This is a genomic window from Nonomuraea sp. NPDC051941 (genome assembly GCF_044593615.1).
On sequence record NZ_JBIUCF010000001.1, the window covers coordinates 1 to 57,171 of the forward strand.

Below are 57,171 nucleotides of genomic sequence, written 5' to 3' on the forward strand. Positions count from 1 at the left end.
TCGGAGACGTGCCGGTCCGCTGGTCGCGTTCGCTGCCCTCCGATCCATCATCGGTGACGGTGATCAAGGATTCGGCAGGCCGGTATTTCACGTCGCTCGTGGTCGAGACGTCGGACGAACCGCTGCCCGAGCCGCTGCCCGAGCCGCTGCCCGAGCCGCTGGCCGAGCCGCTGGCCGAGACGGGCTCCGAGATCGGCATCGACCTGGGTCTGACGCACTTCGCAGTGATGTCGGACGGCGAGAAGGTGGACAACCCGCGTATCCTGCGCCGGGCAGCCAAGAAGCTCCGCAAGGCGCAGAAGGCGCTGAGCCGTAAGGAGAAAGGCTCGGCGAACCGCATCAAGGCCAAGGTGAAGGCCGCCAAGGCGTACGCCAAAGTAGCCAACACGCGCCGAGACTGGGCACACAAGCTCTCCACCACGATCATCCGCGACAACCAAGCGGTGTACGTGGAGAATCTTGCGGTGTCCGGCCTGGCGCGCACACGCTTGGCGAAGTCGGTGCACGAGGCGGGCTGGTCGCAGTTCGTCGCCATGCTGGAGTACGAGGCCGTCAGGTACGGCCGCCACTTCGGCAAGATCGACCGCTGGTTCCCGTCGTCGAAGACGTGCTCGGCGTGCGGGACCATCGCCGAGTCGATGCCGCTGAACATCCGGGCGTGGACCTGCCCGTGCGGGGCGGCCCACGATCGGGACGTCAACGCAGCGATCAACATCCTCGCCGCCGGACAGGCGGAGAGACCAAACGACTGTGGAGCGCAGGTAAGACCGGGACTTGTTCCGGCACCGCGCGAAGAAGCAGTAACCCACCCGGGGCCACACGCGCGGCAGACGGGAGTCTCCGTCCTTTAGGGCGGAGTGGATGTCAAAGCATCAGAGAGCGCACGGTGTCGACCGTGTCGGCGTCCTCGACGCGCTTGTCCGGGCGGTAGCGCAGGACCCGGGCGAAACGGAGGGCCATGCCGCCGGGGTAGCGGGGGGAGCGCTGGACCCCGTCGAAGGCGATCTCCACCACCAGCTCCGGCCGCAGCGTGACCGTCCAGTTGTCGGTGGGCCCATCGGCCAGCTCGAGGAAGCGCTCGGTCTGCCAGGCCAGCAGTTCGTCCGTCAGGCCCTTGAACGTCTTGCCGAGCATCACGAACCCGCCCGAAGGGTCACGCGCTCCGAGGTGGAGGTTGGAGAGCTTGCCCTCGCGTCGCCCATGACCCCATTCGGCGGCCAGGACCACCAGGTCGAGCGTGTGACGCGGCTTGACCTTGATCCATCCGGCGCCCCGGCGGCCGGCTGCGTAAGGGGAGGCCAGGGACTTGACCACCAGGCCCTCGTGGCCCGCCTTGACCACATCGGTGAAGAACTTCTCCGCCTCGGCCACGTCCCCCGTCACCAGTCGCGGCGTCAGCAGCCCCTGGGGGACCGCGCGGGCGAGCGCCTCCTGGCGCTGTGAATAGGGCAGGTCGAGCAGGTCGGCGCCGTCCACCCGCAGGGCGTCGAAGAAGAACACGCTCAGCGGCGTCTGCTCGCGCAGTTGGGCGACGTTGGTCTTGCTGGTCGCGCGGCTCGCCGTCACCTGGAACGGGTGCGGCCGCCCGTCAGGACGCAGCGCGAGCACCTCGCCGTCCAGCACGAGATCGTCGTACGGCATGTCGAGCACGGCCTCGACCAGCTCGGGAACCTGCGGCGTGATGTCGTCGAGCGTACGCGTGAAAACCTTGACCTCAGAGCCCGAACGGTGGGCCTGCACCCGCATGCCGTCGAGCTTCCACTCCAGCGCCGCGGGGGTGCCGGCCTTCTCCAGCGCGGCGGCGACGTTGGGCGCGCTGCCCGCCAGCATGGGCGAGACCGCCTGCCCCACCTGCAGCCGGAACGCGCGCAGCGCCTCTACCCCGCCGCTCAGCGCGGCCGCGCCGACGGCAGGAAGCCAGCCGCGCAGCGTGAGCGCGCGGCGCACGTCGGCCGACGGCGCGCCGGACGCCTTGGCCACCGCCTCGATCATGACGCCGTCGAGCGCGCCCTGCCGCAGCTCACCGAACAGCAGCCGGCGCATGAACTGCTGCTCCTGGCTCGTCAGCCCCGCGAACAGCTCGGCCACCAGCGCTTTGCGCGCGGCCTGCGAGCCCGGCCCGGAAACCGCCTTGATCCTGCTCAGCAGCTCGTCGACCGCGGTCAGGGTGGCGGTGGCGGCCAGCTTGGGCTGGGGGATGTCCTCCAACGTGCGCCAGCCCACGCCCACCTGCCGCTGAGGCAGCTCGCCCGAGAGGTACGAGATCGCGATCTCCGCCTCCTCCGGGCCGACCCGGCCCAGCAGCTCCGCCAGATGGCCCACCTTGCCGAGCCGAGCGGACGTGCGCGCCACCGCCTCGGAAACCCGGACCACGTCGATCAGAAGCACACGCCTATGTTGCCTTATGGTGCCGACATTTCCCCACCCGATATCGGCCAAGTGTCTGCCTTGTTCCCGGCACGGCCCCTCGTACGGTTGCTCCCTTTTGGGATCATCGCGAGGGTTGCGTATATGGGTGCCGCGTATAGGGCCCTTATTTGGGGCTTCTCGGGCGGGGGAACTCGGGTGCGCGGGCGGGGCCTCTCGTTTCGGGGGGCGAGGGTGATGCGGTGCCACAGCGATACATGCGCCAGGGCGGCTGTCGCGTTGAATGGGCGATCGCCGTAGCGGGGTGGGCTGGCGTATCGGGGCAAGGCGGGGCAAGGCGCGTCGGGGACGTCGGTCGGGAAGGAGGAGCGGGGGCGTCGCTCCGGAACGGCGGCGCAGGGCGCGTCGGTTTGGACAGGCGGCGCAGGACGTGTGGGGGCGTCGGTCCGGAGGCGTGAGGCGGGAGGACATGGGGGCGCGGGTCCGGAAGCGACGGGGGTGCTGGTGCGGCGGCGTCGGGTCCGGGAGGGCGGCCAGCGTGGGGAGGAGCGTCGGGTCTGGAGGGGGGTGGGGCGGGCCGTTTTGGGTTGGGTGGCCCGCCCCGGGAGGTGCTAGCTGACGCCGAGCAGGTCGACGACGAAGATGAGCGTCTCGTTCGGCTTGATGCGCGCGCCGGCCCCCCGGCTGCCGTAACCGAGATGCGGCGGGATGACGAGCTTGCGCCGCCCGCCGACCTTCATGCCCGCGACCCCCTGGTCCCAGCCCGCGATGACGCGGCCCGCGCCGAGCGGGAACTCGAACGCGTCGCCGCGGTTCCACGACGCGTCGAACTCCTCACCGGTCGAGAAGGCCACGCCCACGTAGTGGACGCGTACGCTGTGGCCGGGCTTGGCCTCCGGGCCGTCGCCCACGGTCAGGTCGACGATCTCCAGGTCGGCGGGCGGGTTGCCCTCGGGAAAGTCGATCTCGGGCTTTTCGAGTGCCACGAAGTGCTCCTGTTGATGATTGCTGACAATGAGACCCGACGACTCTATGCGGTCGGGATATCGTCATCGTTCATGACCGCCCTTTCTCCGGATGGGATCCTGCTCACCGGGCGCGTCGCCGTGGTCACCGGGGCGGCCAGGGGCATCGGGCTGGCGATCGCGGAGACGTTCGCCGCGTTCGGCGCTCATGTCGCGGTGTGCGACCGCGACAAGCCGCGGGCCGAGCTGGCGATGAAGCTCGACGTACGCGACCACGTGGCGGTGGAGATCTTCGCCCAGGCCATCCGTGAGCGGTGGGGCCGGGTGGACATCCTGGTCAACAACGCGGGCGGCACCTTCCACGCGGCCTTCGCCGACACCTCGCCCCGCGGCGAGCAGATCCTCGTCGAGGAGAACTTCACGCAGGTCACCGGCATGATCAGGCGGCTGCTGCCGATGATGTCGCCGGGCGCGTCGATCATCAACGTGACCTCGAGCGAGGCCCACCAGGCGGCCCCGGGGTTCGCGGTGTACGCGGCGATGAAGGCCGGTCTGGAGAGCCTGACGAAGACGCTCGCCCTGGAGTTGGCTCCCAGGGGCATCCGGGTGAACGCGATCGCGCCCGACGCGCTGCGGACCGAGGGCGAGTCGGGCGTGCGCGAGCGCATGCTGGCCCGCCCCCTGCCCTACGAGCCGGTACGCGTCCCGCCGCTCGGCCGACTGGGCGGCCCGGAGGAGGCCGCCGGCGCGGCCGTGTTCCTGGCCAGCGACCTGGCCAGGTTCGTCACGGGATCGACGTTGCACGTGGACGGCGGCATCCACGCCGCCGGCGGCTGGCGCCGAAGCTGAAACGGCCGAACCTGGAGCAGCCGAAGCTGAAACAGCCGAACCTGGAGCAGCCGAAGCTGAAACGGCCGAACCTGAAGCAGCCGAAGCTGAACCAGCGGAAGCCGGAACAGCCGAAGAAGAACGCACAAGTCACCAGCTCTGGTGCAGCGGCATCCCCTCGGCGTACCCGGACGAGCTCTGGATCCCGACCACGGCCTGCGCGTGGAACTCCTCCAGGTTCGACGCCCCCGCGTACGTGCACGCCGACCGCAGCCCCGCCACGATGCCGTCGATCTGGTCCTCCACGCTCGGCCGCTTCGGGTCCAGATACATGCGGGAGGTCGAGATGCCCTCCTCGAACAGCGCCTTCCTGGCCCGTTCGAACGCCGAGTCGTCGGCCGTCCGCAGGCGCACGGCCCGCGCGGAGGCCATGCCGAAGTTCTCCTTGTACTTGCGCCCGTTCGCATCGGTGTGGGTGTCGCCAGGCGACTCGTACGTCCCCGCGAACCATGAGCCGATCATCACGTTCGACGCCCCCGCGGCCAGCGCCAGCGCCACGTCGCGCGGATGGCGTACCCCGCCGTCCGCCCACACGTGCCGGCCCAGCCGCCGGGCCTCCGCCGAGCACTCCAGCACGGCGGAGAACTGCGGCCGGCCCACCCCGGTCATCATCCGCGTGGTGCACATGGCACCGGGCCCGACCCCGACCTTGAGGATGTCGGCCCCGGCGTTCACCAGGTCGCGCACGCCCTCGGCCGTTACCACGTTGCCCGCCACGACGGGCACGCCGGGGTCGAGGGCCTTGACGGCGCGCAGGGCCGAGATCATCTTCTCCTGGTGGCCGTGCGCGGTGTCCACGACCAGGCAGTCGATCCCGGCGTCGAGCAGCTCCTTGGCCTTGGCGGCCACGTCGCCGTTCACGCCGACCGCGGCCGCGATGCGCAGCCGTTCCTGCGCGTCGATCGCGGGCTGGTAGAGGGTGGCGCGCAGCGCGCCGAGGCGGGTGAGGATGCCGACCAGCCGCCCGCCGGGATCGACGACGGGGGCCAGCCGGTGGCGGCCGCCGTGCAGCCGTTCGAAGGCCGTGCGCGGGTCCAGCCCGGCGGGCAGCGTCAGCAGCTCGCTCGACATGACCTGTGAGAGCTGGGTGTACATGTCGACGCCCTGGCAGTCGGCGTCGGTCACGACCCCGACCGGCCGGTTGTCCCAGTCGACCACGATGATCGCGTCGTGCGCCCGCTTGGGCAGCAGCTGCAGCGCCTCGCCGACGGTGTCGTGGGGGGTGAGCGTGAGCGGCGTGTCGTGGACGAGGTCACGTTTCTTGACCCAGTCGACGACGTCGGTCACGACGTCCTGCGGAATGTCCTGCGGGATCACGGCGATGCCGCCCCGCCGTGCCACGGTCTCGGCCATGCGCCGGCCGGCGACCGCGGTCATGTTCGCCACGACGACGGGAATGGTGGTGCCCGTGCCGTCGTTCGTCGACAGATCGACTGCGAGCCGCGAACCGACCGCGGATCGCGACGGCACCATGAACACGTCGCTATAGGTCAGGTCGTAATGAGGCTCGAGGTCGTTGAGAAACTTCACGTTCATTCATCTTATGCGGTGACCGCCCATTGAGGGGTTTCCCCCGTTGGATGGGGCTTATGATCGGCCGGGACACTTTTGGGGGAGGGAGGGCTCTGTGGACGTCACCGAACGGGGCGAATTGATCGTGGTCGGCTTCGCCGTACGCACCACGAATGCAGACGAGATGGATCCGTCGCGGGCGAAGCTGCCCGTACTTTGGCAGCGGGCCGGCGCTCCGGGGGCCTTCGCGCACGTGCCGGGGCGCGTGGACGAGAACCTGTACGCGGTGCTGACCGACTACGAGAGCGACCATCACGGCGCGTACACGCAGATCGTCGGCACCGGCGTGCGCACCGTGCCGCGGCTGCCGGAGGGCATGGTGGCCGTGCGCGTGCCGGCGGTCCCGTCGCTGCGGGTGGAGGTCCGCGGCCCGATGCCGCAGGCCCTCGTCGACATGTGGCAGCAGGTGTGGAAGCACACCGAGTCAGGGGGTACGCCGTCCCGCGCGTTCACCACTGACCTCGAGGTCCACCACCCGGACGGCGTGGACCTCTACCTGGCCATCTAGAGACCGAGCGCGGCGGCCGCCGCCTCGACGGCCGCCGGCTTGACCTCTTCGACCGGCAGGTTCGCGTATTCCACCGAGCAGTCGGACATGCCGCCCAGCGCCACCGTCGCCCGGATGTGCTGCGCCTGTGTGAGCTCCGGGCCCAGCAGCAGCGTGATGATCCGCCGCCGCCAGTCGAACATGCGAGTGCCCAGGTCGAGGAAGCCCAGCACGGACAGCTCCCGCACCATCATCATGGTCACCTCGCGGTGCCGCCAGATCAGCTCGAAGTAGTCGTCGAGCAGCTGCCGGGCGTCGCCGGGCTGACGCGTCGCGACGAACCGCTCGATGTCCTCCACCATCGGCTGCACGATGCTGCGGACGAGATCGTCGCGCGAGGCGAAGTGGTAGTAGAGCGCGGGCTTGGTGATGCCCAGGCGGTCTGAGATCTGGCGCAGGCTCGTGTTCTGAACGCCCTGGGAGACGAACAGCTCGCGGGCCACCTCCTGGATGCGCGTCCTCGTGTCACTGGGCATGGCTGAAGAATACCCCTTACCTATCGTTAAGTAAGCTGCTAGCCTGGCACTTACCTATCGTTAAGTAAGGAGGCGGTCATGCGGATCCTCATCTCGGGAGCGAGCGTCGCGGGCCCGGCTCTCGCGTACTGGCTCACCAGGTACGGCTCCACCGTCACCGTCGTGGAACGGGCCCCGGCGCTCAGGAAGACCGGGGGCCACGCCGTCGACCTGTTCAGGCCGGCGATGGACATCGTCGAGAAGATGGGCCTGCTGGAGCAGGTCATGGCGAAGAAGACCGGCATCGAGCGGCTCACGATGCACCGGGAGGGCGAGTCGCGGCCCATCGAGCTGGAGCTGCGCCGCGTGATGAGCGCCGTCTCCGACCGGCACGTCGAGATCATGCGCGACGACCTGAGCGAGATCATCTACGACGCCACCAGGGACGACGTCGACTACGTCTTCGGCGACTCGATCGCCTCGATCTCCGACGACGGCGAGGTCACCTTCGACAGCGGCAGGACGGACACGTTCGACCTGGTCATCGGCGCCGACGGCCTGCACTCGAACGTCCGCCGCCTGGTCTTCGGCCCGGAGTCGGACTACGCCACGTGGATCGGCGCCTATCTGGCCGTCGTCTCGGTGCCCGACTACCTCGGGCTCGACGGCCGGACGGAGGTCATCGCGGGGGCGGGCCGGATGGCCGGGATCGGCACCGTGGACATGGGCGACGCGCGGGCGTTGTTCCTGTTCAGGACGCCGCGGCAGCTCGACTACCACCACCGCGACGTCCCCCGGCAGAAGGAGCTGCTGCGCGAGCACTTCGAGGGGATGGGCTGGGAGGTGCCGCGGCTGCTGGAGGAGCTGGACCGCACGCCGGCCTTCTACTTCGACTCGATCACGCAGCTCCGCATGGACACCTGGTCACGCGGCCGGGTGACGCTCGTGGGCGACGCCGGGTACTGCCCCGGTCCGGCCGTCGGCGGGAGCACGAGCCTGGCGGTCGTCGGGGCGTACATCCTGGCGGGCGAGCTCGCGACCTACGGCGGCGACCACACGCGGGCCTTCCCCGCCTATGAGGCCGAGATAGGCGATTACGTGCGCCGCAGCCGTACGTTCGCCATCAACGCGGCCAAGAAGATCGTCCCCGGCAGCCGGTTCGACCTCTGGGCGCTGGCCGCCACGGTGCGGCTGATCAACCACCTGCCGGTCGCGCTCACCACGGCGGCCGCCAAGATCAGCAGCAAGGGCGTGCGGCTGCACGACTCGATCGTGCTGAAGGACTACGCGAGCACCCCCTGGTCGCGGAGTTTGTCCGCCTCCTCCTGAGACAGCCCCCACTCCGAAAGGTCGCTGAGGCGGGTCGCGGGGGAGAGGTCCGGCCGGGGCGCGCCGAGCAGGCGGGGCGCGGGCATCGGCTGGGTGACGCCGCCGACCTCGACGAAGGAGCCCCGGGCGGTGTTGTGCGGGTGGTGGGGGGCCTCGGCCATGGACAGGACGGGCGAGACGCACGCGTCCGAGCCCTCGAAGAGCGCCTCCCACTCGGCCCGCGTGCGCTTCCTGAACTCCTCGGCCAGGCGGGCCTTCAGCGCGGGCCACTGCGTCCTGTCGTTCCTGTCGGGCAGGTCGGCCAGCCCCATCAGGCTCACCATCGCGTCCCAGAACTGCGGCTCCAGCGAGCCCACGGCCACGTACTCGCCGTCGGCCGTCTCGTACGTGTCGTACTGCGGGGCGCCGGTGTCGAGCAGGTTCGTGCCGCGCGGCCCCCAGTAGCCGCTCTGCGCCGCCTGGTAGAACATCGAGAACAGGATCGAGGCCCCGTCCACCATGGCCGCGTCGATCACCCGCCCCTTGCCCGTGCGCTCCCGCTCGAACAGGGCCAGCAGCACCCCGTACGCCAGCATCAGCCCGCCGCCGGCGAAGTCGCCGAGGATGTTGATCGGCGGGGTCGGCCGGCCGCCCTCGCGCCCCAGCATCGACAGGACACCGGAGATCGCGACGTAGTCGATGTCGTGGCCGGCCGTGGACGCGAGCGGCCCGTCCTGGCCCCAGCCGGTCATCCGGCCGTAGATCAGCCGCTCGTTCACCGCGTGGAGGTCGTCGGGGCCGATGCCGAGCCGCTCGGCCACTCCCGGGCGGAACACCTCGATCACGACGTCGGCGTGCCGCGCCAGCTCCTTGAATGCGGCCACGCCCTCGGGGGACTTCAGGTCCAGCCCGATCGTGCGCTTCCCGCGATCCATGACATCGCCGCGCGGCCGGTCGGAGACCGCCTTGACCCGGTCCACGCGCAGCACCTCGGCGCCGTGGTCGGCCAGCATCATCCCGGCGAACGGCCCAGGTGCGAGCCCTGCGAGCTCGAGTACGCGTACCCCGGCGAGCGGGCCGTTGTGAACTTCAGGCATCTCCCCAGTAGAACAACATTCGGTGATCTATCGCAAGCGGCCTTCGCGACCTTCCGGCGAAGAGGTGGGAGGTATGGGAAACTTGCCCACTGTGTTCGGGTGGTCAACAGGGGTAGGACATGGTTTCGGATAGCAACCGGCTCATCGCGGCCCGCTACCAGTTAGTACGCGAACTGGGCCGCGGGGGCATGGGCGTGGTCTGGGAAGGGCAGGACACCCTGCTCAACCGGCAGGTCGCCATAAAGGAGGTGCTGCTGCCCGACGGGCTGTCGCCGGGCGAGCAGGAGCGCCAGCTTTTGCGGACCGCCCGTGAGGCCCGAACCGCGGCCAAGCTGAGCCATCCGTCCGTCGTCGCGATCTACGACGTCGTCGAGGAGGGCGGCCGTCCGTGGATCGTGATGGAGCTGCTGCGCCACCCCACGGTCGAGGAGGTCGTGCTCACCTCCGGCGCGCTCCCCGTGCGGGAGGCGGCCGAGCTGGGCCGGCAGGTGCTGTCGGCGCTGCGGACCGCCCACGAGGTGGGCATCCTGCACCGCGACGTCAAGCCGAGCAACATCCTGCTGGCCGAGGACGGCCGGGCCGTGCTCATGGACTTCGGCATCGCCACCGCCGAGGGCGACCCGTCGCTCACCAAAACCGGCATGGTCACCGGCTCGCCGAGCTTCCTCGCTCCCGAGCGGGTCCGCGCCGAGCACGCGGGACCGCCCTCCGACCTGTGGTCGCTCGGCGCCACGCTGTACGCGTGCATGGTGGGCCGCTCGCCGTTCGAGCGGGGCGACCCCATGTCGACGCTCAACGCGCTGCTCAGCGAGGAGCCCGACTACCGCAGGATCCCGCCGATCATGCATCCGGTCCTGCGCGGGCTGCTGAAGAAGGAGCCGGAGCAGCGGGTCGACGCCGCGGAGGCCGACCGGCTGCTCCAGGACATCCTCACGGCCAGGCCCGCGAGCGCCGACCGGGACGTGCCGGAGCGGAAACCGGGCGGCGGCCGGGGCCGTGCCGTGCTCGCGGCGGCCGCCGCGGCGGTCCTGGTGATCGCGGGCGGCTCGGTGGCGTACTTCAAGCTCGCGCCCCCGGCGGAGGGTTCCCCGCGGCAGACCGCTCAGCCGGCCGCCGCGACCCGCCCGCTCACGCCGGCGGCCACGGACACGCCGGAGCCGAGCACGACACCCACTCCGACGCCCAGCGTGACCAGGGCCGTTCCGATCACGCGCATGTGGAGGTCGCGTGACGGCTGGTCCATCATGCGGCCCACCGGCTGGCGCGGAGCTCTCAAAGAGGCCTACACGGAGTGGACGCGCCGGGACCGGAACGCGCATCTCGGGGTGGAGGCCGTCTACTCCGTCGTCGACCCGCACCAGATCATGCGCGACGCGCAGGAGACCGTCGCCCAGAACGCCCAGAACGTCGTCAACCGCGGTCGCAGGGTGGTCGTGCACCAGGGTACGAAGGCCGTGGAGTGGGAGTTCTCCTGGACCGCGGGCACCGGGGGCGACGCCCCGTGGGCCACGCCGGGCACCCGGTACCACGAGATACGCCGGGCCGTCGCGATCGGCGACACGGCGTACGTCCTGTCCTGGACGGTCGACGAGGCCCAGTGGATGCGTAACAGAGGACTGATGCGGCAGGTGATCAGCAGCTTTACTGTGGGGGCATGAGCCCCTGGAACCTGCTCGCTCTGCCCCCGCTCCCCGAAGAGCTCCTGCGCCACCTGCTCGCCCCGCTGGGCGACCAGGTGACCGTACGCGTGCCGGCCGCCCGCGACAGGGACGCGCTCCTGGCCGCGCTGCCGGAGGCGGAGATCGTGCTCGGCGACTGGACGGGCACGCTCGCGATGGACGCCGAGGCGGTCAAGGCCGCGCCCCTGCTGGCGTTCGTGCAGCAGCCGTCCGTGGGCGTGGACGGCCACGACCTCGACGCCCTGGCGGCGGCCGGGGTGCCGCTGGCCAACACGCCGGGCGTCAGCGCGGTGGCGGTCTCGGAGTGGTGCCTGGCGGCCACGTTCTCGCTGTCGCGCAAGCTGGCCGCCGCCGACGCCGCCGTACGCGCGGGTGAATGGCCGCAGCAGGGCCTGCAGCCGTACGAGCTGAGCGGGCGCCGCGTCGGCATCGTCGGGTACGGCCCGATCGGCGCCACCTGCGCGGAGATGTTCCGCGCTCTCGGCTGCCACGTCTCCTACTGGACCCGCACGCCCCGCGCGGACCCCGGCTTCGCGGACCTGCCGGAGCTGATCTCCTCCAGTGACGTGCTCGTCGTGGTGATCGCGCTGTCCGACGAGACCCGCGGCCTCGTCGACCCCGGCCGCATGAAGCAGGGCGCTCTGCTCGTCAACGCCGCGCGGGGTGGCGTCGTGGACCAGCAGGCGCTCGTCACGGCCCTGCGCGAGGGTCACCTGGGCGGCGCGGCGCTCGACGTCTTCGACGTGGAGCCGCTGCCGCTTGACGACCCGCTGAGGGACCTCCCGAACGTCCTGCTGTCGCCGCATGTCGCCGGCGTCACGCCCGAGGCCACGGGCCGTCTGCTCACGGCGACTCTGGACAACCTCACCGCCGCCGTCGAGGGCCGCGAGGTGCATAACGTGCTTAACGGCGTAAGCTCCGTGATCTTCAGAAAGTTTACGCAATCGCCTACCAAGTAGGCATTTCACCTGTCACTATGAACAGTTTTCGTGTCTTTAACGACCCCGGTCTATTCGAGGTCGCTCACGGGAGATACCGTCTTACGGACGATCTCTACCAGCTCAAGGGGGTGCTTGCCGTGCCGACGAAGATGTCGACACACCAACGGGCAGTAGAGCAGATCCGGCAGTCGTACGCCGAGATCCCGGGCGGTGCCGCCCCGCGCCTGGCCAAGTCCACGTCCAACCTCTTCAGGTTCCGCGACGGCGGCAGGACGGCCAAGCTCTCGGCGAGGGATCTCGACGAGGTCATCAGCGTCGACCCCGAGACCATGACGGCCGAGGTCCAGGGCATGACGACGTACGAGCACCTGGTGGACGCCACCTTGCCGTACGGGCTCATGCCGTACGTGGTGCCGCAGCTCAAGACGATCACGCTGGGCGGCGCCGTGACCGGGCTCGGCATCGAGTCCACGAGCTTCCGGGACGGCCTGCCGCACGAGTCGGTGGAGGAGCTCGAGATCCTCACCGGTGACGGGCGCGTCGTCGTGGCCCGCAACGACAACGAGCACCGGGAGCTCTTCCGCGCGTTCCCCAACTCCTACGGCACGCTGGGCTACGCGCTGCGCATCCGGATCAAGCTCCGCAAGGTCCAGCCGTACGTGCATCTCACGCACGTCAAGTTCACGGACGCGGCCAAGTGCATGCTGGCCCTGCAGGAGATCTGCGACAGCATGGTGCACGACGGGGCGAGCGTCGACTTCGTCGACGGCGTCTACTTCAACCCGGGGGAGATGTACATCACGGTCGGCCGGTTCGCCGAGCGTGCCCCTTATGCCTCGGACTACACGGGGATGCGCATCTACTACCAGTCGATCAGGCAGCGCAACCGCGACTGGCTGACCGTGCGCGACTACCTGTGGCGCTGGGACACCGACTGGTTCTGGTGCTCGCGGGCGTTCGGCGTGCAGCAGCCCGTCGTGCGTTCCCTCATGCCGCGCCGCTGGATGCGTTCCGACGTCTACCGCCGCCTCGTGGCACTGGACAGGAAGTACGGGGTCACCGCCCGCATCGACAGGTGGCGCGACCAGCCCGTGCAGGAGTCCGTGATCCAGGACGTCGAGGCTCCGGTCGAGCGGGGGGCGGAGTTCCTGGAGTTCTTCCACGACAAGGTGGGCATGACACCGGTGTGGATGTGCCCGCTGCGCTCGAATTCGCGCTGGCCGCTCTACCCTCTGGAGCCGGGCAGGCTCTACGTCAACTTCGGATTCTGGGGCATGGTGCCGTTGCCGCGGGGGCAGTTCGACGGCTACTACAACCGGCTGATCGAGCGCGAAGTGCACGAGCTCGACGGTCACAAGTCGCTCTACTCGACCTCGTTCTACGCTCGCGAGCAGTTCTGGCAGCTGTACAACGGCGACGCCTACTGGCCTGTCAAGCGGGAATACGACCCGAACGGTCGCCTGCTTGACCTCTACGAAAAATGTGTAGCGGGAAGGTGAGCTGTGGCGCTGGCAACCATCTTTGAGAAAATCGTCGGCTCGGAAGCGAACGTCGCGTTCCAGGCGTACGACGGCAGCAAGGCAGGTCCGGACGGGTCCGACCTGAGCATCGAGGTCAAGTCGCCGATCGCGGTCGCCTATCTGGCGCAGGCACCCGGCGAGCTGGGCCTGGCAAGGGCGTACATCTCCGGCCACATCGACGTACACGGCGACATGTACGCACTGCTCGACCGCATGTGGAACATCACCACCAACGACCTGACCACCCAGGAGAAGATCGCCGCCGTCCGCGCCCTGGGCGTCAAACCACTCCTCATGCGGGTGCCACCACCACCACAGGAGATGCGGCAGAGCGCCCTGGCCAGGCTGGGCTCCCGTCACGCCAAGCAGCGTGACGCCGAGGCCATCCACCACCACTACGACGTCTCCAACCGTTTCTACGAGTGGGTCCTGGGGCCGTCCATGGCGTACACGTGCGCCGTCTTCCCCTCGGAGGAGTCGACGCTCGAGGAGGCCCAGTACGCCAAGTTCGACCTGGTGGCCCGCAAGCTCGACCTCAAGCCGGGCATGCGCCTGCTGGACGTCGGCTGCGGCTGGGGCGGGATGGTCATGCACGCCGCCAAGCACTACGGCGTCAAGGCCCTCGGCGTGACCCTGAGCCGCCAGCAGGCCGAATGGGCCCAGAAGGCCATCGCGGACGCGGGCCTGCAGGACCTGGCGGAAGTCCGCTTCATGGACTACCGCGACGTCAAGGAGTCGAACTTCGACGCGGTCAGCTCGATCGGCCTCACCGAGCACATCGGCAAGGACAACGTCCCGTCCTACTTCGAGTTCCTGTACGGCAAGCTCAAGCCGGGCGGCCGGATCCTCAACCACTGCATCACGCGGCCGACCGGCAAGGAGAAGACGTTCAACAAGGGCGGCTTCATCAACCGGTACGTCTTCCCCGACGGCGAGCTGGAGTCGGTCGGCTGGCTGGTCAGGCAGATGGAGGACACCGGCTTCGAGATCCGCCACGAGGAGAACCTGCGCGAGCACTACGCCAAGACGCTGCGCCACTGGTGCGACAACCTCGACGCCAACTGGTCGGACGCGGTCGAGGAGGTCGGCATGGGCACGGCCCGGGTGTGGGCCCTGTACATGGCGGGCTGCATCGTGGGCTTCGAGCGCAACAAGGTCCAGCTGCACCAGGTGCTGGGCGTCAAGCTCGACAAGAACGGCCGCTCCAGCATCCCCCTCCGCCCGGCCCTCGACTGGCCCTGAAACACGGCCTTCACCTTGGGAGGCGCTACGCGCCATGCGAGCGCTCAGCCAGCGCCTCCCAAGGGGGCTGCCGCCCTTTTCGATCCCCGCAAACCCCCGCTTGCCCTTTGCGTGGTTACGCGGTGGGCCTGCTGGAACCCACCCCGGGTCCATTGATTTGTCGGCCAGGTGCGACGCCGGATGAATGAGGTTCGGGCGCGAGACAACGTGCCTCCACCCTGGCCCGCTTGCGGCCCTACCTGAGCTTTGGGCTCGAAGGTTCCTCGCGGCTCAAGTGATCGGCACGGCACGGGGTGTTATTTCTCCTCCAGAGCGGAGGATCCTTCCCCCGAGTAGGAAGAACCTCCACCGTGAGGCGTCCGGAGGGGAAGCTCTCCGGGTACGTCCCTGCGCCTTCCACCTGATGGCTAAGATCCGCGCATGTCCCGTTTCGAGGTGGCCATCCTGGTCCTCGCGCCGCCGTCGGTCGTCTTCGATGCGTCCTTGTCGGTCGAGCTGCACACCTCCTCCATGCGCGGCTCGCGCGAGCAAGCGGTCGCAGGGGTCACTTCCGGACAGCTCTCCCTGGGCGACCAGGTCACGTGGCGAGCGCGGCACTTCGGCTTCACCTGGCACCTGACCTCGACGATCAGCGCCCACATCCGCCCGTCGTACTTCGTCGACGAGCAAGTAAGCGGCCCGTTCCGGTATTGGCGCCACGCGCACACCTTCGAACCGGCACGCGACGGCGACAGCGGCATCGAGGCGACCCTCATGAAAGACATCGTCGACTTCGCCGCGCCCGCCGGGCCACTGGGCACTCTCGCCGACGCTTTCGTCCTGCGGCGTTACATGACCAAGCTGATCCTGCTGCGGAACGCGCACATCAAGGAGACGACCGAAACCGCCAGGCAGTGACGACCCCACTGTCGCCGTTCATCATGGCCGAGGTCCGCGTGCTGTCCGCGGCATTTTTCCGTCGTCACTCAACCATCCGGCCGACTGAAGTGTCCTTGGATGCCGGAGGTAGGAGTGGACGACCCGACATTTGAGAGATTCGCGGAGCAGCGGCTGCCGGCGCTCTATCGCTACGCCATGGTCCTGACCCAGAACAGGCATGACGCCGAGGACCTGGTGCAGGAAGCGCTGACCCGTACCGGCCTGCGGTGGAGCGCGATCAGGCGCAAGGACGACCCGGAGGGGTACGTCCGCACGGCCATGGTCCGCATCATGGCCAACCGCTGGCGGCGGCCGAAGCGTGAGGTGAGCGTGCCGGATCCGCCCGAGCCCGCGACAGAGGACGCGAGGCTGGAACGCCTGCTGGACGACGGCCTCCGCGCCAGGATCGCCGAGCTGCCTCCGCGCATGCGGGCCGTACTGGTGCTGCGTTACGTCGAGGAACGCGGCGACGAGGAGATCGCCCGGCTGCTCGGCTGCAGCCGCGGGACCGTCAAGAGCCAGGCGTCACGGGGGCTCGCCCGGCTGCGTGAGGCCGTCAAGACCGAGGAGATCGAGCATGGATGACCTGGAACGCCGTCTCGCCGCGCTGCTCAGCGAGCCTTCCCCGGACGATCCGCCGCCCGGCCTGGCCGATCGGATCCACCGGGCCGTGGCCACGCGCCGCAGGAACAGGCGGGCCTTGGCGCTGGCCGTAGCGGCGGGGGCGACGGCGGTGCTGGCGGGCGTGCCCCTGGCCGTACGCGGCGGGAACGGCGACGCGGCGACCACGGCGAACTTGAGCCCGACCCCCGCCTCGACCGCACCTTCCGAGCCGACCGTGACGGCGTCCAAGTGGCCCGAGCCGACCGTGACCCAGACCGTGACGGCGTCCAAGCGGCCCGAGCCGACCGTGACCCAGACCGTGACGGCCACCCCGGACCAGGCTGACGTCCACCTCCCCGCCGGGGTCCGCCTCGAACAGGCCCTGCGTCAGTTCATGAACGTGACGAGCGTCGTGGACGTCGAGGGCCGCACGGCGCAAGGCCGGCCGTTCGTGCCCGCGGCGCTGGGCAGCGACGGGACGGTCCTGGGCGCGACGCCCGACGGACAGGTGGCGGAGGTGGACGCCGGCGGCGGCACGCCCGAGGAACTCGGCTTCCGGGCGCGGTCGGGGCTGGGGACGGCCGCGGACTTCCGTACCTGGACGGAGGTGAACGGCTCGGCGGCCGACCAGCGGTGCCGCACGGCGGACGGGACCACGCGCACGATCAGCCCGCAGGGCACGGACCCCCGGGGGAGGGTCTGGGTGGACGGCGGCGTGGTCGTCGGCAACGACGTCATGCGGCAGCCCTGGATGGCCAAGGGATGTGCGCAGGTGGGTACGGTCGTCAAGTCCGGGGACCCGGCGAGCGGGCCGGCGGTGGCGTTCTCCTACCCCGACCTGTTCACCGCCGAGCGGGCGAACGACAAGGTGCTGCGCATCGTCGACGTCGAGACCGGCAAGGTGACAGCCGAGCATCCGCTGCCCGACGGTGTCCGCGCGCAGAGGATGGGAGATCCGGACCAGAAGTGGTACGCGGCGGCGTCCGGGAAGTGGTTCGCCTGGGTGGCCGGCGACACGCTGCGGTGGACGCCGCGCGACACCTGGGGGGTGGTGTCGGTGCTGCCCGGAGTTCCGACGCCGAAGAAGGGCGTCTCGCCCTGGATGACGGCGGGCAACCGGATCATCACCTACAACACCGGGGCCACCTCGTTCGTGCTCGATCCGGTCACCGGCCGGCGGTACAAGAGCCCGGACGTCGTCCTGGCGGCAGGCGACTGGCTGCTGTGGAGGTCCGGCGACGGCTACCGGCTGGCCAACCTTCGTTGAGGTCTCCGGCAGGCGTCCTGCTCGTGCTCGTCGCGATCCCGACCGTCGCGAACCTGGCCGGCGGCGGCCCGACGTGGATCTGGACGCCGTCACTCCCGATGCCTTTACTGCGTCTGGTCACGGAGGCGGGACTGCTGGACGTCTGGCTGGTCGCCGACCTGCTCGCCGCCATGGGGGTGCTCGGCGGGCTCGCGGTGGCGGCCACGGTCGTCGTGCTGGTACTGCGGGCGTGGTGCCGGGGCGGCGACGTGCGGTGATCAGGCGGCCTTGACGGCGGACAGGTCGAACTCGAGCGTGATCCTCTCGGAGATCATCACGCCGCCCGTCTCCAGAACCGCGTTGTACGTGATGCCGAAGTCCTTGCGGTTGATCACCGTGCTGCCCTCGAAGCCGACCCGGGTCAGGCCCTGGGCGTCGATCGCGGTGCCGGTGTAGTCGAGGGGGACGGTGACCTGCCGCGTCACGCCGCGGATGGTCAGCTCGCCGGTGACCTCGAAGCTGTCGCCGCCGAGGTGCTTGACGTCGGTGGCGTCGAAGGTGATGTACGGGTGCGCGGCGGCGTCCAGGAAGTCGCCGGTGCGCAGGTGGTCGTCGCGGTGCTGGTTGCCGGTCTGGATGCCGGCCACGTCGAGGACCACGTGAACGGTGGAGGCGGCCGGGTCGCCCGCGTCCAGGGAGGCGGTGGCCTCCTTGACGGGGATGTCGCCGCGAACCTTGGTGACCATCGCGTGGCGGGCCACGAAGCCGAACCGGCTGTGCGCGGGGTCGAGGGTGTAGGTGCCGGTGAGGTCGCTGGGGTGCATGCCGGGGCTCCGTTCCAATGTTAGTTCAGCGCTGGAGGATTTAGTACGAGACTATCCCCGACTTATTTCAGCGCGCAACTATCCAGTGGGATGGGGGCAGGCGGCTCAGCCTCGCGGACGGCCGTACGGCGTCAAGGCGGCCACGCTGCTGATCCGCGGCGATCAGGGTCTCGTCCGCCCGTCAGAAGGGTTGCATTTCGTCGAGCACCGTTGCCGCAATCGCAAGGATCGCTTCGACCTTCGGTATGTCGGCGCGTACATCGTCCGCCGTGAATCGCGGAGCGCCCGGCCGCGGGTACTCGGCCTCGTTCCGCCGTCGGCGCATCCGGTCGAACGGCCGCAGGCTCTTGCCCAGTGGCGGATCGAGTTGCGCCACGACCGCTTCGTACACCGCGATGTGGCCGCCCCGGCTACTGGCCCTGAGGCCCTGGTTCTCCAGGATGGCGCAGAGCGACTTCCGGGCCGCGTCGTACAGCAGCTGGTAGGCCCCGATCGAATCCTGCTCCAACGCCAGACGGGCCGTCGCCACGTGCTTGCCGGCCTGGTCGAGCAGTTCGTCGGCCTGCGAACGACTCGCCGCGACCTTCTCGAGCTCGCCGCGGGTCAGCATGCCCTCGATCGCGGCACGTCCTTGTTCCCACCTCATTGATCCTCACCCTTGTCGATCGTGAGGCGTACGAGCGGCCGGGCCTTGACCGTCTCCAGAAAAGGATCCCCCTCCGGGGAGTCCCAGTCCTCGCGACTCAGCCGCCGAATGTTCACCTCGCGGCCGAGCTGCCGCTCCGCGGCCCTGGCGGCGTCATAGAGCTCGTCCTCGTCCGCGGTGCCGACGACGAGGACGTCCACGTCGTTCGGCACCCTGCCCGGCTCGCCGGAGTAGCGTGCGGCCCAGGAGCCGTAGATGCAGGCCTCCTCGATGCCGGCGATGCCGGAAAGCTGCTCGCCGAGCACGGCCACCGGGCCGTAGGTCAAGGCGAGCAACTCGGTCAGCGGGCGGGCCACGACCACGTTCGTGTCGGCGCTGACCATCCGCATGTTGCCTACTTTCCGAGTGCCCACCAAGCCGGCCGCGGCCAGGCGATCGATCTCCCGGGTCACGGTCGAGGGTGAGACCTTGAACCTCGTGGCCAGCTCGATCTGGGAATACTCCTCGCCCGGGTGCAGGAACAGCCAGGCCAGCAGCTCACCCTGGAAGGGGGATCGCAACAACGGGAGCAGGACGGGCGGCGGTTGTTTCATAAACTGCAAGGTAGCTTGCAGTTTATGCAAGTTCAACGCTGTCAGGGGTGTGGAGCGGCGGCGCACCGTCCCCTGGTGGGGAGCGGTGCGCGTCTACTGTGACGGCTGCCGGTCCTTGGCGTGTTTTCCGCGACTGGTGTGGATTTCGTCCTCGGTGGAGTCCTCTTGGGGCTCTGGTAGCTCGTCCTTGGGACTATGGGGCTTGGCGTGCCTGCCCACGTGATCTCCTTTGGCGAACGTCATTGCTAAGGGTGACAATATGGCTACAGTATGCATTGAAGCAAGAGTAAGATTCACGAATCCAGGGGGGCGAGCACGCGTTCGGCCTGACGGTCGAGGGTGCCGGGGGGATTGCGGCGGGTGGCGGGGCCGTCGGGGCCGAGCATGAGGAGCCAGCCGAGCGCGAGCAGCCGCCGGAATTCGTGTACGCGGGCCGCCTCCGCCGGTGCCAGGTCGAGGTGGGCCAGGAGGAGGTCGCTGTCCAGGTCGCCGTCGACGTGGGAGATGTGCTCGGCGACCTCGGCGAGTTCGAAGGCACGGTCGGCGAGGCCGGAGTCCTCCCAGTCGACGATGTGGACGCGGGCGGTGTCAGGGTCCCAGAGGTAGTTGGCGAGGTTGCCGTCGGCCATGCCGAGCACGGGCGGGAACGGGTTGACCGGCAGTCGGTCGAGGGACGGGTCGGACAGCCAGGCCGTCCCGAGGGTGAAGGCCCGACGGGCGCCGGGGGAGTCGCCCAGGTCGGGGTGGGCGGCGGCGAGGGTGCGCACGTGCGCGACGGCCGCGGCCGGGTGCCAGGCGGCAGGCTTGAGCACGTGCCCGGTAGCGGGTTCGAGCACGTGCCCGGAGGTGGGGCTGAGCGGGGGCCGGGAGGCGGGGGCGAGCGGGTCTGCTCCGGGGATGGCCTGGTGGAGGTGGGTGAGGGCGGTGGCGAGGGCGCGGACCTGCTCGGGGCCGGTGGGGAGGCCGCGGAGCGGGGTGCCGGGCAGGCGGCTCATGACCACTGTGGGCGGCGATCCGTCGAGGTCGGCGCGCACGGGAGCGGGCGCGAGACCGGGGGCGTGCAAGGCGAGCACGTTGAGCGCGGCCCATTCGCGGCGGTGTTCGCCACGCTCCCACGAGCGGTATCGCTTGATCACGATGTCGTCATGGATCTCGATGTCGTGCGTGGTGGATCGGCCGGCCGGCACGCTAGGACGCCAGAGTCTTGAGGGTGCCCGTCAGGGCGTCCCAGCTCTCCTTGGCGTCCGGCGTGCGCCCGTGCGGCGAGCGGAACCACTCCACGAACTCGGCCACGTCGTCCAGGGCCCACCGCAGCCGGTAGAGCTCCAGCGCCGCCGGGTCGGGCGTGCGGCCGGTGGCGTCGGCGTAGCGGGCCAGGTCGTCGGCGTCCCTGGCGACCAGCCACAGGTCGCGTTCGGGCACCGCCAGCCCCACCGTGTCCCAGTCGACCAGCAGCCACCGCTCGCCGGACCGCAGCAGGTTGCCCGGGTGCGGCTCCCCGTGCGTCACGACGGGCTCGCTGGCGCCGGCCGCCGTCCGGTCGAAGTCCGCGAGCCTGCGGCGCAGCACCCCGGCGTGGTCGGCGATCACCTCCCTGGCGGGCTCCGCGTACGGGCCGCCCGGCCAGGGCCGGCGCGTGTCCTGGAGCGCCTGTTCCAGGACGGCCCGGCCCGAGAGCTCCAGGGGGCGCGGGGGAGTGGACAGGGGCGGCGGCGTGGCGTGGAGGGCGGCGAGCAGGTCGATGATCGCGGCGCGGTCTCCGGCCGGCTGCTCCTCGCCGAACTCGCCGGCGAGACCGTTCGCGTAGGGGAAGACACTCATCGCCCACCGGTGGCGGTCGAGCCGCAGGAGCGTCGCGCCGTCGGCGGTGCGCAGCGGCGCCACCACGAAGTCGAGCCCCGCCTCGGCCCGCAGCGCGGCGGCCGTGTCCATGGCCAGCCCGAGCCCGTCGAAGCCGCGCCGCCGCACGTCCGCGACCGTGATGAACCAGCGCCCGTCCGCGACCCAGTGGTAGTCGCCGAAGCCGACCGGCGCGTAGTCCAGCGTGCGCGCCCCGATGCCCCACGCGCCGAGCGCGGGCAGCAGCAACCCCTCGTCGAAAGCATCCGGCCTGTCCCGCATCCGGCCACGCTATCGATCCGGGCGGTTCAATTCAGCTGGATTAGCAGCTCGATGGCGGAGAGCGCGTCGGTCACCGTGTGATCGGCCACGACCCCGCCGGTGACTCCCCGGTCGATCCAGATCGTCCGTAGCCCCGCCCGGCGGCCGCCCTCGACGTCCTTCTCGGGATCGTCGCCGATGACCCAGCCGCCCGATTCCAGCGACGCGCCGCATCTCCGGGCGGCGATCTCGAACAGCCGGACGTCGGGCTTCCGCACGCCTTCCGCCCCGGAGATCGCCCAGCCGTCCACGTGGGTCGCGAGCCCCGTACGCTCGATCTTGCCGGTCTGGTTGTCGGCCATCCCGTTCGTCGCGATGCCCACCGCCCATCCGGCCGCCCGAAGCCGGTCGAGCCCGTCGAGCACCTCGCCGGGGCAGTGGACCAGGTGTGGCAGCCGGGCCCGGTACGCCGCCCACAGCTCGTCGGCCGGCTCGGCCAGCCCGAACCGCTCGCGTACCAGCCGGAAGAACGCGTCCATGGGCAGGGATCCGTCCGCGTCCGCCGCCACCATCCACGCCGCCGCCCCTTCGCCGAGCCCTCGCTCGGCGGCGAACTCGGCGGCCCACAGCTCGAAGGCGGCCAGCCGGTCGATCAGCGTGTTGTCCAGGTCGAAGAGGGCCAGGCGTCGGGTCATGCGTCCCGCGCCGCGATGAGCTCGTCGGTGGCCGACCGGTACGCCGTCGCGGCCCGCTCGAAGTAGTCGAACAACGTGGCCCGCTCCGCCTCCGGATAGCCCTGCAGCAGCTCGGCCAGCCGGGCCCTGGTCCCCGCCAGCACCTCGTCGAGCCGTTCCGGCCGGCCCACCGACTCGACCATCACCTTGCGCCGGTCCGCGGGGTCCGGCGCGCGGCGTGCGTACCCGCCCTGCTCCAGCCGGTCGATGAGCCGCGTCGTGGCGCCGGTGGTCAGCCCCGTCTGGGCGGCCAGCTCGCCGGAGGTGAGCGGGCCGGTGAGGTCGAGCAGGTTGAGCGCGTAGTAGTCGGTGGCGTTGAGCCCGGCGGCCTCGGCGGCGGCCAGGCTGTTGAGCACCATCGCGCTCAGGTAGCGCCGGAAGACGGCGCTCGGGTCGGTTGACAAGCCCAACTCCTCTTCCTTAAGTTGATATCTGCATGAGAGCAGAGATTTAACTAGTGCAAATAATATCAGAGGGAGCGGAAATGATCACCAGCGAGATCCAGAACCTGTTCACCGAGCTGGAGAGCGCCTGGAACGGCGGCGACGGCGTCGCGTACGGGGCGTGCTTCACGGAGGACGCCAGCTACACGACCTTCGTCGGCACCGTCTACCACGGCCGCGACGACCTGGCCGCCGGTCACCAGGCCCTCTTCGACACGGTGCTCAAGGGCACGAAGATGTTCAACGAGATCGCGGAGGTGCGCTTCTACGGCCCCGGCGCCGCCGTGGTCACCGGCAGGGGAGATGTGGCCAAGAAGCGCCCCGCCAAGCTGGCCAAGGTGCAGACGTACACGCTGGTCCGCGAGGCCGACGGCAGGTGGCGCATCGCGTCCTTCCACAACACCCGGCGCCGGCCGCTGATGGAGGCGGTGTCGTTCACGTACGTGCCGGCCAGCCGGCCTCGCGGATGAGGAACGCGGCCCGCTCCTCGACCGGCGCCCGGGGCAGCGTGACCACCGAGTAGCCGTAGTCGGCGTAGGCCCGCACGACCGCGTCGTACGTCCGCTCGGCCTCCCCGAGGCTCTGCCTCCGCTCGCTGTCGTGCTCGTAGATCTCCGGCCACGGCGGCGCGGCGAACACGCGCCGGTGATAGCGGTACGTCCGCGCCGCGTTGTGCAGGTGCCGCGGCACCGTACGTCCCAGCATGCGCAGATATCCGATCGTGTCGACCAGCCCCCGATCGAAGACCACGGGCCCCGCCCCCGAGGCGGCGTGGTAGGACCGCAGGTCCCACGCCAGCATCAGCTCGGCGAACAGCTCCGGGTCCAGCCACGGCAGCGCCGGCCCCGAGATCGCCACCTGGTCCCGGATGATCGCCCGCCCGGCCTCCGGCTGCACCCGGAACCCCAGCGAGGCGAGGTGCTCGGCCAGGGTGCTCTTCCCGGCGCCCGGCCCTCCGGTGATGACGACGTACCCGTCCGCCACGAGACCTCCACAAAGAGAAAGGCGCGGGCAGAGTGCCCGCGCCTGAGGGAAAGGAGTCGACCGGTTACCGCAGCTCGCGCTTGAGGATCTTGCCCGTGGCCGTCATCGGCAGGGAGTCGCGGAACTCGACCATCCGGGGGTACTTGTAGGCCGCCATGTTGTCCTTGGCCCAGGCGATCAGCTCGTCCTCGGTGATCGCAGAGCCCGGCGCGGGGATGACGTACGCCTTGATCTCCTCGCCGTGGGACTCGTGCGCGACCCCCACCACGGCGGCCAGCGACACGGCCTCGTGGGTCATCAGGACCTCTTCGAGCTCCCGCGGATAGACGTTGAAGCCGCCACGGATGATCATGTCCTTGGCCCGGTCGATGATGGAATAGTAGCCGTCCGCGTCACGGGTGGCGATGTCACCGGTGCGGAACCAGCCGTCGTTCATCACCTCGGCCGTCGCCTCCGCGCGGCCGTAGTAGCCCTTCATGATGTTGTGGCCGCGGATGGCGATCTCGCCGGGGCCCTCGCCCTCGACGGTCTTCCAGTCGCCGTCGACCAGCTTCATCTCCACGCCCCAGATCGGGGTGCCGATGGTGCCGGGCTTGGTGGGACGGCCGAGCTGGTTGAAGCTGGCCACCGGCGACGTCTCCGACAGGCCGTACCCCTCCAGGATGCCGACGCCGAAGGTGCGCTCGAAGTCCTTGAGCACCTCCACCGGCGAGGACGCGCCGCCCGCGACGGCGACGCGCAGGGACCGGGGCACCTCCACGCCGTCCGCGTGGATCTTGGTGAGCATGCCCCAGTACATCGTCGGCACCCCGGCGAAGAACGTGACGCCCTCCTTGGCCATGAGCGCCAGCGCGTCGCCCGGGTCGAAGCGCGGCAGCAGCACGACGGTGGCGCCGCGCAGGAAGCCGGTGTTCATGACCACGGTCTGGCCGAAGGAGTGGAACAGCGGCAGGACCGCCAGGTACGTGTCGCCCTCGTCGGAGCGGGGGAACATCTTGTCGCTGACCATGGCGTTCAGCAGCATGTTCTGGTGGCTGAGCTCGGCGCCCTTGGGCTGGCCCGTGGTGCCCGAGGTGTAGAGGATCACCGCGGTGTCGTCCGGCGACGTCTGCACGGTCTCGAACTCGCCCGCCATGCCGCCCAGCGCCGCCCAGATCGACTCGCCGTACTCGGACTCGGTCGCGAGCGGGGTCGCGGGCAGCACGAAGAAGTGCTCGCAGCCCTCCGCGGCCTCGAAGCCCGCCTTGCCGCGCTCGCCCAGCGGCAGCTCGGGGGTGCCCTCGAAGCAGAAGAAGGCCTTGGCGTCGCTGTCGCCGAGATGGTAGGTGATCTCCCGCGACTGCAGCAGCACGTTGAGCGGCACCACCGTGGCGCCGGCCTTCAGGATGCCGAAGTAGACGAACGGGAAATACGGCAGGTTGGGGCACGCCAGCGCCACCTTGTCCCCCTTGCCGACACCGCGGGCGACCAGGAGGTTCGCGACCTGGTTGGCTATGGTGTCGATCATGGAGTACGGCAGCCGCATGTCGCCGAAGACGATGGCGGTGCCGTCAGGGGTGTTCCTGGCGCTGTCCTCCAGGACGGTCGACAGGTTGAGCATGACGCCTTCCTCCTCAAAGCCGGGGCTTGGGCGCCATCCTCGCAGCAGGCCATACCGACCGGTAGGTAACGGAGGTCACAACTGCGTATGGACGTGCCGCCCGGCCTGGAGTAAGCAAGTAACAAGTTACTTGGAGGAGCCATGGAGTACGACTACGTGATCGTCGGGGCGGGATCCGCCGGGTGCGTGCTGGCCAACAGGCTCTCGGCCGATCCCGGCGTGACGGTCGCGCTGGTCGAGGCGGGCGGCCAGGACGACAAACTGGAGATCCGCATGCCCGCGGGCTTCGCCAAGCTGTTCAAGACCGACTACGACTGGAACTACACCACGGCCAAACAGGGCGAGATGTCGGGCCGCGAGCTCTACTGGCCCCGCGGCCGCGTGATCGGCGGCTCGTCCTCGCTCAACGCCCAGATGTGGGTACGCGGCTGCGAGCGCGACTACGACCAGTGGGGCGTCTCCGGCTGGTCGTACAGCGAGGTCCTGCCGTACTTCACCAGGGCCGAGCACCGCGTCGGCAGCAACGAGGGCGGCGTCTACGGCACCTCCGGGCCCCTCTACATCTCCGAGCTGCGCAGTCCCAACGTCACCACCGCCGCCTTCCTCAAGGCGTGCGAGGAGCTCGGACTCACCCGGCTCAAGGAGCTGAACGGCCCCTCCAACGAGGGCTACAGCCCCACCCCCGTCACCCAGAACCGGGGCCGCAGATGGAGCTCGGCCGACGCCTACCTGCGTCCGGCCAAGGGCCGGCCCAACCTCCACGTGATCACCGGGGCCACCGTGGACCGGGTGGTGTTCGAGGGTCGGCGCGCGATCGGCATCGAGCACAGCGGCGGGGCCCAGGTCAGGGCCAAGGGCGAGGTCATCCTGTCCGCAGGCGCGATCGGGTCCCCGTACCTGCTGATGCGCTCCGGCGTGGGCGCCCCCGACGAGCTGCGCGACGCGGGGGTCACGGTCGTGCACGAGCTGCCCGAGGTCGGCAAGAACCTCCAGGACCACCTTTCGAGCGGCGTGTACGTCGAGTGCAAGCAGCCGGTGACGCTGACCAAGGCCGAGTCGATCAGCAACCTGCTGCGTTACATCGTGCTGCGCTCCGGCATGCTCACCACGAACGTAGGCGAGGCGGTCGCGTTCATCAGGACCTCGGCCGAGGAGCCCGCTCCCGACATCGAGCTGATCTTCGCGCCCGGGCCGTTCGTCGACCACGGCCTCACCCCGCCGACCGGCCACGGGCTCACCGTCGGCGTCGTGCTGCTGCAGCCGGAGAGCCGCGGCAGGGTCGGGCTCAACGGCCGGGACGTGGTCATCGACCCCGGCTACCTGAGCGCGGAGGCCGACGTCAAACGCCTGGTCGCGGGGCTGAAGACGGCCAAGCAGGTCTTCGCCACGGCCGCGATGAAGCCGTGGGCGGGCGGGCCGATGGCGCCGTACTGGGCGCCGGAGAGCGACGAGGAGCTCGCGCGGTGGGTGCGCGAGCGCGGCGAGACGCTCTACCACCCGGTCGGCACCTGCCGCATGGGGACGGACGACGCCTCCGTGGTCGACCCCTCCCTGCGCGTACGCGGGGTCGAAGGGCTCAGGGTCGTCGACGTGTCGGTGATGCCGACGTTGAACCGCGGCCACACCCATGCCCCGGCTATCATGATCGGCGAAAAGGCAGCCGATCTGATCGGGAAGCACCGGTAAGTGCCTCTTGACGTAAGTGGGCACTTGCAGAAGGCTTGTGTGATATGACACTGTCCGCTGACCTGGACCTGTCGCAGATCCCGTTCTGGGGCCTGCCGCAGTCCGAGCGCAATGAGGCCTTTCGCAGGCTGAGACAGATGGACCGCCCGGTCTTCATGCGGGAGCAGATCCTGCCGTTCATCGGCGGCGGGCCCGGCTTCTACGCCCTGGTGCGCCACGCCGACGTGACCGAGGCCAGCAGGAACGCAGCCGTGTTCAGCAGCGAGCCCTGCTCCAACAGCATTCCCGACATGCCCCGCTGGCTGAGCGTGTACTTCGGCTCCATGATCAATATGGACGACCCGAAACACGCGCAGTTACGGCGGATCGTCTCCAGGGCGTTCACGCCGCGCATCCTGGCGAAGATGGAGGAGGACCTCGCCAGGGCCGCCGCCGAGATCGTGGACGACGCGATCGAGCAGGGGCCGGGCGACTTCGTCGCGCAGGTGGCCGCCAAGCTCCCCGTACGGGTCATCTGCGACATGATGGGGATCCCGGCCGAGTTCCATGACATGGTGCTGCAGCAGACCAACGTCATCCTGGGCAACACCGACCCCGAGTACACCGGCGTCGGCACCGACCTCACCCGCCGCAACGTCGCCAAGGGCCTGGGCAAGCTGCTGCGCGCCGGCTACTCCCTCAACCGGCTGGCCGCCCGCCTCGGCGACGAGCGGCGCAAACGCCCCACGGGCGACCTGGTCAGCCTGCTGGTCAACGGCGAGGAGCGGCTCAGCCCGCAGCAACTCGGGTCGTTCTTCATCCTGCTCGTGGTGGCGGGCAGCGAGACCACCCGCAACGCCATCGCGCACGGCCTCAGGCTCTTCACCGAGCACCCCCACCAGCGCGCGATCCTGCTGAACAACTTCGACGGCCACATCGTCACCGCGTGCGACGAGATCATCCGCTACGCCACACCGGTGATCCAGTTCCGCCGCACGCTGACGCGGGACCACGAGATGAACGGCATGCGGTACAAGAAGGGCGACAAGGTGCTGCTCTTCTACAACTCCGCCAACCGCGACGAGGCCGTCTTCGCCGACCCCGACACCTTCGACATCACCCGCGACCCCAACCCGCACGTCGGCTTCGGCGGGCCCGGGCCGCACTACTGCCTGGGCGCGCACCTGGCGCGCAGGGAGATGACCGTGATGTTCCGCGAGCTGTTCACCCGCGTGCCGCACATCAAGGCCGTGGGCGAGCCCGACCACCTGCTGTCCAACTTCATCAACGGCATCAAGCACATGAGCTACACCTTCTGACCTGCGCGCCGGAGCAGCGCCACCGGCAGCAGCGCTCCGGCCAGCGCCAGCCCGGCCGCCACCAGCAACATCGAGGTGACCCCCGCCCGGTACGGCGCCGCCAGCACGGCCACGCCCACGGCCGTGCCGACCTGCTTGACCGTGTTCACGACGCCGGTGGCCATGCCCACCCGGTCCATCGGCGCGGTCAGGCCGACCTGGTTGGCGACGACGTTCCCGGCGCCCAGGCCCAGGCCGCCGAGGAACAGCCCGAACATGATCGGCGTCCACGGGTCGGCCGCGGGGACGCTCATGACCAGCAGCGCGACCGCGATCAGCGCCGGGCCGGCGGCGATGAGCGCGCCCATCGGCCACCGGTGCAGCACCCGGCCGATCGCGACGGGCCCGATGACGGCCGCCGCGCTGAAGGCCAGGAAACGCGTGCCCGCCTCGACAGGGCTGGTGTGCAGCTCGCCCTGCACGTACAGGGTGAGGTACGTGAACGCGCCCAGCAGCGCCGCCAGCATGAGCAGCGTCGTCCCCGAGCCGACCGCGAACACCCCGTTCCTGAAGAGCCCGAAGTCGATCATCGGCTCGGCCGAGCGCCGCTCCACGACCACGAACGCCGCCAGCAGGACCAGCCCCGCCACCAGCAGCCACGGGAGGTCGTGGATGAGCGCCGGGATGATCGCGAACAGCGCCGCCGCGACCAGCACGATCCCCGCCGGGTCGAGATGGCCACTGCCGCGCGACTCCGCCACCCGCTGCCGCAGCGCCACCAGCACGAACGCGCCGATCGGCAGGTTGATCAGGAAGATCGCCCGCCAGCCGAACGCCCCCGTCAGCGCCCCGCCCACGACCGGGCCCAGCGTCATGGCCAGGCCGGAGACCGCGCTGAAGATCCCGAGCGCCTTGCCCCGCTCCGGCCCCTCGGGGTAGACGGAGGCGATCAACGGCGTCGTGGTCCCGTACAGCGCCGACGCGCCCAGGCCCTGCACGCCCCTGGCCAGGTCGAGCAGGGGCGCCGTCGGGGCCAGGGCGCAGGCCAGCGAGGCCAGCGTGAAGACCGAGACCCCGATCGTCAGCAGCCGGCGCCTGCCGTAGCGGTCGGCCAGGACCCCGGCCGGTAACAGGACCGCGGCCAGCGTGAGCGCGTACGCGTCCACCACCCACTGCACCTCGGGCAGGCTCGCCCCCAGGCCGGAGCGGATGTCGGGCAGCGCGATCGTCACGGCGGTCAGGTCCACCACGACGAGCACGATGGTCAATGACGCGAGCGCGAGCACCCATCCCCGCCGCATGAGTTCTCCTCTGTGATACAGGCCCCTTCGAGTAGTGGTACCTCCGAGGCGGGTCGAATGCTAGGTTTCGCAGTCATGGAGATCAGGACTATCCACGCCAACGGGGTGGAGTTCGCGTATCTGTCGTTGGGTGAGGGGCCGCTGGCGCTGTGCCTGCACGGCTTCCCCGACTCCGCGCACACCTGGCGGCACCTGATGCCCGCGCTGGCCCAGCGCGGCTACCGCGCGGTCGCGCCGTTCATGCGGGGATACGCGCCCACCGAGGTGCCCGCCGACGGCGCGTACGAGGACGCCGCGCTGGTCGCCGACGTCCGCGCGCTGCACGAGGAGCTCGGGGGCGACGAGGACGCGGTCGTCATCGGGCACGACTGGGGCGCCTTCCCCGTGTACCACCTGGCAGGACGTTTCCGGCGCGCCGTCACGCTCGCGGTGCCGCCGCCCGGCTCGCTCGGCGCCGGGTTCCTGGAGTACGAGCAGCTCAAGCGGTCGTTCTACGTCTTCCTCTTCCAGACGGCCGTGGGCGAGGCGGCCGCCGCGAGCCCCGGCTTCCTCGAGAACCTCTGGCGCGACTGGTCGCCCGGCTACGACGCGCGCGAGGACCTGGAGTTCGTACGGCGCAGCATCGGCGAGCCCGCCAACCTGAGCGCGGCCCTCGGCTACTACCGGGCCATGCTCGGCACCACGCCTCCGTCCGGCCGCTACCCGGCGCTGGAGGGCGGGATCACCGCCCCCGTCCTGTTCCTGCACGGCGCCCAGGATGGATGCCTGAGCGCCGAGCTGGCCAAGAACGCGATGAGCCACCTGCCCCCGGGGTCGCGGACCGAGCTGGTGGCGGGCGCCGGGCACTTCCTCCACCTGGAGCGCCCGGCCGAGGTCAACCGGCTGATCCTGGACTGGCTCGGCTCGCCGTCCGCGGCCGAGATGACCCAGGTCCGCCCGCGGGGGTTCACCTCCTGACGCGGCCCGCCTCCTTCCTGAGGACCGCGATCTCCGGATGCTGCCCCGAGAGGCTGACCCGGACCGCCTCCTCCAGCGCGAACCCGCGCGGGATCCCGTCGTGCACCAGCGCCACGGCGAGCCCGTCGGAGGCCAGCACCCGCCGGACCTCCCGCCAGAGCGGGCCGAGGTCCCGCGCGAGCAGCCCGCGGGGCGGCACCTGACGCCCCCAGGGCGGGTTCACCAGCACCCGGTCCACGCTCCCGTCGGCCAGCGGGATCCGCCCGCCGTCCGCCACCCCCCACCCGAACGCCGCCCCGCCCCCGAGCCCGGCGCTTGCTGCGCCCCCGGCCCGTGCGTTGGCGGTCGCGGCGCGGAGTGCGGCCGGGTCGTGGTCGAAGCCCAGGAGACGCGCCCTGGGGGCCAGCGCGTGGGCCTCGATGAGCGTCGTGCCCGCGCCGCAGCACGGGTCGAGCACCGTCCCCGCGCCCCCGAGGCGGGCCAGCGCCGCCATGGCGGCGGCCACCGGCGGGTGCAGCGTGCCCCGGATCGAGCCCGTCTTGTACGCCCGCCGGTGCAGCGGCCGGTCCGCCAGCCGCAGCGCGATGAGCGCCCGGTCGCCCTCGATCGTGACCCGCCACGACATCGCGTCCCGCGGCGGCCGCGCGCCGTCCCTCCTGGAGTGGTACGGCAGCCGCAGCGGCCGCGCCAGCTCGGCCCCGACCGTGTCCTCGATTTCGAACCGGGTGTAGTTGCGCCGCCCGACGAACGACGCCGACACCTCCACCCCGCTGCCCGTCAGCCCTCCCAGGCTCACGGAGCGGGCCGCGAGGGCCAGCCGGCGCAGCGCGGAGCGGCCGTGGCCGATCCCGTCCACCACGGCGGCGGCCAGCAGCACGTCGTCCGCGGTCCGCAGGCCCGTCAGGTCGGCCCCGGGCGCGGCCTCGAACCACACCTCGCGATGGCGCACCCCGTGCACCACGCCCAGCCGGGAACGTCGAATCTCCGTGGCCACCAGGGGCTCGATGCCATGCACCGCCCTGGCCACGGCAAAGGTATGCACGTGTCCTTCTCCCACGTCGCGACCCGGGACGGCGCTCGCTCAGCCGTCCCGCATCGCCGGCGGTGGGGTCGTCCGCGACCCGCCGGCGGATCGCTACCGGAGGTGGAAGAAGAACGTCATGCGCGCCACCCTAGAGCCCGCCCGCCACCGGGAGCCACTGGTTTTCCGGGCCACGAGCACATTGACGTAAGTGCTTGCTTTCACAAAAGATGGCCTTATGAGCGTCCTTGACTTCGATCTGTCTGATCGCGACTTCTGGGCCAGGCCCATGAGCGAGCGCGAGGAGGCGTTCGAGCGGCTGCGCGCGCTGCGGACCCCCGCCTTCTTCCAGGAGATGGAGATCGACTTCGCGCCCAGGGGCCCCGGCTACCACGCCCTCGTCAAGCACGCCGACATCCTCGAGGCCAGCCGCAACCCCGAGGTCTTCTGCTCGGGCGACGGCGGCGCGACGAACATCCCCGACATGCCCGCCGAGTTCGCCGAGTACTTCGGCTCGATGATCAACATGGACGACCCGCGCCACGCGAGACTGCGCAGGATCGTCTCGCGCGCGTTCACGCCCAAGATGATCAAGCAGTTCGAGGCGGACGTCGAGGCGGCGGCTGCCGGCATCGTGGACGACCTGCTGGCGAAGGGGCCGGGCTGCGACTTCGTCACCGAGGTCGCCGCGCGCCTCCCGCTGAAGATCATCTGCGACATGATGGGCATCCCCGAGCGGGACTACCGGTTCGTCTTCGAGCACTCGAACGTCATCCTCGGCGGCTTCGACCCCGAATACGGCGGCGCCGACCTCACCCAGCTCGCCGAGCGCCTGCTCACCGCCGGCATGGAGCTCCAGCAGCTCGTGCAGGACCTCGCCGCCCACCGCGCCGAGAACCCCACGGACGACCTGACGTCGTCCCTGGTCAACGCCAACATCGACGGCGAGCGGCTGACGATGCAGGAGCTGGGGTCGTTCTTCATCCTGCTGGTGGTGGCGGGCAACGAGACCACCAGGAACGCCATCTCGTACGGGCTGCGCCTGCTCACCAACAACCCCGACCAGCGCGCGCTCTGGCTGGAGGACATCGACGGGCACGCGCCCGGCGCCGTGGAGGAGATCGTCCGGCTGGCCTCCCCGGTGAACTTCATGCGCCGCAAGGTCACCAGGGACCACGAGATGAACGGGCACCTCTACCGCAAGGGCGAGAAGGCGGTCCTGTTCTACTGGTCGGCGAACAGGGACGAGAGCGTGTTCGCCGACCCGCACCGCTTCGACATCACCCGGCAGCCCAACCCGCACGTCGGCTTCGGCGGGCCCGGGCCCCACTTCTGCCTGGGCGCGCACCTGGCCCGGCGGGAGATCACGGTGATGTTCCGCGAGCTGCTGCGCCGCGTGCCGCGCATCGAGGGCGGCCGGCCCGACCGGCTGCACTCCATGTTCATCAACGGGATCAAGCACATGGAGTGCGACTTCTGATCAGCCCTGGGCGCCGATCCTCAGCTGGTTCATGACCGTGCGGATGTCGGGCAGGAGTTGCTTGCTGTCCGCCGGGATCGACATGTAGACGATGGCCGGGAGGTTGCCCCCGGTGTTGACGGCCATCGTCACGATCGTGGCCTTCTCGGTCTCCGACGTCAGCGAGTACGCGATCAGCCGTCCCGTGTTGTCGCCCACCTTGATCGGCTGCTGGGCGATCTTGCGGACCTTGTTGCCGGTGGGGAAGAAGCGCTTGCGCGCGTCCAGCACCACCTGCTTGATGACCGGCTCCAGGTTGTCCTTCTCGTAGTACGAGGCCAGCTTCTGCGGCAGCGGGCCCGACATGAGCTGGGCGCTCGTGTCCTGCGTGATCGGGACGAACTGGCGGGTGTCGTAGTTGTACGTGGCCTTGACGGTGGTACGCGTGTCCAGCCGCCACGTGCCGCCCAGGCGCGGGAGCGAGATCCCGGCGGCGGCGTCGGGCACCCTGCCGAGGACCGGGGCGGCTTTGCCCGGGTACTTCGGCAGCGCGCCGATCGTGGTCGAGGACCTCGTGGAGCTCGGCTTCTGCGAGGTGGTCGGCTTCTCGGCCACGGTGTTGGAGGCCGCCGGGTCGTCACCGGCCAGCGGGCCGGCGAGGAACGCCCACAGCAGCGCCGCGACCAGCGCGATCGCCACGGAGCCGCCGAGCGCGTAGATCCAGATGGGCCTGCCCTGACTCTCCTCCTCCAGGGAGTCCTCGTCGCCCATGGCCTGGTAGTCGTCGCCGAAGACGGTGTTCCAGAGCTCCTGCTGGCGCTCCGGCGGCGGTGTGCGGGAGCCGCTGATCTGGCCTGCGGTCACGAACGGGCGGTCGGGGTCCGAGGGGTCGCGGTTCAGGTTCGAGCCGGGGCGCGGGGCGCCGGTGTCCTCGGCGGGGGGTGTGGCGCTGATGTTCGATGAGTCCATGGTGGGGGAGGGGGTGGCGCGGTCGTTGAGCAGGTTCTCCGTGTGCTGGGCGTACGTCATCGTCCGCTCTTCGGAAGGGTGTGCCTGCCGGGGCGGCGCGTGCGCGCCCTGCGGAAGGTCGTCGACCTGGTACATGGCCGTCGCCTGCTCCGGGGAGCCGGCGTCGCCCCGCTCGGCGGGGGGCCAGGGGGCGGGGGAGGAGAGGTTCGACCAGGAGCCGGCGGCCGGGGGCGGCTGTTCCCACGCCGGGATCGGGTCCGGCGGCTGCTCCCACGCGGGGATCGGGTCCGGCACCGGGCGCTCCCCGCCTCTCGGGGGGAACTCCGAGCCGCCCCGTGCCGGGGCCTCGGACCAGGAGGCCGGCCCGGCGCTGCCCTGCTGAGGCCCGTCCGGCCATGAGGACGGCCCGCCGGGGAGCGAGGACGGCCCGCCCGGGAGCGGCGACGGTCCGCCGGGGAGCGGAAGGTCGGGCCGGGAGGACCGCCCGCCCTGCTGTGCGGCATCCGGCCACGAGGACGGGCCGTTCTGCGGCGGGGAGTCGGACCAGGAGGAAGGCCCGTTCTGTGGCGGGGAGTCCGGCCACGAGGAGGGGCCGTTCTGCGGCGGAGAGTCGGGCCAGGCGGTCGGCGCGCTCTGCGGCGACGCCTCCGGCCAGGAGGACGGTCCGGCGCTCTGCGGCGACGAGTCGGGCCAGGAGGACGGGCCCGCCGCGCTCGGGGGCGGCACGTCCGGCCAGGAGGAAGGGCCGGAGGCGCCCTGCGGGGAGGGCTCGGGCCAGGAGGGGCCGGTGGCGTCGCGGGCCGGCGGGGCCGGCCAGGAGGGTCCGGTGGCGCCCTGGGGCGGCAGGTCCGGCCACGACTGCGGGCCCCCGGCCTCGGAACGGGCGGGCTCGGGGCGGGACCTGCGGGGTGGCTCCGGCCAGGAGTCGTCCGTGCGCGGCGGCTCGGGCCACGCCGGGTCCTGCTGAGCGGACCTCGGGGCCTCGGGCCAGGACATGGGGACCTCCGTTGCGGGGGAGCCGGGCGCGTCGCGGCGCGGTGCGTCTGGCCAGGACGGTGGCAGGTGTGGTCCGGAATTCTCCGTTGCCATTGCTGCCGGCCCTCCCGAGTATCTGTCCGGATAGCCCGTTATATCCGGATTCGACGTACCAGGCATGATCTCATGGGATTTTCCAGGAGATACAGGTGGTTCCGCAGCGAAACGAGCGAAGCCGTGCGGATCCGTCGGCGGGTCCTGCATAGGCAGGCCTGCCTCCGGTTGCTCGGGCTCAGCTGGGTACACCACGGTGACAAGGGTATTCATAGGGGACGAATGAGGTCACAACGGATACATCACCATCAGGTCTCGCTGGACCTGAAGGGTCCATTGTGCCTGCGGACCTCGATCGAGTATCTGCATTCAGCCGAAGACGTGCGCTAGGCTTGACACATGCGTTCCGCGACCCTGCTTCTTAGCGGGCCGCGACGGCCCTGAAGATTCTCGCCGTCGCGGCTACCCCTCGTTGTGTGCACGGGGGGTTTTCTTATGGGGTCCGAATCAAGCCAGAAGGACAGTAGCCGTGAGTGAGTACGATCCGCAGGCGCTGCAGGCCAAGTGGCAGCAGCGGTGGGAGGAGCAGGAACCCTACCGGGCGAGCGAAGACCCGGCTGACCCGCGCGAGCGCCGCTACATGCTCGACATGTTCCCCTACCCGTCCGGCGACCTGCACATGGGGCACGCCGAGGCCTTCGGGCTGGGCGACGTGGTCGCTCGTTACTGGTACCAGCAGGGTTACAACGTCATGCACCCGATCGGGTGGGACTCCTTCGGCCTGCCGGCGGAGAACGCCGCGATCAAGAGGAACGCCCACCCGGCCGAGTGGACCTACGCCAACATCGAGACGCAGGTCACCTCGTTCAAGCGCTACGCGCTGTCCTTCGACTGGTCGCGCCGTTTGCACACCAGCGACCCCGACTACTACCGCTGGAACCAGTGGCTGTTCAACCGGTTCTTCGAGCGCGGCCTGGCCTACCGCAAGGGCGGCCTGGTCAACTGGTGCCCCAACGACCAGACCGTGCTGGCCAACGAGCAGGTCGTGGCCGGCAAGTGCGAGCGCTGCGGCGCCGACGTCGTCCGCCGCGAGCTGACGCAGTGGTACTTCAAGATCACTGACTACGCGCAGCGCCTGCTGGACGACATGGACCAGCTGCAGGAGGGCTGGTCCGAGCGGCTGCTGACCATGCAGCGCAACTGGATCGGCCGCTCCGAGGGCGCCGACGTGCTGTTCGAGATCGAGGGCCGCGAGGAGCCGGTCCACGTCTACACCACGCGGCCCGACACGCTGTTCGGCGCCACCTTCTTCGTGGTCGCCGTGGACGCCAAGCTGGCCGACGAGATCGTCACCGACGAGCACCGCGCCGAGTTCGAGGCCTACCGCGCCGAGGTCGCCAAGCTGAGCGACATCGAGCGGCTGTCCACCGACAAGGAGAAGACCGGCGTCTTCCTGGGCCGCTACGCGGTCAACCCGGTCAACGGCGAGCGCATCCCGGTCTGGGCGGCCGACTACGTGCTGTCCGACTACGGCCACGGCGCCATCATGGCCGTGCCCGCCCACGACCAGCGCGACCTGGACTTCGCGGTGAAGTTCGAGCTGCCGGTGAAGGTCGTCGTGCACACCGGCCTGGCCGACCCGGGCGAGACCGGCGAGGCCACGCCGGGCGAGGGCACGCTGGTCAACTCCGGGCCGCTCGACGGCCTGACCAAGGTCGAGGCCATCTCCAAGATCATCGAGATCCTGGAGCGCGAGGGCAGGGGCACGGGCGCGGTCAACTACCGGCTGCGCGACTGGCTGCTGTCCCGCCAGCGGTTCTGGGGCACGCCGATCCCGATCATCCACTGCGGCGACTGCGGCGAGGTGCCCGTCCCCGACGAGCAGCTGCCGGTCACGCTGCCCGACATGCGCGGCGAGGCACTGGCCCCCAAGGGCGTCTCCCCGCTGGCCAGCGCCACCGAGTGGGTCAACGTCGAGTGCCCCAAGTGCGGCGGCGCGGCCAAGCGCGACACCGACACGATGGACACGTTCGTCGACTCGTCGTGGTACTACCTGCGTTACTGCTCGCCCGGCTACACCGACGGCCCGTTCGACGTCGAGCGGGTGCGCAAGTGGGGCCCGATCGACCAGTACGTCGGCGGCATCGAGCACGCGGTGCTGCACCTGCTCTACTCGCGGTTCTTCACCAAGGTCCTGCACGACATGGGCATGGTCGACTTCACCGAGCCGTTCCGGCGCATGCTGAACCAGGGCCAGGTGATCAACGGCGGCAAGGCCATGTCGAAGTCCCTGGGCAACGGCGTCGATCTGGGGCAGCAGATCGACGACTTCGGCGTCGACGCCGTGCGCCTGACCATGGTCTTCGCCGGGCCGCCCGAGGACGACATCGACTGGGCCGACCTCTCGCCGGCGGCGTCGCTGAAGTTCCTGGCCCGCGCGCTGCGCGTCATGTCCGAGGTGGACAGCGCGCCCGGCGTGGCGTTCGAGGGCGGCGACGTGGAGCTGCGCAAGGTCACCCACCGCACGATCGACGAGGTCACCAAGCTGGTCGAGTCCTACCGCTTCAATGTCGCGGTGGCGCGCATGATGGAGCTGACCTCGGCCACGCGCAAGGCCATCGACTCCGGCCCCGGCGCCGGTGACCCGGCGGTGCGCGAGGCCGCGGAGACGCTGGCGATCATGTTGTCGCTGGTGGCCCCGTACACCTCCGAGGAGGGCTGGGAGCGGCTGGGCCGCACCGGCGCCGTCGCCTTCGCCGGGTGGCCGGTGGCCGAGCCCGCGCTGCTGGTGCAGGAGTCGGTCACCTGCGTGGTGCAGGTGGCGGGCAAGGTGCGCGACCGGCTGGAGGTCTCGCCGGACATCACCGAGGACGAGCTGCGGCAGCTGGCGCTGGCCTCGGAGAAGGTCGCCCCCTACCTGACGAACTCGCCCCGCAAGGTGATCGTCCGGGCGCCCAAGCTGGTCAACATCGTCCCGTAACTCATAGCTCGCGCAGGGCCGGCAGCAGCTCCTTCTCCGCCCAGTCGAAGAAGGGCTGCTGCTGGTCGTGCCCGATCTGGACGAGCGCGACGTGGGTGTACCCGGCGTCGGCGAACTGCCTGACGCCCTGCACGACCGCGTCCACGTCGTTCCCGCACGGCACGCTCTGGGCCACGTCCTCGGGGCGTACGGTGCCGGTCGCGGCGGCGAAGTTCACCGGACCGGGCAGCTCGGCCATGACCTTCCAACCGCCGGCGGCCGCCCAGCGCCACAGGCGGTGTGCCCGATCCCTGGCGGCCTCGGGATCGGTGTCGTACGCGATGGGCAGCTGCCCGTACACGGGCCTGCCGTGCCCGCCCGCGGCGTTGAACTGCCTGACCACGTCCGGCAGCGGTTCGTTGACCACCAGCACGTCGCCGTACTCGGCGGCGATCTCCGCGGACTGGCCGCCCGAGGCGGCGATGGCGAGCGGGACCGGCCGCTCCGGCAGGTCGTAGAGCTTGGCCGAGTCGACGTCGTAGAACTCGCCCTGGTACGTGACGTAGTCGCCGCCGAACAGCAGCTTGATGATCCGGATCGCCTCGGCGAACATCCGGTGCCGGGTGTCCACGGGTGGCCAGCCCTCGCCGATGACGTGCTCGTTCAGGTTCTCGCCGGCCCCGAGGCCCAGCGTGAACCTGCCCTCGCTCAGCACGCCCATGGTCGCCGCCTTCTGGGCCACCACGGCCGGGTGGTAGCGCATGATGGGGCAGGTCACGTACGTCATGAGCGGCAGGCGCCGGGTGACCTGGGCCGCCGCGCCGAGCACGGACCAGCAGTACGGCGAGTGCCCCATCTCCTCGATCCACGGGAAGTAGTGGTCGGAGATGACCGCGTAGTCGAAGCCGATCCGCTCGGCCACCGCGGCGTGATCGACCAGCTCCCGCGCGGGGGTCTGCTCGGACATCAAGGTGTAGCCGATTTGTACCATATGGTGCCGCGTACCCGGGTTTGTCGGTCTTAGTCGGTGGACTGGAGTTCCTCCAGCACCAGCCCTATGCCGATGCCGAGCAGCCAGATGTCCTTGACCAGCCCGATGCCCTGCTCGGACGGGCGCAGGCTGCCCTCCTGCCGCATCCCCGGCGTCCTGAGATACAGGCCGACCAGCCCTGCCGCGAACCCGGTCAGAGCGGCCCCCGCCACCAGCGACGGCACGATCGGCACGAGCAGCGCGGTCCCGAGCGCGATCTCGCTTCTGGAGAGCAGCCTGGTGAAGGCCACCGGGTCCATGTCACGCAGGAACGGGTACGTGTTCGCCGCCATGCCGTGCAGGCCCGCCGCGGTCTGCTCGTCGGCGTGGACCTTGCTGAGCCCGGAGTTGAGGATGACGGCCGCGGCCGCCAGGCGGGACGGGAGCTGGTGTGGACGGGCGCAAAACTTCATAGTCCATCCTCTTCCCGGCATTTCAGGCACATCCCCTACTTGACAGTTCGCGGGACGTGGTGGGCCCGTTCGAGGGAGAATTCTTGGGCTGACCTTGGCATCTGGCATTAATGTGCACATGTGACAAATGGCGCATACCTCAGATACCCGCATATCCACGGTGACATGGTCACCTTCGTCGCAGACGACGATGTCTGGCTGGCTCCCCTGTCCGGAGGCAGGGCCTGGCGGTTCACCGCCGACCGCGTCGCGGTGTCGCACCCGAGATTCTCGCCCGACGGCACGCGCATCGCGTGGACGGGCGGCAAGGAGGGCGCGCCGGAGGTGTTCGCGGCCGGGATCGACGGCCCCGAGGGCGAGCGGCTGACCTACTGGGGTAGCGCCACGACCGGCGTACGCGGCTGGACGGGCGAGGGCGACGTGCTGGCGGTCACCGCGGCCGGGCAGAGCGAGCGGGGCCGGACCTGGGCGTACGCGGTGCCGCTCGACGGCGGCCCCGCCACGCGCCTGCCGTACGGGTGGGTCAGCGACGTGGCCGTCAGCGGCGCGCGGGTGGCCACCGTGTCGCCGATGTGGCGCGAGCCGTCGCAGTGGAAGCGCTACAGGGGCGGCACGGCCGGCAAGATCTGGGTCGACGCGGAGGGCGACGGGGAGTTCGCCCGCCTGTTCGCCGACAGCACCGCGCAGTACTGGGCGGTCAACTGGGTGGGGGACCGGCTCGTCTTCCTGTCCGACGTCGACGGCGTCGGCAACGTCTACTCCGCCCTGCCCGACGGGTCCGACCTGCGCAGGCACAGCGATCACCAGGAGTTCTACGCCCGCCACGCCACCGGCGACGGGGAGCGGGTCATCTACAGCCACGCCGGGGACCTTTGGCTGCTGGAGAGCCTGGACGCGGAGCCGTACCGGCTGGACGTGACGCTGGGCGGGCCGCGGCCGGGGCGGGCCAAGCGCCCCGCGCCGCTGCGGGTCGGCGCGTTCTCGCCGGACGCGAGCGGGCGGGCCAGCGCCGTGGAGATCCGCGGCACCGCCCACTGGGTGACCCACCGCGACGGGCCCGCGGGCGTGCTGCGGGCGCAGCCGGGTGTCCGCGTACGGCTGCCGCAGGTGCTCGACGCGGACGGCCGGGCCGTCTGGGTGTCGGACGCCGGCGGCGAGGACGGGCTGGAGATCGGCACGCCGGGCGGCGAGGTCAGGACGCTGGCCACCGGGGAGCTCGGGCGGGTGCTCGAACTGACGGTCTCGCCCGACGGCAAGCACGTGGCGGTCGCCACGCATGACGGGCGGCTGCTGGTCATCGACATCGAGTCCGGAAATATCCGGCAGCTCGACCGGACCACGCAGGGAGACGTCAGCGGGCTCACGTTCTCGCCCGACTCGGGGTGGCTGGCCTGGGTGCACCCGCACCACGAGCCGCTGTCGCAGATCAAGATGGGGCGGGTCGACGGGACGTCGGTGATCGACGTGACGTCGGTGCGCTTCTCCGACTTCGACCCGATGTTCACCAAGGACGGGAAGCACCTGGCGTTCCTGTCGGTGCGGACCTTCGACCCGGTGTACGACGCGCACGTCTTCGACATGTCCTTCCATGGCGGGTGCAAGCCGTACATCGTGCCCCTGCAGGCCACCACGCCGTCGCCGTTCGACCCCTCCCTGCAGGGACGCGGGTTCAACGGCGAGGACGACAAGCCCGCCAAGGACGACAAGAAGGACGACGCCGCACCACGTACCGAGGTCGATCCCGAAGGGCTCCCCTCGCGCGTGGTGCCGGTGCCGGTGCCCGCGGGCCGCTACGGCAACCTGCGTACCGCCAAGGACGCCCTGCTCTGGCTGCGCCACCCCCTCGCGGGGCAGCTCGGCGACGGCACCGAGCCGGTCACCGAGATCGTGCTCGAACGCTACGACCTCAAGAAGCGCGCCACGTCCGAGCTGGGCAAGGAGGTGCGTGCGTTCGAGGTCAGCGGCGACGGCGGCAGGCTCGTCACCAACGGCAAGAACGGCCTGCAGACCCGCGCCGCCACCGAGGGCGACGAGGTCGTCTCCATCGACCTCGACCGGATCGCCGTGGAGATCGACCCGATCGCCGAGTGGCGGCAGGGCTTCCGCGAGGCCGGCCGCCTCATGCGCGACCACTTCTGGCGCGAGGACATGAACGGCGTCGACTGGCAGGGCGTGCTCGACCGCTACGAGCCCCTGGTGGGACGCATCGGCGCCCACTCCGAGCTGATCGACCTGCTCTGGGAGACGCAGGGCGAGCTGGGCACCTCCCACGCGTACGCGAGCGCCAACGGCGCCGGCGTCGACCCGCGCCGCCGCCAGGGGCTCCTGGGCGCGGACCTCGCCAGGGACGACGACGGCGTGTGGCGGGTCGTACGCATCCTGCCCGGCGAGTCCTCCGACCACGACGCGCGCTCCCCGCTGCTCGCGCCCGGGGTGGCCGTCCGTCCCGGCGACGCGATCGTCGCGGTGGGCGGGCGTCCCGTGGATCCGGTACGCGGTCCGCTGGCCCTCCTGGCGGGCACCGCCGGCCAGCCCACTGAGCTGACCGTACGGCCGGCCGCCGGCGGGGACACCCGCCGCGTCGTGGTCAGCCCGATCGCGGAGGACACCCGGCTGCGCTACCACGACTGGGTGGAGAGCCGCCGCGCCCGCGTCCGGGAGGCCTCCGCCGGCAGGCTCGGATACCTGCACGTGCCCGACATGGTGGCGACGGGGTGGGCGCAGTTCCACCGCGACCTGCGTACCGAGATGGCCTTCGACGGGCTGGTCGTGGACGTGCGCGAGAACGGCGGCGGGCACCTGTCGGAGCTCGTGCTGGAGAAGCTGTCCCGCAAGGTCACGGGGTGGGCGCGGGCACGCGGCTACGAGCCGATGCGCTACCCGGAGGACTCGCCCCGGGGGCCGATCGTGACGATCACCGACGAGTTCGCGGGTTCGGACGGGGACATCGTCAGCGCCGGGATCAAGATCCGCGGCATCGGCCCGCTGGTGGGGACGCGGACCTGGGGCGGGGTGATCGGCATCGACTCCCGGTACTCGCTCGTCGACGGGACGCGGGTCACGCAGCCCCGGTACTCGTTCTGGCTCGAAGGGCACGGCTGGGGCGTGGAGAACTACGGGGTGGAGCCGGACATCGAGGTGGTGATCACGCCACAGGATCGGGTGGCGGGGCGGGACCCGCAGCTCGAGAAGGCGATCGAGCTGGCGCTGGCCGCCCTCGAAGAACACCCATCCGCCACGCCGCCGGACCTCCCGCCGCTGCAGTAACCTCGCTGCGGTAACCCCCCACTCACCGCCTCACCCACCGCCCCGACCGGCACCCGGCCGCCAGCCTCGCCGTCGGGGCCTCTGCCCACTCACCCCCCATTCGCCACCTGGCCGCCAGCCTCGCCGTCGGGTCCACCCCCCTGCGCCTCATGTCCACACCGACGTGCCGCGCCCCGAGCGTTCCCGCCGCTCCGCCACCTCCGGTACCGGGCCGCACCCCTGCCGACCTCCGCACCAACGCCGCCACGCCGCGCCACCAACGCCGCGTCGCCAACGCCGCGTCGCCACGCCATGCCGCCGCACCGAGCCGTGCGCCTTTGGCGCCGGCACGCCGCACTGCTGGGCCGCCCACGCCTTCGCTCCGCGCAGCCCGCCGTGCCCCTTCTCCACGCGATGCGTGCCGCGCCACCTCGTGCGCCGCGCCATTCGCGCGCCCAGTGGGACGGGCGCTTGCCTGGGCGTCCCGTTGTCCGGTGCGCGGGTCCAGCACCACCCAGCCGGGTGGCGTGGCAGGAGTGTCGTGGGGATCCCGCCACGCCCCTTGGGAAAGCCAGGGTCAGGGCATCTGGGTCAGCCGGTCGAGGATCTCGTCCAGGATCGCCTCCGTGGTGGCGAAGTTCAGCCGGACGTAATGCTCGCCGCCAGGCCCGAAGACCGCGCCGTCGACCAGCCGCACCCTGGCCTCCCGCTCGTACACCTCCGCCATGCCCGGCCGCCCCACGTTCAGCCACGCCAGGTAAGTGGCCTGCGGAACCCGATAGCCGACCGACGCCGGCAGCCGGGAGGCGATGATGCGGCGGTTGCGGTCCAGCAGGGCGCGGGTCGACTCCAGCCAGGCGTCCCCGTGCCGCCACGCCGCCACCGTGGCCTCCACGCCGAAGAGGTTCGCCGAGCCGTACACGAAGGGCGGCTGCGCCTCCAGGGCCTTGCGGACGCCCGCGTGTCCTAGGTGGGCCACGGAGCAGCGGATGCCGCCCAGGTTGAACGCCTTCGTGGCGGACGTGAGCGTGACGGTGCGTTCGGGGAGGATCGTGGCGAACGGGATGTGCTGGTGCGGCTCGAACGTGAGGTCCGCGTGGATCTCGTCCGCGATGACCAGCAGGTCGTGTCTTTCGACGTGCTCGGCCAGCTTCGTCAGCTCCTCGCGGGTGAACGAGCGGCCGGTCGGGTTGTGCGGGTTGACGAGGAGGAGCACCCGGCAGCCCGACAGGTCAGGCACCTCGAAGCGCCACGCGTCCCCGTCGGGCTCCAGCTGGATCGGATGAAGAGGCCGTTCCATGACCTTCAGCGTCTCCAGGAACGGATGGTAGGCCGGGGTGTGCAACGCGACCCCGTCGCCCGGCCGGGTCCAGACCTGGAGGAGGACCTGGAGGGCCTGGTTGAGATCGTTGAACGAGCGTACGAGCGAGGGATCGGCCTGCCAGCCGTACCGGTTCGCCATGCGTTCGGCGAACGCCTCGGCCAGCGGCCCGGCTGAGGGCTGTTCGAGCCAGGTCGGGTAGCCCAGATCGCCGGCGGCCCGGCGCCGCAGTGCCTCGATCACCTCGGGAGCGGTGGACAGGTCCATGTCGGCGACCCAGGCGGGGATGACGCCCGGCGGGACTTCTGACCACTTGATGCCATCGTGGGATGTCTTGAGGTCTTCAGGGGTATATGCCTCATTCACGCGGCAATTCTAGGATTATTGATTGTGATGAGGTGGCGAGGCCGCTTATGGGAGGCTGGACGGCGATGATGTCTAACCCCAAGGTCGATGCCATTGTCGAGACCTACCTGTCGGTGGCCGACGCGGAGGCTCCCGGGCTCGTGGAGGGTCTCTATCTGGAGGGCTCGGCGGCGCTGGGCGACTACCGGCCCGGCGCGAGCGACGTGGACTTCGTCGCGGTGACGGCCTCGGAGGCGCCGTTCGGGGTGGTGGAGCGCATTCACGCCCGGTTGGGCGCGTACCCGTTCGAGGGCTGCTACCTCACGTGGGACGACCTCGGCCGGGACCCCGCTGAGCTGGGGACACGTCCCCGGGCACACGCGGGGAAGATCAACCCACGGGGCGGCCTCAACCCGGTCACCTGGCACACGCTGGCCCAGAACGGCCTGACCTGCCGCGGCCCCAAGCCGGACGAGCTCGATATCTGGCACGATCCAGCCGCCCTCGCGGCCTGGACCGACGGCAACCTCGACCGGTACTGGCGCCGCCTGGTGGCCAGGGCCTCCCACCTGGCCTCGCCCTGGGGGCTGGCCTGTCTCGGCGGCTACAACACGGTCTGGGTCGTCACGGGCGTCGCCCGGCTCCACTACACGCTGGCGACCGGCGAGATCACCTCCAAGTCGGGGGCCGGGCAGTACGCGTTGGCGGTGTTCCCCGAGCGCTGGCATCGGGTGGTGAACGAGGCGCTACGCCTGCGCGAGGAGGACGAGACTGCGCTGCCGACGCTCTCGGGCGCGGTCAGCGGGCTGAGCGAGCACTTCGGCACCCCCCGTAAGTCCCTGTACGGCTCGCCGTTCGAACGGCGGCGCGACGTGCTCGCCTTCGCCGATCAGGCGATCATGGCCGCGCACGAGCTGTACGCGGCCCGTTAGAAGCCCCGGGACCTTCAGTCGGTGCCGCACGCGGGCCGCGACTCGAGGGTCGAGCAGAACGACGGGTCGAGCGCCTTCAAGGGCAGCGCGAGCTTCGTGCCGGAGTGAACGGGCCGGTGCGGCGACTTCCTGCACCGCGCCGGGCGCGCATCCGAGCGGCTGCTCCTACGGCGCGGCCTTTGGGGTGGTGTTTCCTCATCGGGCGTTGCTGAAGGCGGTGCGTTGTAGACGCCCTCCAGATCTGGGCCCTTGATCGAGTCGAGCGGGCGGCTTGTGGCTTCGTCAAGCGGTCATGGAGGCGGCGACTTCCGGGCACTGCGGGTGTTGGCGAAGGATGGGGTGGCGACACAGTGCGATGCTGAGACCGAGTTCCGCGCCAGTGCCCGAGGGCCGGGTGGCGACATGGAGCGATGCTGAGACCGAGTTCCGCGGAATGGTTCGATGCCGAGACCGAGTTCGGCGCCAATGTCCGATGGCGGGGTGGCGACACGGTGCGATGTCGGTGTCGGGTGGCCTTGAGCGCCGCGACCGACAACATGGGACTGGATGGCGCCTCCCGGACGGCTCAGTCCTCAGGGGCATGGCGTCCCTCGCCGGTCCGGATGGCCGGTGATAGGGCTTCGGCCCGAGGGCGAGGTGGAGTTGGAGCCGTACGTACCCCATGAACAGGTGTGTTTCGGCGCGCGCCGGAACGCGGCGCGAGCGGTTGGACGCGCGCCCGAGACCCTTTCGGGCCCTGACCGCTGCTAGAGCCGGCGCAGGACCGCCACGACCTTGCCCAGGACGCTGGCCTCGTCGCCGGGGATGGGCTCGTAGTTGGGGTTGTGGGGGACGAGCCAGACATGGCCGTCCTTGCGCTTGAAGGTCTTGACGGTGGCCTCACCCTCGATCATGGCGGCCACGATGTCGCCGCTCTCCGCCACCGGCTGCTGGCGGACGACCACCCAGTCGCCGTCGGCGATGGCGGCCTCGATCATCGAGTCACCGGCGACCTGCAGGAGGAACAGGGTGCCCTCGCCGACGAGCTGCTTGGGCAGCGCGAAGACGTCTTCCACGCTCTCCTCGGCCAGGATCGGACCACCGGCGGCGATGCGGCCGACGAGTGGGACATAGGCGGCCGTGGGGCGGTTGATCGTGGGCTCTTCGTCGGTCGCGTCAGGGTCCACCCACAGCACGGGCTCGCCCGGGAGGCGCACTTCGAGCGCGCGCGGCCGGTGCGGGTCGCGACGCAGGTAACCCTTGCGCTGAAGCGCCGTCAACTGGTGCGACACGCTCGACGTGCTGGTCAGCTGGACCGCCTCGCCGATCTCGCGCATGGAGGGCGGATAACCGCGCTGCTGCACCGAGTCGCGGATGACTTCAAGGATCTTGCGCTGCCTGGGCGTCAGGCCCAGAGAGTCGCGCCGGCGCACCGCGAGGTCGCTGACCCCGTTTGCGCCATCCTGCTCGCTCATGCTCTTCCTCCTCGCCTGGCGGCCCGCCTCACCGGCGCACCTCCCGGTCTGTGGTCCCAATGTCGCACACAGCGACCGTATCGCTGTTGAAGATCATCTTCAAACAATTGTTCGAGTCTTCCTCGAAATTGTCGCCAGCGTGGTGTACAACATCGTACGGGAGTTCGATCGACACCGTGTTCGATTTGCTGATCTTTATTTGGCCTTTTCCTCGGGCCGCACGGCAGGAGGTCAACCATGCGAACGCCCACAAATACCGACATGACCAGCCAAGACGCCAAACGACTCACACTCATCGCCGACGCCACGCAGGGTAACGATCGACGGGGAGACAATACGCGGACTGAGGCCGGTTCCCGCGGGAATTCGGGGAAGAGGTTGGGGGCCCGCACGACTCATGGTGGAAGGCCCCATTTGCGATTGGTGCCGCCGCCGCGTCCGGGTTCCGACGCGGACGCCACCGTACCGCCGGGCAGGGGAGGAGCCCGTGCGGACGAGGGCGACGAAACGGCGGCCGGCCGGAGATCCGGCGCAGACAGAGACCAACGGCGCTCGGGCGGGGGTGCCGACGCTGGGCGGGGGACGAGGGTGGACGATCGGGGTGCACGTGCCCCTGCGGGCGACGCGCGGTCGCGGGCGCGCGGACCTGGGGGCTCCGGGGCGAGAGAAGCGGGAGGCGCCGTCGGCCCTCGAGGTGGCGTCCAGTCCGCCGAGGGTGGCACACGCGGCAGTCGGCGCCCCGCGCAGATCGCGGGGAGAGACGTCGACGGCGCTCGGGGTGCTGGGGGAGAGGTTCTGGGTCTCGGGGGTGGTGTCCGGGGCTCCGGGGAAGGCGTTCGCGGTGCCCGGGGCCTGGCCCGGAGCACTGGGGAAGGCGCGCGCAGTCCCCGGGGTCCCGCCCGGAGAGCCGTGGGAAAGGCCCTTGGCTCCAGGGGTGGCGTCCGGAAAGCCGTCGGAAAGATCCTTGGCCCCAGAGGCGGCATCCGAAGCGCTGGGGGAAAGGACTTCGGTCCCGGGGGTGATGGCCGAAGTGGTGGAAAGGGCCCTCGCGGCGGTCGTCGTGCCGCCCAGGGTGCTGGGGAAGGCGTTCGCAGCCCGCTGAGTGGTGCCCGGAGTGCGGGGGGAGGCGCTCGCGGTCCCCAGGATGGTGTCCAGGGTGCTGACGGGGACGCTCGGGAGCCCTTGGGTGTTGTCCAGGGTGCTGGCGGGGACGTGCGGGGGTCCCGGAGTGGTGTCCAAGGCGATGGCAGGGACGCTCGGGGTGCCCGGCGTGGCGTCCGGGGTGCTGGGGGAGGCGTTCGTGGTGTTCGGACCGGGGGTGTCCAGGGGGTCGGGAAGGGCGTTCGGGGTGCTGGCGGGGGTGATCGGGCTGCGCGGGGAGGCGTCGTCCGGGCCGGCCGATCTCGGCGTGGCACAGGTGGCGGGAGGTGGGGATCTCGCCGGTGGGGTCGTCGGGTGGCGAGGTGGCGCGCGCGGCGGACGTTGGCGCGGGTGCGTCGGCGGTCCGCTCCGCCGTTGCGGCTGACCCGGCGCGGGCGGGTCGTGCTGGTGGTCGCCATGGCGTTGCTGTCGCTCGGCGGGTTCTGGCTCGGTACGCGTGCGGTGGGGCAGGCGGCGGTGCAGGTCGTCGTGACCGGCCACGCGGGGTTGCCGTGGGTGGAGGTGCGCGAGGGTGACACGCTCTGGGCCATCGGGGACGCGCTCTCCCAGGGGGACGATCCCGGCCCTGTGGTGGAGGAAATCAAGCGCCTGAACGGCCTGTCCGACTCCCCCATTCGCCCGGGCACCCGCCTGTACGTCCCGAGCAACACCGCCGCCTTACGCTGACCGCCCGCCTCGCGGGTGAGTCTGGCCCGCCGGTCCGCTCGGGCTGCCGGTCCGAGCGGACCGCCCGGGCTGCCGGGCTGCCCGGGCCGCAACCCCGCTTCGGGCTGTGAGTCTGCGCGGGCTGCGAGTCCGCTGGGGCCGCCAGGCTGCTCGAACCGTGAGTACGCTCGGGCTGCCGGTCTACCCGGGTCGCAACCCTGCTTCGGGCTGTGAGTCTGCGCGGGCCGCCAGTTCGGCGGGGCTGTGGGTCTACTCGGCCTGCGAGTCCGTCTGGGCCGCGAGTCCGCTCGATACCGCGAGTCCGTGCGGACCACGAGGCCACGCGTGGGAGCGCGCGTCGGCAGGCTGCTCGGGTGTGACTGGCCGGCGGTGTGTCGCATGGGGTGCGGAGTTGTCTGGAGGCAGGGGTCGGGTCGGGTCGGGTCGTAGGACCGGTTGCCCGTGGGGCCGTCGGCGGGTCGTGGGACCGGTTGCCCGTGGGGCCGTTGGCGTTGCGAGGTTGTCCGGTTGCGAGGTGGTTTGGGGGGTGCGGTGGTGGGGCTGGTGGGGGAAGGTTTGGGGGTTGGGTACCGTTGTGAGGTTTGTTCACGAAGGGGTGCGTAAGCAACTCGTGTGACGCCTCCAGCAGCACAAAGATCACCTCGACGGGCGACACGCCCAAGCGCCGCCGGTGACGGCGGGCTGATCAGCGACTTCGGTTCGATGGGCTTGCTCAACTTGCGTTCATGGTCGCTCGCTTCTACGGTTGGACCACAACATCTAGTAGTTACACCGATGTAGTTCACCACACCTTGTGTTTTATGTACCGCTCCACGGCTAGCCGTGGAGTGTGCGCGAGCGTCCCTCGACGGCGGTTTCGCGGCGTGTGGTGACCGCGGGTCTAGGAGGCGAAAGCGTGCACTGTCCGTTCTGTCGCCACCCTGACACGAGGGTCATCGACAGCCGCTCCACGGATGACGGCGCGGCCATCAGGCGACGCCGCACCTGTCCCGAGTGCGGGCGCAGGTTCACCACGCAGGAGACCGTACTGCTGATGGTGAGCAAGCGCAGCGGAGTGACAGAGCCGTTCTCGAGGGACAAGGTCGTCGCGGGCGTGCGGCGAGCCTGTCAGGGCAGACCGGTGGGCGAGGATTCGCTGGCGCAGCTCGGGCAGCGGGTGGAGGAGGCCATCAGGGCCAAGGGCGCGGCCGAGATCCCCTCCAACGAGGTGGGGTTGGCCATCCTGGGCCCGTTGCGGGACCTCGACGAGGTGGCCTACCTGCGGTTCGCATCGGTATATCGCGGTTTCGAGAGCCTGGCGGACTTCGAGGCCGAGATCTCACAGTTGAAGGCGGAGAAGGGGGAGTCATGACGGAGACGGCCAGCGGTTCAGTCGCGCGCGGGGGGAAGCGTCCGCGTAAGGGGCTGAAGATGAAGCGGATCTTCACCAAGCCCGGCGTGCACCCGTATGACGAGATCCAGTGGGAGCGCCGCGACGTCGTCATGACGAACTGGCGCGACGGCTCGATCAATTTTGAGCAGCGGGGCGTCGAGTTTCCCGAGTTCTGGTCGGTCAACGCGGCCAACATCGTGACGACCAAGTACTTCCGCGGCGCCGTGGGCACCCCGCAGCGCGAGTGGAGTCTGAAGCAGCTGATCGACCGGGTCGTCGGCGTCTACACCAAGACGGGGATCGAGCACGGCTACTTCGCCAGTGACGAGGACGCCGAGATCTTCGATCACGAGCTCAAGCACGCGCTGGCGCACCAGGTGTTCGCGTTCAACTCGCCGGTCTGGTTCAACGTGGGCACCAAGTCGCCCCAGCAGGTGAGCGCCTGCTTCATCCTCTCGGTGGACGACCAGATGGAGTCGATCCTCGAGTGGTACAAGGAAGAGGGTGTGATCTTCAAGGGCGGCTCGGGCTCGGGTGTCAACCTGTCCCGCATCCGTTCCTCGAAGGAGTTGCTGTCGAGCGGCGGCACGGCCAGCGGCCCGGTGAGCTTCATGCGCGGCGCCGACGCGTCCGCGGGGACGATCAAGTCCGGCGGCGCCACCCGCCGGGCGGCCAAGATGGTCGTGCTCGACGTCGATCACCCCGACATCGAGGAGTTCATCGAGACCAAGGCGCGCGAAGAGGACAAGGTCCGCGCGCTGCGTGACGCCGGTTTCGACATGGACCTGGGCGGCAAGGACATCGTCTCCGTCCAGTACCAGAACGCCAACAACTCCGTGCGCGTCTCCGACGAGTTCATGCGCGCGGTGGACAAGGGCGAGAAGTTCGGCCTGCGTGCCCGCCTGACCGGCGAGGTCATCGAGACGGTCGACGCCCGGGAGCTGTTCCGCAAGATGGCCAAGGCCGCCTGGGAGTGCGCCGACCCGGGCGTGCAGTACGACGACACGATCAACGACTGGCACACCACCCCCGAGACGGGGCGGATCACGGCCAGCAACCCGTGCTCCGAGTACGTCCACCTGGACAACTCCTCCTGCAACCTGGCCAGCATCAACCTGCTGAAGTTCCTGAAGGACGACAACTCCTTCGACGTCCCCAACTTCGTCAAGCTGACCGAGCTGATCATCACCGCGATGGACATCTCGATCACGTTCGCGGACTTCCCGACCGAGAAGATCGGCGAGACCTCGCGGGCATACCGTCAGCTCGGCATCGGCTACGCCAACCTCGGCGCGCTGCTCATGGCGACCGGCCACGCCTACGACTCCGACGGCGGCCGCGCCGTGGCGGGGGCGATCACCTCGCTGATGACCGGCGTGTCCTACCGCCGCAGCGCCGAGCTGGCCGCGGTGGTCGGCCCGTACGACGGATATGCCCGCAACGCCGAGCCGCACAAGCGCGTCATGCGCAAGCACGCGGCGGCCAACGACGACCTGCGCACCGTCGGCTCCATGGACGCGAAGATCCACTCCGAGGCGTCCCGCCAGTGGTCGGAGTGCCTCAAGCTCGGCGAGAAGAACGGCTACCGCAACGCCCAGGCCAGCCTGCTGGCCCCCACGGGCACCATCGGCCTGATGATGGACTGCGACACCACCGGCATCGAGCCGGACCTGGCGCTGGTCAAGTTCAAGAAGCTCGTCGGCGGCGGCTCCATGCAGATCGTCAACCAGACGATCCCGCGGGCGCTCAAGCAGCTCGGCTACCAGCAGGAGCAGATCGAGGCCATCGTCGAGTACATCGGCGAGCACAGCCACGTCGTCGACGCGCCCGGCCTGCGCCAGGAGCACTACGAGGTGTTCGACTGCGCGATGGGCGAGCGGGCGATCGCGCCGATGGGCCACGTGCGCATGATGGCGGCCACGCAGCCGTTCCTGTCGGGGGCCATCTCCAAGACGGTCAACCTGCCCGAGTCGGCCACGATCGACGACATCGAGCAGGTCTACCAGGAGGGCTGGAAGCTGGGGCTCAAGGCCCTGGCCGTCTACCGCGACAACTGCAAGGTCGGCCAGCCGCTGTCGGCCGGCAACGGCGCCAAGAAGGACGAGGCCGCCAAGAAGGACGAAGCCGCCAAGGCGGAGCCCGAGATCAAGGTCATCGAGGTCAACCGGCCGACCCGGCGGCGCATGCCCAACCAGCGGCCGAGCATGACCACCCGCTTCACGGTGGGCGGTGCCAAGGGCTACATGACCGCTTCGTCCTACCCTGACGACGGGCTCGGCGAGGTCTTCCTCAAGATGTCCAAGCAGGGCTCGACGCTGGCGGGCGTCATGGACGCCTTCTCCGTCGCGATCTCCATCGGCCTGCAGTACGGCGTGCCGCTCGAGACGTACATGAGCAAGTTCGTCAACATGCGGTTCGAGCCGGCCGGGATGACGGACGACCCGGACATCCGGATGGCGACGTCGGTGATGGACTACATCTTCCGCCGCCTGGCCCTCGACCACCTGCCCTACGACGAGCGGGCGGCCCTGGGCATCTTCTCGGCGGCCGAGCGCGCCGCGCAGCAGCGCGGCGAGGACCCGGCGGCGCTGCAGGAGACGGTGGACCGCGAGGCGCTGGCCCAGTCGGCGCCCATCGAGGAGAAGCCGAAGGCGGAGGTCGCCGAGCAGTCGCCGGCGGTCAAGGAGCTGACGCTGGAGAGCCACCAGCGCTTCACGGCCGACGCGCCACTCTGCATGACCTGCGGCACCAAGATGCGGCCGGCGGGGAGCTGCTACGTCTGTGAGGGCTGCGGCTCCACCAGCGGCTGCAGCTAGTCGCGAGATCGGTTGACCAGGGGCGGGGGCGAGCGGATTCGGCTCGCCTCCGCCCCGTCGTCTCGGGGGTGGATCCCGGCGCGGGTCCTCCCGAGGGAATTCTGCTCGCCGCCTGAGCGTGGGGCCATCGTGAGGGTGCTGCGCCCCGCCGTCTGAGGGAGGGGCCCGGTGCGGCTCGTCGTGAGCGGATTCGGCCGGCTGCCTGAAGTGGGCCGTCGTGAGTGCCTTGGTCTCGCCGCCTGTGCTGCCGGCTCTGTTCGGTGGGTACGTGATCGTGCTCGGCCTCGGCTTGCGCGCTGGGCGTGGGGAGAGCGTGTGCGCTGGGCGGGAGGGAGGCCGGTCGATGACCGGGCCAAGTGTCTCAGTGGGGGACCGCTTCACAGGGGTGGATGCGGTCCTGGGAGCGCAGGCCGTGCTCGCCGTCTCAGTCGCTCAGTAGCTCGTCCAGGACGTCCGGCTTGTTGGTGATGATGCCGTCCACCTGGTAGTCCAGCATCCGCCGCATGGTGTCCGGGTTGTCCACCGTCCAGGCGAGCACCTGCATGCCGAGGGCGTGCACGCGCCGTACGTACGAGGCCGACAACGAGGTGTACGGCGGGTTGATCTGGTCGGCGAACTTGGCCAGCCCCGGCAGGTCGGCGCTGGACGGCGTGCCGAGCAGCCCGATCGGCACGTCGGGCAGCAGGCGGTGGAAGGTCCGCATCGACGCCCAGCTGAACGACTGCACCACCAGCCGCCCCTCCGCCAGCCAGCCGGGATGGCGGCGCAGCTCCGCGGCCACGCGGGCCTCGATACCGGGGTAGAGCTCCGGAGCCTTGATCTCCAGCAGCAGGTCCAGCCCCGAGCCGCTCATCTCGCTGAGCGTCTCGTCGAGCGTGGGCACCCGCTCGTCCTCGTACTCGTCGGAGAACCACGAGCCGGCGTCCAGCTTGCGGATCTGATCGAGCGTGAGATCTCCGACGCGCCACGGCGCATGACCGGGGAAGACCCGCTCGACGTCGGTGGTGCGGGCCAGGGTCGTGTCGTGCATCAGGACCAGTTCGTGGTCCTTGGTCTCCTGGACGTCGAGCTCGAACACATCGGCCCGCTGTTTGTCGGCCAGCTCGAAGGCGGCGATGGTGTTCTCGGGCGCGTACGCGGAGGCGCCCCGGTGCGCGACGTTGACGACGGCGGTGGCCGCCTCGGCAGGGGTCGTCAGGAGGGTGGACGAGATCGCGATCATGACGGCGAGTCGCCTGAACATGGGTCTCCTCGGGTGGGGAGAGACAGTCGACTCGACGGTGACAAGATCTCATGACTGCTGGTTGATGGCAGAGTAACGGCCCGGTGCCCGACCGATGAGCATTCGACACGCGACCCCCGTGCCGGAGGAGCGAATCATGGGGTTCTAGCCTGAATGTCGTGAAGCATGGTGGGATGCTGGCCGTACTCCTGGCGGCCTGGTTCATGGCCCAGTTCGACTTCTTCGTGGTCAACGTGGCCGCTCCCTCCATCGAACGGGACCTGCACGCGGGCCCGGCCGCCCTCGAGCTGATCGTGGGCGGGTACGCCTTCACCTACGCGGCCGGCATGATCACCGGAGGCCGGCTCGGCGACCGCTACGGCTACCGGCGGCTGTTCATCTGGGGCGTGGTCGCGTTCACGATCGCGTCCGTGCTGTGCGGGATGGCCGTCAACCCGGTCCAGCTCGTGGCCGCCCGCCTGCTCCAGGGCCTGGCGGGCGCGGCGATGGTGCCGCAGGTGCTGGCCACGATCTCCGCGGCCTACTCGCCGTCGGAGCGGGCGCACGCCCTCGGCTGGTACGGCGTCGCGGGCGGCCTGGGCTCGATCGCGGGCCAGGTGCTCGGCGGCCTGCTGCTGACCGCCGACACGCTGGGGCTCGGCTGGCGGGTCATCTTCCTGATCAACCTGCCCGTCGGCCTGATCGTGGTGCCGCTGGCCATCTGGCTGCTGCCCGAGGTCGAGACCGCCCGGCGGGCCAGGCTCGACGTGCCGGGCGCGGCGGGCCTGGCCGTCGGGCTGGCTCTGGTGCTGGTGCCGCTCGGCCTGGGCAACAGCCTGGGCTGGCCCGTCTGGACGTGGATCAGCATGGGGGCCGCGGTGCCCGTGTTCGTGCTGACCTGGCGGTGGCAGCAGGCGCTCGGGGCGCGCGGCGGGCAGCCGGTGCTCGACCTGGCGCTGCTCAAGGTCCACTCCTACCTGGCGGGTGTGGGCTCGATCGTCGCGTTCATGGCGTACTTCGCCTCGTTCATGTTCACGCTGACGCTGCTGCTGCAGGGCGGGCTGGGGCTGACGGCCTTCCAGGCGGGGCTGGCGTTCGCGCCGATGGGGGTGCTGTTCTCGGTCACGTCGATCCTGGGGACGCGACTGGTCAGAAGGTACGGGCTGATCGTCGTCGTGATCGGCGGCGTGATCATCGGGCTCGGACTGACCCTGATGGTGGTCGGGGCCGGGCTGGGCCTGCCGTACATCATGGCCGCGCTCATGCTCGTCGGCTCGGGCAACGGGCTGGTCCTGCCGCAGCTCATCGGCGCGGCGCTGGTGGAGGTCGCCCCGCACCAGGCCGGCATCGGGTCGGGCATCCTCAGCACGGCGCAGCAGTTCGCGGGCGCGGGCGGCGTGGCGGTGATCGGCGCGGTCTTCTTCGCGGCGGCGGAAGGGGGGCACCACGTCACTGCCATGCGCTGGTCGGCGGGCATCGACCTGGGGCTCGTCCTCGTCGTGATCGCGTCGGTGGCCTACAACCGCCACCGCGCCGTCGTCACGAAACGGGCAGCGCGGTCCCGTACAAACGCGAGACGCGGATCCTGATCACCAACCGCCGGTCCTCGACCATCTGCCGCAGGAAGGCGTACGGGTCGTCCATGTGCTGCTGCATGGCGAGGAGCTCCATGCCCACCTCGTCGCCCGGTTCGGCGCTCACCGGCGACAGCTCCGCCTGGCCCTCCGCGACGGCGTAGGACCAGAAGTCGTCGCTGGCCACGTAGAGGGCGCAGCGCGGGTCCTTGTGGAGCTGGCGGACCTTGAGCCGGTCGGCGATCGTGGAGATCCGCACCACGCGCTGGTCGGGGTCCCAGGTGTACAGGACGGTGGACAGGTGAGGGTGGCCGCTGCTCTTGTTCGTCGCCAGCGCGCCGAAGCGCTGCCCGGCCAGCAGCTGCGAGAGTTCCTCGTCGCCGAGGGACTGGGGGGCCGGGCCCGCACCTGGCCCGTACGTTTGCGACATGCATCCTCTCCCTCGTGCAAATCCTGAAATGTCAGCCTATCCCCATGTCACCTGGCCCTGGAGGACCCAGTGTGCACGGGCTCGGCGACCCGCCCACCGGTAGGTTACGAGTCATGAATTTTGCTATTACCAGTGGATACGTTGTGCCGATCGACGGCGACCCCATCGACGGCGGCACCGTACTCGTCCAGGACGGGAAGATCACCGCCGTCGGCCGGGACGTGGCCGTGCCCGAGGGGACCCCCGTCGTGGACGCCGCCGGCGGCTGGGTGCTGCCCGGCTTCGTCGAGGCCCACGGGCACCTCGGCGTGTACGAGGAGGCCGAGGGCTGGGCCGGTCAGGACACCAACGAGATGACCGACCCGAACGGCGCCCGCCTGCGCGCCCTCGACGCCATCAACCCCGCCGACCTGGCCTTCGCCGACGCGCTGTCCGGCGGCGTGACGACCGCGGTGATCAAGCCGGGCTCCGGCAACCCGATCGGCGGCCAGACGGTTGCGATCAAGTGCTGGGGCAGGTCCGTGGACGAGATGCTGGTCAAGGAGCCGGCCAGCGTCAAGAGCGCGCTCGGCGAGAACCCCAAGCGCGTGTACGGCGACCAGAAGAAGCTGCCGTCCACCCGGCAGGGCGTGGCCGCCGTGATCCGGGACGCGTTCATGAAGGCGCAGGACTACAAGGCCAGGCGGGCGGCGGCCGCCGACGAGGGCAAGCCGTTCGACCGGGACGGCACGCTGGAGATCCTGGTCCGCGTGCTGGACGGCGAGCTGCCCTGGTGCCAGCACACGCACCGGGCCGACGACATCTCCACCGCGCTCAGGCTGGCGGACGAGTTCGGTTACCGGCTGATCATCAACCACGGCACCGACGGCCACCTGCTGGCCGACACCCTGGCCGACCGGGACGTCCCCGTCATCATCGGCCCCCTCTTCACCAGCCGGTCGAAGGTCGAGCTGCGCCGGCGCTCGCTGCGCAACCCGGGCATCCTGGCGCGGGCGGGCGTGCGGCTGGCCATCACCACCGACCATCCCGTCGTGCCGATCCACTTCCTCGTCCACCAGGCCACACTGGCAGTCAAGGAGGGCCTGGACCCGGCCGAGGCGCTGCGCTCGATCACCCTGAACCCGGCCCGGATCATGGGGATCGACGACCGGGTGGGCGCGCTCCGCCCCGGGCTCGACGGCGACGTCGTGATCTGGTCGGGCGACCCGCTGGACGTCATGAGCCGGGCGCTGCGGGTGTTCGTCTCCGGCCGGGAGGTG

The 57,171-nt window shown here is 70.3% G+C and carries 49 protein-coding genes (1 of these 49 only partly in view); 26 read left to right on the plus strand and 23 right to left on the minus strand.

Annotation, left to right across the window (positions count from 1 at the left end; translation table 11 throughout):
* Nucleotides 1-851, plus strand: an 851-nt coding sequence (locus ACIHFD_RS00005; protein WP_397364891.1) for an RNA-guided endonuclease InsQ/TnpB family protein, incomplete at its 5' end; no start/stop codon positions are given.
* Between the two features lie 13 nt (nt 852-864).
* On the opposite strand, the gene ACIHFD_RS00010 is transcribed toward ACIHFD_RS00005, so the two are convergent.
* Nucleotides 865-2,388 carry an ATP-dependent DNA ligase gene (locus ACIHFD_RS00010; protein ID WP_355204733.1) on the minus strand — a complete coding sequence of 508 codons (1,524 nt, stop codon included), beginning with the start codon at nt 2,386-2,388 and terminating at the stop codon, nt 865-867.
* Between the two features lie 590 nt (nt 2,389-2,978).
* Complete coding sequence (locus ACIHFD_RS00015) at nt 2,979-3,353, minus strand: FKBP-type peptidyl-prolyl cis-trans isomerase (protein ID WP_319720114.1); 375 nt, start codon at nt 3,351-3,353, stop codon at nt 2,979-2,981.
* Nucleotides 3,354-3,425: 72 nt separating this feature from the next.
* On the opposite strand from ACIHFD_RS00015, the gene ACIHFD_RS00020 reads away from it, so the two are divergent.
* Complete coding sequence (locus ACIHFD_RS00020; RefSeq protein WP_397364892.1) at nt 3,426-4,181, plus strand: SDR family NAD(P)-dependent oxidoreductase; 756 nt, start codon at nt 3,426-3,428, stop codon at nt 4,179-4,181.
* A gap of 129 nt (nt 4,182-4,310) precedes the next feature.
* On the opposite strand, the gene ACIHFD_RS00025 is transcribed toward ACIHFD_RS00020, so the two are convergent.
* Nucleotides 4,311-5,750, minus strand: a complete 1,440-nt coding sequence (locus ACIHFD_RS00025; RefSeq protein WP_350739319.1) for a GuaB1 family IMP dehydrogenase-related protein — start codon at nt 5,748-5,750, stop codon at nt 4,311-4,313.
* Nucleotides 5,751-5,847: 97 nt separating this feature from the next.
* On the opposite strand from ACIHFD_RS00025, the gene ACIHFD_RS00030 reads away from it, so the two are divergent.
* Nucleotides 5,848-6,300: an effector binding domain-containing protein gene (locus ACIHFD_RS00030; protein ID WP_350739316.1), complete on the plus strand. Its 453-nt coding sequence runs from the start codon at nt 5,848-5,850 to the stop codon at nt 6,298-6,300.
* On the opposite strand, the gene ACIHFD_RS00035 is transcribed toward ACIHFD_RS00030, so the two are convergent.
* Nucleotides 6,297-6,815: a TetR/AcrR family transcriptional regulator gene (locus tag ACIHFD_RS00035; RefSeq protein ID WP_363966351.1), complete on the minus strand. Its 519-nt coding sequence runs from the start codon at nt 6,813-6,815 to the stop codon at nt 6,297-6,299. The genes ACIHFD_RS00030 and ACIHFD_RS00035 overlap by 4 nt on opposite strands.
* Nucleotides 6,816-6,893: 78 nt before the next feature.
* Here ACIHFD_RS00035 and ACIHFD_RS00040 point away from each other — a divergent pair, with 78 nt between their 5' ends.
* Nucleotides 6,894-8,123 (plus strand): FAD-dependent monooxygenase, encoded by a 1,230-nt coding sequence (locus ACIHFD_RS00040; RefSeq protein WP_350739312.1) that lies wholly within the window; start codon nt 6,894-6,896, stop codon nt 8,121-8,123.
* On the opposite strand, the gene ACIHFD_RS00045 is transcribed toward ACIHFD_RS00040, so the two are convergent.
* Complete coding sequence (locus tag ACIHFD_RS00045; protein ID WP_397364893.1) at nt 8,078-9,199, minus strand: CaiB/BaiF CoA transferase family protein; 1,122 nt, start codon at nt 9,197-9,199, stop codon at nt 8,078-8,080. The genes ACIHFD_RS00040 and ACIHFD_RS00045 overlap by 46 nt on opposite strands.
* Before the next feature lie 119 nt (nt 9,200-9,318).
* On the opposite strand from ACIHFD_RS00045, the gene ACIHFD_RS00050 reads away from it, so the two are divergent.
* The 8 genes from ACIHFD_RS00050 to ACIHFD_RS00085 all read left to right on the plus strand — a co-directional run bounded on the left by ACIHFD_RS00050 (nt 9,319) and on the right by ACIHFD_RS00085 (nt 17,626).
* Complete coding sequence (locus ACIHFD_RS00050; protein WP_397364894.1) at nt 9,319-10,857, plus strand: serine/threonine-protein kinase; 1,539 nt, start codon at nt 9,319-9,321, stop codon at nt 10,855-10,857.
* Nucleotides 10,854-11,837: an NAD(P)-dependent oxidoreductase gene (locus tag ACIHFD_RS00055; protein ID WP_397364895.1), complete on the plus strand. Its 984-nt coding sequence runs from the start codon at nt 10,854-10,856 to the stop codon at nt 11,835-11,837. Before ACIHFD_RS00050 ends, ACIHFD_RS00055 begins: the two co-directional genes overlap by 4 nt.
* A gap of 131 nt (nt 11,838-11,968) precedes the next feature.
* Nucleotides 11,969-13,318: an FAD-binding oxidoreductase gene (locus ACIHFD_RS00060; protein ID WP_397365452.1), complete on the plus strand. Its 1,350-nt coding sequence runs from the start codon at nt 11,969-11,971 to the stop codon at nt 13,316-13,318.
* Between the two features lie 3 nt (nt 13,319-13,321).
* On the plus strand, nt 13,322-14,581 hold the full coding sequence (locus ACIHFD_RS00065; protein WP_350739302.1) for a cyclopropane-fatty-acyl-phospholipid synthase family protein: 1,260 nt from the start codon (nt 13,322-13,324) through the stop codon (nt 14,579-14,581).
* A 420-nt stretch (nt 14,582-15,001) separates the two neighbouring features.
* Nucleotides 15,002-15,478 carry a cyclase gene (locus ACIHFD_RS00070; RefSeq protein ID WP_397364896.1) on the plus strand — a complete coding sequence of 159 codons (477 nt, stop codon included), beginning with the start codon at nt 15,002-15,004 and terminating at the stop codon, nt 15,476-15,478.
* Nucleotides 15,479-15,577: 99 nt separating this feature from the next.
* Nucleotides 15,578-16,084: a SigE family RNA polymerase sigma factor gene (locus tag ACIHFD_RS00075; RefSeq protein ID WP_397364897.1), complete on the plus strand. Its 507-nt coding sequence runs from the start codon at nt 15,578-15,580 to the stop codon at nt 16,082-16,084.
* A complete protein-coding gene (locus ACIHFD_RS00080) occupies nt 16,077-17,369 on the plus strand; it encodes a hypothetical protein (RefSeq protein ID WP_397364898.1) in 1,293 nt (430 codons plus the stop codon). The genes ACIHFD_RS00075 and ACIHFD_RS00080 overlap by 8 nt, the downstream gene beginning before the upstream one ends.
* The gene (locus tag ACIHFD_RS00085; RefSeq protein WP_397364899.1) at nt 17,366-17,626 is read left to right on the plus strand and encodes a hypothetical protein; all 261 of its coding nucleotides are present in this window, start codon (nt 17,366-17,368) and stop codon (nt 17,624-17,626) included. The genes ACIHFD_RS00080 and ACIHFD_RS00085 overlap by 4 nt, the downstream gene beginning before the upstream one ends.
* Here ACIHFD_RS00085 and ACIHFD_RS00090 read toward each other — a convergent pair whose 3' ends face one another.
* The 7 genes from ACIHFD_RS00090 to ACIHFD_RS00120 form a co-directional block, all read right to left on the minus strand.
* Nucleotides 17,627-18,172, minus strand: a complete 546-nt coding sequence (locus ACIHFD_RS00090; RefSeq protein ID WP_355204697.1) for a YceI family protein — start codon at nt 18,170-18,172, stop codon at nt 17,627-17,629.
* Nucleotides 18,173-18,353: 181 nt separating this feature from the next.
* Nucleotides 18,354-18,818, minus strand: a complete 465-nt coding sequence (locus tag ACIHFD_RS00095; protein WP_397364900.1) for a hypothetical protein — start codon at nt 18,816-18,818, stop codon at nt 18,354-18,356.
* Nucleotides 18,815-19,411, minus strand: a complete 597-nt coding sequence (locus ACIHFD_RS00100; protein ID WP_397364901.1) for a MarR family transcriptional regulator — start codon at nt 19,409-19,411, stop codon at nt 18,815-18,817. Before ACIHFD_RS00100 ends, ACIHFD_RS00095 begins: the two co-directional genes overlap by 4 nt.
* A gap of 293 nt (nt 19,412-19,704) precedes the next feature.
* Nucleotides 19,705-20,598: a phosphotransferase family protein gene (locus tag ACIHFD_RS00105; protein WP_397364902.1), complete on the minus strand. Its 894-nt coding sequence runs from the start codon at nt 20,596-20,598 to the stop codon at nt 19,705-19,707.
* Nucleotide 20,599: 1 nt separating this feature from the next.
* Nucleotides 20,600-21,532 (minus strand): phosphotransferase family protein, encoded by a 933-nt coding sequence (locus ACIHFD_RS00110; protein WP_397364903.1) that lies wholly within the window; start codon nt 21,530-21,532, stop codon nt 20,600-20,602.
* 26 nt (nt 21,533-21,558) lie between these two features.
* Nucleotides 21,559-22,206 carry an HAD family hydrolase gene (locus ACIHFD_RS00115; RefSeq protein WP_397364904.1) on the minus strand — a complete coding sequence of 216 codons (648 nt, stop codon included), beginning with the start codon at nt 22,204-22,206 and terminating at the stop codon, nt 21,559-21,561.
* Nucleotides 22,203-22,649: a MarR family winged helix-turn-helix transcriptional regulator gene (locus ACIHFD_RS00120; protein WP_397364905.1), complete on the minus strand. Its 447-nt coding sequence runs from the start codon at nt 22,647-22,649 to the stop codon at nt 22,203-22,205. Before ACIHFD_RS00120 ends, ACIHFD_RS00115 begins: the two co-directional genes overlap by 4 nt.
* Before the next feature lie 80 nt (nt 22,650-22,729).
* Between ACIHFD_RS00120 and ACIHFD_RS00125 the strand changes: the two genes are divergently transcribed.
* Complete coding sequence (locus ACIHFD_RS00125; RefSeq protein ID WP_397364906.1) at nt 22,730-23,158, plus strand: SgcJ/EcaC family oxidoreductase; 429 nt, start codon at nt 22,730-22,732, stop codon at nt 23,156-23,158.
* Here the strand turns inward: ACIHFD_RS00125 and ACIHFD_RS00130 are convergent.
* Nucleotides 23,124-23,672, minus strand: coding sequence for an AAA family ATPase (locus tag ACIHFD_RS00130; RefSeq protein WP_397364908.1), 549 nt, complete (start codon nt 23,670-23,672; stop codon nt 23,124-23,126). The genes ACIHFD_RS00125 and ACIHFD_RS00130 overlap by 35 nt on opposite strands.
* A gap of 64 nt (nt 23,673-23,736) precedes the next feature.
* Nucleotides 23,737-25,272, minus strand: a complete 1,536-nt coding sequence (locus tag ACIHFD_RS00135) for a long-chain fatty acid--CoA ligase (protein WP_397364909.1) — start codon at nt 25,270-25,272, stop codon at nt 23,737-23,739.
* Between the two features lie 141 nt (nt 25,273-25,413).
* On the opposite strand from ACIHFD_RS00135, the gene ACIHFD_RS00140 reads away from it, so the two are divergent.
* Nucleotides 25,414-26,958: a GMC family oxidoreductase gene (locus ACIHFD_RS00140; RefSeq protein WP_397364910.1), complete on the plus strand. Its 1,545-nt coding sequence runs from the start codon at nt 25,414-25,416 to the stop codon at nt 26,956-26,958.
* Nucleotides 26,959-27,002: 44 nt separating this feature from the next.
* The gene (locus ACIHFD_RS00145; RefSeq protein WP_355204668.1) at nt 27,003-28,256 is read left to right on the plus strand and encodes a cytochrome P450; all 1,254 of its coding nucleotides are present in this window, start codon (nt 27,003-27,005) and stop codon (nt 28,254-28,256) included.
* Here ACIHFD_RS00145 and ACIHFD_RS00150 read toward each other — a convergent pair.
* Nucleotides 28,244-29,536: an MFS transporter gene (locus ACIHFD_RS00150; RefSeq protein WP_397364911.1), complete on the minus strand. Its 1,293-nt coding sequence runs from the start codon at nt 29,534-29,536 to the stop codon at nt 28,244-28,246. The two genes, ACIHFD_RS00145 and ACIHFD_RS00150, sit on opposite strands and share 13 nt — an antisense overlap.
* Nucleotides 29,537-29,611: 75 nt before the next feature.
* Here ACIHFD_RS00150 and ACIHFD_RS00155 point away from each other — a divergent pair, with 75 nt between their 5' ends.
* Nucleotides 29,612-30,493, plus strand: a complete 882-nt coding sequence (locus ACIHFD_RS00155) for an alpha/beta fold hydrolase (RefSeq protein WP_397364912.1) — start codon at nt 29,612-29,614, stop codon at nt 30,491-30,493.
* Here ACIHFD_RS00155 and ACIHFD_RS00160 read toward each other — a convergent pair.
* The gene (locus tag ACIHFD_RS00160) at nt 30,483-31,535 is read right to left on the minus strand and encodes a methyltransferase domain-containing protein (RefSeq protein WP_397364913.1); all 1,053 of its coding nucleotides are present in this window, start codon (nt 31,533-31,535) and stop codon (nt 30,483-30,485) included. The two genes, ACIHFD_RS00155 and ACIHFD_RS00160, sit on opposite strands and share 11 nt — an antisense overlap.
* A 217-nt stretch (nt 31,536-31,752) precedes the next feature.
* Here ACIHFD_RS00160 and ACIHFD_RS00165 point away from each other — a divergent pair, with 217 nt between their 5' ends.
* Nucleotides 31,753-32,994, plus strand: coding sequence for a cytochrome P450 (locus tag ACIHFD_RS00165; RefSeq protein ID WP_350739250.1), 1,242 nt, complete (start codon nt 31,753-31,755; stop codon nt 32,992-32,994).
* On the opposite strand, the gene ACIHFD_RS00170 is transcribed toward ACIHFD_RS00165, so the two are convergent.
* Nucleotides 32,995-34,938, minus strand: coding sequence for a hypothetical protein (locus ACIHFD_RS00170; RefSeq protein WP_397364914.1), 1,944 nt, complete (start codon nt 34,936-34,938; stop codon nt 32,995-32,997).
* 562 nt (nt 34,939-35,500) lie between these two features.
* Between ACIHFD_RS00170 and leuS the strand changes: the two genes are divergently transcribed.
* Entirely contained in the window at nt 35,501-37,951 is a 2,451-nt protein-coding gene (leuS, locus tag ACIHFD_RS00175; RefSeq protein WP_355204652.1) for a leucine--tRNA ligase, read from the plus strand.
* 1 nt (nt 37,952) lies between these two features.
* Here the strand turns inward: leuS and ACIHFD_RS00180 are convergent, their stop codons facing one another.
* Both ACIHFD_RS00180 and ACIHFD_RS00185 read right to left on the minus strand, forming a co-directional pair.
* Nucleotides 37,953-38,921 carry a TIGR03557 family F420-dependent LLM class oxidoreductase gene (locus ACIHFD_RS00180; protein WP_350739242.1) on the minus strand — a complete coding sequence of 323 codons (969 nt, stop codon included), beginning with the start codon at nt 38,919-38,921 and terminating at the stop codon, nt 37,953-37,955.
* 29 nt (nt 38,922-38,950) lie between these two features.
* Nucleotides 38,951-39,373 (minus strand): hypothetical protein, encoded by a 423-nt coding sequence (locus ACIHFD_RS00185; RefSeq protein WP_397364915.1) that lies wholly within the window; start codon nt 39,371-39,373, stop codon nt 38,951-38,953.
* Between the two features lie 165 nt (nt 39,374-39,538).
* Between ACIHFD_RS00185 and ACIHFD_RS00190 the strand changes: the two genes are divergently transcribed.
* Nucleotides 39,539-42,640, plus strand: a complete 3,102-nt coding sequence (locus tag ACIHFD_RS00190) for a PDZ domain-containing protein (RefSeq protein ID WP_397364916.1) — start codon at nt 39,539-39,541, stop codon at nt 42,638-42,640.
* 556 nt (nt 42,641-43,196) lie between these two features.
* On the opposite strand, the gene ACIHFD_RS00195 is transcribed toward ACIHFD_RS00190, so the two are convergent.
* Nucleotides 43,197-44,306, minus strand: coding sequence for an aminotransferase class I/II-fold pyridoxal phosphate-dependent enzyme (locus ACIHFD_RS00195; protein ID WP_350739234.1), 1,110 nt, complete (start codon nt 44,304-44,306; stop codon nt 43,197-43,199).
* A gap of 65 nt (nt 44,307-44,371) precedes the next feature.
* Between ACIHFD_RS00195 and ACIHFD_RS00200 the strand changes: the two genes are divergently transcribed.
* Nucleotides 44,372-45,217: an aminoglycoside adenylyltransferase domain-containing protein gene (locus ACIHFD_RS00200; RefSeq protein ID WP_397364917.1), complete on the plus strand. Its 846-nt coding sequence runs from the start codon at nt 44,372-44,374 to the stop codon at nt 45,215-45,217.
* Between the two features lie 746 nt (nt 45,218-45,963).
* Here ACIHFD_RS00200 and lexA read toward each other — a convergent pair.
* Nucleotides 45,964-46,671, minus strand: coding sequence for a transcriptional repressor LexA (lexA, locus tag ACIHFD_RS00205; RefSeq protein ID WP_221520107.1), 708 nt, complete (start codon nt 46,669-46,671; stop codon nt 45,964-45,966).
* 1,105 nt (nt 46,672-47,776) lie between these two features.
* Between lexA and ACIHFD_RS00210 the strand changes: the two genes are divergently transcribed.
* From ACIHFD_RS00210 to ACIHFD_RS00225, 4 genes are all read left to right on the plus strand, one after another.
* A complete protein-coding gene (locus ACIHFD_RS00210) occupies nt 47,777-48,196 on the plus strand; it encodes a hypothetical protein (protein WP_397364918.1) in 420 nt (139 codons plus the stop codon).
* On the plus strand, nt 48,187-48,498 hold the full coding sequence (locus ACIHFD_RS00215) for a LysM peptidoglycan-binding domain-containing protein (protein ID WP_397364919.1): 312 nt from the start codon (nt 48,187-48,189) through the stop codon (nt 48,496-48,498). Before ACIHFD_RS00210 ends, ACIHFD_RS00215 begins: the two co-directional genes overlap by 10 nt.
* An 895-nt stretch (nt 48,499-49,393) precedes the next feature.
* Nucleotides 49,394-49,849, plus strand: coding sequence for a transcriptional regulator NrdR (gene nrdR, locus ACIHFD_RS00220; RefSeq protein ID WP_185078046.1), 456 nt, complete (start codon nt 49,394-49,396; stop codon nt 49,847-49,849).
* Nucleotides 49,846-52,686: a vitamin B12-dependent ribonucleotide reductase gene (locus ACIHFD_RS00225; RefSeq protein WP_397364920.1), complete on the plus strand. Its 2,841-nt coding sequence runs from the start codon at nt 49,846-49,848 to the stop codon at nt 52,684-52,686. Before nrdR ends, ACIHFD_RS00225 begins: the two co-directional genes overlap by 4 nt.
* A 424-nt stretch (nt 52,687-53,110) precedes the next feature.
* On the opposite strand, the gene ACIHFD_RS00230 is transcribed toward ACIHFD_RS00225, so the two are convergent.
* Entirely contained in the window at nt 53,111-53,929 is an 819-nt protein-coding gene (locus tag ACIHFD_RS00230) for a glycerophosphodiester phosphodiesterase (protein ID WP_397364921.1), read from the minus strand.
* A gap of 158 nt (nt 53,930-54,087) precedes the next feature.
* On the opposite strand from ACIHFD_RS00230, the gene ACIHFD_RS00235 reads away from it, so the two are divergent.
* Nucleotides 54,088-55,497, plus strand: coding sequence for an MFS transporter (locus ACIHFD_RS00235; protein ID WP_397364922.1), 1,410 nt, complete (start codon nt 54,088-54,090; stop codon nt 55,495-55,497).
* Here the strand turns inward: ACIHFD_RS00235 and ACIHFD_RS00240 are convergent.
* Nucleotides 55,448-55,912 (minus strand): PPOX class F420-dependent oxidoreductase, encoded by a 465-nt coding sequence (locus ACIHFD_RS00240; protein ID WP_350739213.1) that lies wholly within the window; start codon nt 55,910-55,912, stop codon nt 55,448-55,450. The genes ACIHFD_RS00235 and ACIHFD_RS00240 overlap by 50 nt on opposite strands.
* A 113-nt stretch (nt 55,913-56,025) precedes the next feature.
* Here ACIHFD_RS00240 and ACIHFD_RS00245 point away from each other — a divergent pair, with 113 nt between their 5' ends.
* Nucleotides 56,026-57,171, plus strand: partial view of an amidohydrolase gene (locus ACIHFD_RS00245; protein ID WP_350739210.1) — the 5' portion only. It continues 66 nt past the right edge of the window; 1,146 of the gene's 1,212 nt are visible here — the first part of the coding sequence; its start codon is at nt 56,026-56,028; its stop codon lies beyond the right edge, outside the window.

Excerpts from the sequence above, each read along its gene's own strand:
- ACIHFD_RS00040 (WP_350739312.1), top strand. The coding sequence starts at position 6,894 with ATGCGGATCCTCATCTCGGGAGCGAGCGTCGCGGGCCCGGCTCTCGCG.
- ACIHFD_RS00230 (WP_397364921.1), bottom strand. The coding sequence starts at position 53,929 with ATGTTCAGGCGACTCGCCGTCATGATCGCGATCTCGTCCACCCTCCTG.
- ACIHFD_RS00185 (WP_397364915.1), bottom strand. The coding sequence starts at position 39,373 with ATGAAGTTTTGCGCCCGTCCACACCAGCTCCCGTCCCGCCTGGCGGCC.
- ACIHFD_RS00100 (WP_397364901.1), bottom strand. The coding sequence starts at position 19,411 with ATGAAACAACCGCCGCCCGTCCTGCTCCCGTTGTTGCGATCCCCCTTC.
- ACIHFD_RS00060 (WP_397365452.1), top strand. The coding sequence starts at position 11,969 with ATGTCGACACACCAACGGGCAGTAGAGCAGATCCGGCAGTCGTACGCC.
- ACIHFD_RS00150 (WP_397364911.1), bottom strand. The coding sequence starts at position 29,536 with ATGCGGCGGGGATGGGTGCTCGCGCTCGCGTCATTGACCATCGTGCTC.
- ACIHFD_RS00135 (WP_397364909.1), bottom strand. The coding sequence starts at position 25,272 with ATGCTCAACCTGTCGACCGTCCTGGAGGACAGCGCCAGGAACACCCCT.
- ACIHFD_RS00145 (WP_355204668.1), top strand. The coding sequence starts at position 27,003 with ATGACACTGTCCGCTGACCTGGACCTGTCGCAGATCCCGTTCTGGGGC.
- ACIHFD_RS00045 (WP_397364893.1), bottom strand. The coding sequence starts at position 9,199 with ATGCCTGAAGTTCACAACGGCCCGCTCGCCGGGGTACGCGTACTCGAG.
- ACIHFD_RS00165 (WP_350739250.1), top strand. The coding sequence starts at position 31,753 with ATGAGCGTCCTTGACTTCGATCTGTCTGATCGCGACTTCTGGGCCAGG.
- ACIHFD_RS00110 (WP_397364903.1), bottom strand. The coding sequence starts at position 21,532 with ATGCGGGACAGGCCGGATGCTTTCGACGAGGGGTTGCTGCTGCCCGCG.
- ACIHFD_RS00035 (WP_363966351.1), bottom strand. The coding sequence starts at position 6,815 with ATGCCCAGTGACACGAGGACGCGCATCCAGGAGGTGGCCCGCGAGCTG.
- ACIHFD_RS00080 (WP_397364898.1), top strand. The coding sequence starts at position 16,077 with ATGGATGACCTGGAACGCCGTCTCGCCGCGCTGCTCAGCGAGCCTTCC.
- ACIHFD_RS00125 (WP_397364906.1), top strand. The coding sequence starts at position 22,730 with ATGATCACCAGCGAGATCCAGAACCTGTTCACCGAGCTGGAGAGCGCC.
- ACIHFD_RS00225 (WP_397364920.1), top strand. The coding sequence starts at position 49,846 with ATGACGGAGACGGCCAGCGGTTCAGTCGCGCGCGGGGGGAAGCGTCCG.
- ACIHFD_RS00140 (WP_397364910.1), top strand. The coding sequence starts at position 25,414 with ATGGAGTACGACTACGTGATCGTCGGGGCGGGATCCGCCGGGTGCGTG.
- ACIHFD_RS00050 (WP_397364894.1), top strand. The coding sequence starts at position 9,319 with ATGGTTTCGGATAGCAACCGGCTCATCGCGGCCCGCTACCAGTTAGTA.
- ACIHFD_RS00020 (WP_397364892.1), top strand. The coding sequence starts at position 3,426 with ATGACCGCCCTTTCTCCGGATGGGATCCTGCTCACCGGGCGCGTCGCC.
- ACIHFD_RS00155 (WP_397364912.1), top strand. The coding sequence starts at position 29,612 with ATGGAGATCAGGACTATCCACGCCAACGGGGTGGAGTTCGCGTATCTG.
- ACIHFD_RS00200 (WP_397364917.1), top strand. The coding sequence starts at position 44,372 with ATGATGTCTAACCCCAAGGTCGATGCCATTGTCGAGACCTACCTGTCG.
- ACIHFD_RS00070 (WP_397364896.1), top strand. The coding sequence starts at position 15,002 with ATGTCCCGTTTCGAGGTGGCCATCCTGGTCCTCGCGCCGCCGTCGGTC.
- ACIHFD_RS00090 (WP_355204697.1), bottom strand. The coding sequence starts at position 18,172 with ATGCACCCCAGCGACCTCACCGGCACCTACACCCTCGACCCCGCGCAC.
- lexA (WP_221520107.1), bottom strand. The coding sequence starts at position 46,671 with ATGAGCGAGCAGGATGGCGCAAACGGGGTCAGCGACCTCGCGGTGCGC.
- ACIHFD_RS00170 (WP_397364914.1), bottom strand. The coding sequence starts at position 34,938 with ATGTCCTGGCCCGAGGCCCCGAGGTCCGCTCAGCAGGACCCGGCGTGG.
- ACIHFD_RS00180 (WP_350739242.1), bottom strand. The coding sequence starts at position 38,921 with ATGGTACAAATCGGCTACACCTTGATGTCCGAGCAGACCCCCGCGCGG.
- ACIHFD_RS00075 (WP_397364897.1), top strand. The coding sequence starts at position 15,578 with ATGCCGGAGGTAGGAGTGGACGACCCGACATTTGAGAGATTCGCGGAG.
- ACIHFD_RS00240 (WP_350739213.1), bottom strand. The coding sequence starts at position 55,912 with ATGTCGCAAACGTACGGGCCAGGTGCGGGCCCGGCCCCCCAGTCCCTC.
- ACIHFD_RS00095 (WP_397364900.1), bottom strand. The coding sequence starts at position 18,818 with ATGAGGTGGGAACAAGGACGTGCCGCGATCGAGGGCATGCTGACCCGC.
- ACIHFD_RS00190 (WP_397364916.1), top strand. The coding sequence starts at position 39,539 with ATGGTCACCTTCGTCGCAGACGACGATGTCTGGCTGGCTCCCCTGTCC.
- ACIHFD_RS00055 (WP_397364895.1), top strand. The coding sequence starts at position 10,854 with ATGAGCCCCTGGAACCTGCTCGCTCTGCCCCCGCTCCCCGAAGAGCTC.
- ACIHFD_RS00115 (WP_397364904.1), bottom strand. The coding sequence starts at position 22,206 with ATGACCCGACGCCTGGCCCTCTTCGACCTGGACAACACGCTGATCGAC.